This window comes from Streptomyces sp. NPDC025651, assembly GCF_055558735.1.
Genome location: NZ_JBVHLZ010000001.1, coordinates 1,653,931 through 1,708,379 on the forward strand (window position 1 = coordinate 1,653,931; position 54,449 = coordinate 1,708,379).

59 protein-coding genes (2 of these 59 only partly in view) are annotated in these 54,449 nt (G+C 71.6%); 32 read left to right on the forward strand and 27 right to left on the reverse strand.

Translation table 11 applies throughout. The features are described from left to right. Positions 1–673, forward strand: the 3' portion of a protein-coding gene (locus ACZ4D5_RS07710) for an enoyl-CoA hydratase/isomerase family protein (protein ID WP_467771397.1). 131 nt of this gene lie to the left of the window's left edge; 673 of the gene's 804 nt are visible here — the last part of the coding sequence; its start codon lies beyond the left edge, outside the window; it ends in the stop codon at positions 671–673. Between the two features lie 24 nt (positions 674–697). Here ACZ4D5_RS07710 and ACZ4D5_RS07715 read toward each other — a convergent pair whose 3' ends face one another. Further along, positions 698–1,423, reverse strand: coding sequence for a nucleopolyhedrovirus P10 family protein (locus ACZ4D5_RS07715; RefSeq protein ID WP_467771398.1), 726 nt, complete (start codon positions 1,421–1,423; stop codon positions 698–700). Between the two features lie 112 nt (positions 1,424–1,535). On the opposite strand from ACZ4D5_RS07715, the gene ACZ4D5_RS07720 reads away from it, so the two are divergent. From ACZ4D5_RS07720 to amaP, 5 genes are read left to right on the forward strand one after another with little or no spacing between them, the layout of a single operon-like run. Then, positions 1,536–2,021, forward strand: a complete 486-nt coding sequence (locus ACZ4D5_RS07720; protein WP_467771399.1) for an Asp23/Gls24 family envelope stress response protein — start codon at positions 1,536–1,538, stop codon at positions 2,019–2,021. A gap of 31 nt (positions 2,022–2,052) precedes the next feature. Continuing rightward, positions 2,053–2,238, forward strand: a complete 186-nt coding sequence (locus ACZ4D5_RS07725; protein ID WP_055702375.1) for a hypothetical protein — start codon at positions 2,053–2,055, stop codon at positions 2,236–2,238. Positions 2,239–2,241: 3 nt separating this feature from the next. After that, complete coding sequence (locus ACZ4D5_RS07730; RefSeq protein ID WP_467771400.1) at positions 2,242–2,586, forward strand: hypothetical protein; 345 nt, start codon at positions 2,242–2,244, stop codon at positions 2,584–2,586. After that, complete coding sequence (locus ACZ4D5_RS07735) at positions 2,583–3,293, forward strand: DUF6286 domain-containing protein (protein ID WP_467771401.1); 711 nt, start codon at positions 2,583–2,585, stop codon at positions 3,291–3,293. The genes ACZ4D5_RS07730 and ACZ4D5_RS07735 overlap by 4 nt, the downstream gene beginning before the upstream one ends. A gap of 5 nt (positions 3,294–3,298) precedes the next feature. After that, a complete protein-coding gene (gene amaP, locus ACZ4D5_RS07740; RefSeq protein ID WP_467771402.1) occupies positions 3,299–3,877 on the forward strand; it encodes an alkaline shock response membrane anchor protein AmaP in 579 nt (192 codons plus the stop codon). A 58-nt stretch (positions 3,878–3,935) separates the two neighbouring features. Here the strand turns inward: amaP and ACZ4D5_RS07745 are convergent, their stop codons facing one another. From ACZ4D5_RS07745 to ACZ4D5_RS07770, 6 genes are all read right to left on the reverse strand, one after another. Next, entirely contained in the window at positions 3,936–4,691 is a 756-nt protein-coding gene (locus ACZ4D5_RS07745) for an SDR family oxidoreductase (protein ID WP_467771403.1), read from the reverse strand. 5 nt (positions 4,692–4,696) lie between these two features. Then, entirely contained in the window at positions 4,697–6,481 is a 1,785-nt protein-coding gene (locus ACZ4D5_RS07750; protein ID WP_467771404.1) for a glycoside hydrolase family 15 protein, read from the reverse strand. Positions 6,482–6,567: 86 nt separating this feature from the next. Next, a complete protein-coding gene (locus ACZ4D5_RS07755) occupies positions 6,568–7,350 on the reverse strand; it encodes an SURF1 family cytochrome oxidase biogenesis protein (RefSeq protein ID WP_467771405.1) in 783 nt (260 codons plus the stop codon). 133 nt (positions 7,351–7,483) lie between these two features. Further along, positions 7,484–7,717 (reverse strand): hypothetical protein, encoded by a 234-nt coding sequence (locus ACZ4D5_RS07760; RefSeq protein ID WP_055702389.1) that lies wholly within the window; start codon positions 7,715–7,717, stop codon positions 7,484–7,486. A gap of 96 nt (positions 7,718–7,813) precedes the next feature. Next, positions 7,814–8,809: a DEDDh family exonuclease gene (locus tag ACZ4D5_RS07765; protein WP_467771406.1), complete on the reverse strand. Its 996-nt coding sequence runs from the start codon at positions 8,807–8,809 to the stop codon at positions 7,814–7,816. A 55-nt stretch (positions 8,810–8,864) separates the two neighbouring features. After that, a complete protein-coding gene (locus tag ACZ4D5_RS07770; RefSeq protein ID WP_467771407.1) occupies positions 8,865–9,500 on the reverse strand; it encodes a TetR/AcrR family transcriptional regulator in 636 nt (211 codons plus the stop codon). 82 nt (positions 9,501–9,582) lie between these two features. On the opposite strand from ACZ4D5_RS07770, the gene ACZ4D5_RS07775 reads away from it, so the two are divergent. From ACZ4D5_RS07775 to ACZ4D5_RS07805, 7 genes are all read left to right on the forward strand, one after another. Next, the gene (locus ACZ4D5_RS07775; protein WP_467771408.1) at positions 9,583–10,380 is read left to right on the forward strand and encodes an acetoacetate decarboxylase family protein; all 798 of its coding nucleotides are present in this window, start codon (positions 9,583–9,585) and stop codon (positions 10,378–10,380) included. Between the two features lies 1 nt (position 10,381). Continuing rightward, complete coding sequence (locus ACZ4D5_RS07780) at positions 10,382–11,266, forward strand: SDR family NAD(P)-dependent oxidoreductase (RefSeq protein ID WP_467771409.1); 885 nt, start codon at positions 10,382–10,384, stop codon at positions 11,264–11,266. 13 nt (positions 11,267–11,279) lie between these two features. Beyond that, positions 11,280–12,575: an amidohydrolase family protein gene (locus ACZ4D5_RS07785; protein ID WP_467771410.1), complete on the forward strand. Its 1,296-nt coding sequence runs from the start codon at positions 11,280–11,282 to the stop codon at positions 12,573–12,575. Next, positions 12,572–13,801 (forward strand): amidohydrolase family protein, encoded by a 1,230-nt coding sequence (locus ACZ4D5_RS07790; RefSeq protein ID WP_467771411.1) that lies wholly within the window; start codon positions 12,572–12,574, stop codon positions 13,799–13,801. The genes ACZ4D5_RS07785 and ACZ4D5_RS07790 overlap by 4 nt, the downstream gene beginning before the upstream one ends. Positions 13,802–13,825: 24 nt before the next feature. Continuing rightward, positions 13,826–14,557, forward strand: a complete 732-nt coding sequence (locus tag ACZ4D5_RS07795) for a VIT1/CCC1 transporter family protein (RefSeq protein WP_467771412.1) — start codon at positions 13,826–13,828, stop codon at positions 14,555–14,557. Positions 14,558–14,663: 106 nt separating this feature from the next. Continuing rightward, complete coding sequence (locus ACZ4D5_RS07800) at positions 14,664–15,560, forward strand: sterol desaturase family protein (RefSeq protein ID WP_467771413.1); 897 nt, start codon at positions 14,664–14,666, stop codon at positions 15,558–15,560. After that, positions 15,557–16,291 carry a lysoplasmalogenase gene (locus tag ACZ4D5_RS07805; RefSeq protein WP_467771414.1) on the forward strand — a complete coding sequence of 245 codons (735 nt, stop codon included), beginning with the start codon at positions 15,557–15,559 and terminating at the stop codon, positions 16,289–16,291. Before ACZ4D5_RS07800 ends, ACZ4D5_RS07805 begins: the two co-directional genes overlap by 4 nt. Here ACZ4D5_RS07805 and ACZ4D5_RS07810 read toward each other — a convergent pair. From ACZ4D5_RS07810 to ACZ4D5_RS07830, 5 genes are all read right to left on the reverse strand, one after another. After that, positions 16,260–17,264: a CopD family protein gene (locus tag ACZ4D5_RS07810; RefSeq protein WP_467771510.1), complete on the reverse strand. Its 1,005-nt coding sequence runs from the start codon at positions 17,262–17,264 to the stop codon at positions 16,260–16,262. The two genes, ACZ4D5_RS07805 and ACZ4D5_RS07810, sit on opposite strands and share 32 nt — an antisense overlap. 216 nt (positions 17,265–17,480) lie before the next feature. Continuing rightward, complete coding sequence (locus tag ACZ4D5_RS07815) at positions 17,481–18,920, reverse strand: CoA transferase (protein ID WP_467771415.1); 1,440 nt, start codon at positions 18,918–18,920, stop codon at positions 17,481–17,483. Positions 18,921–18,928: 8 nt separating this feature from the next. Then, a complete protein-coding gene (locus tag ACZ4D5_RS07820) occupies positions 18,929–19,495 on the reverse strand; it encodes a hypothetical protein (protein WP_467771416.1) in 567 nt (188 codons plus the stop codon). Between the two features lie 80 nt (positions 19,496–19,575). Further along, complete coding sequence (locus ACZ4D5_RS07825) at positions 19,576–21,060, reverse strand: S8 family peptidase (RefSeq protein ID WP_467771511.1); 1,485 nt, start codon at positions 21,058–21,060, stop codon at positions 19,576–19,578. Positions 21,061–21,164: 104 nt separating this feature from the next. After that, positions 21,165–22,712 (reverse strand): S8 family peptidase, encoded by a 1,548-nt coding sequence (locus ACZ4D5_RS07830; protein ID WP_467771417.1) that lies wholly within the window; start codon positions 22,710–22,712, stop codon positions 21,165–21,167. A 356-nt stretch (positions 22,713–23,068) separates the two neighbouring features. Here ACZ4D5_RS07830 and ACZ4D5_RS07835 point away from each other — a divergent pair, with 356 nt between their 5' ends. The 3 genes from ACZ4D5_RS07835 to moaA all read left to right on the forward strand — a co-directional run bounded on the left by ACZ4D5_RS07835 (position 23,069) and on the right by moaA (position 26,277). Then, the gene (locus tag ACZ4D5_RS07835; protein WP_467771418.1) at positions 23,069–23,467 is read left to right on the forward strand and encodes a DUF485 domain-containing protein; all 399 of its coding nucleotides are present in this window, start codon (positions 23,069–23,071) and stop codon (positions 23,465–23,467) included. Continuing rightward, positions 23,464–25,101: a solute symporter family protein gene (locus ACZ4D5_RS07840; protein ID WP_467771419.1), complete on the forward strand. Its 1,638-nt coding sequence runs from the start codon at positions 23,464–23,466 to the stop codon at positions 25,099–25,101. Before ACZ4D5_RS07835 ends, ACZ4D5_RS07840 begins: the two co-directional genes overlap by 4 nt. Positions 25,102–25,260: 159 nt before the next feature. Beyond that, positions 25,261–26,277, forward strand: coding sequence for a GTP 3',8-cyclase MoaA (gene moaA / locus ACZ4D5_RS07845; RefSeq protein ID WP_467771420.1), 1,017 nt, complete (start codon positions 25,261–25,263; stop codon positions 26,275–26,277). A 243-nt stretch (positions 26,278–26,520) separates the two neighbouring features. Here moaA and ACZ4D5_RS07850 read toward each other — a convergent pair whose 3' ends face one another. The 3 genes from ACZ4D5_RS07850 to ACZ4D5_RS07860 all read right to left on the reverse strand — a co-directional run bounded on the left by ACZ4D5_RS07850 (position 26,521) and on the right by ACZ4D5_RS07860 (position 27,651). Beyond that, positions 26,521–26,643: a hypothetical protein gene (locus tag ACZ4D5_RS07850; RefSeq protein ID WP_467771421.1), complete on the reverse strand. Its 123-nt coding sequence runs from the start codon at positions 26,641–26,643 to the stop codon at positions 26,521–26,523. 180 nt (positions 26,644–26,823) lie between these two features. Next, on the reverse strand, positions 26,824–27,054 hold the full coding sequence (locus ACZ4D5_RS07855) for a hypothetical protein (RefSeq protein ID WP_467771422.1): 231 nt from the start codon (positions 27,052–27,054) through the stop codon (positions 26,824–26,826). 219 nt (positions 27,055–27,273) lie between these two features. Then, positions 27,274–27,651 (reverse strand): DUF3099 domain-containing protein, encoded by a 378-nt coding sequence (locus tag ACZ4D5_RS07860; protein WP_467771423.1) that lies wholly within the window; start codon positions 27,649–27,651, stop codon positions 27,274–27,276. A 224-nt stretch (positions 27,652–27,875) separates the two neighbouring features. Here ACZ4D5_RS07860 and ACZ4D5_RS07865 point away from each other — a divergent pair, with 224 nt between their 5' ends. Then, positions 27,876–28,151 carry a GlsB/YeaQ/YmgE family stress response membrane protein gene (locus ACZ4D5_RS07865; RefSeq protein WP_362335768.1) on the forward strand — a complete coding sequence of 92 codons (276 nt, stop codon included), beginning with the start codon at positions 27,876–27,878 and terminating at the stop codon, positions 28,149–28,151. Between the two features lie 72 nt (positions 28,152–28,223). On the opposite strand, the gene tyrS is transcribed toward ACZ4D5_RS07865, so the two are convergent. From tyrS to ACZ4D5_RS07880, 3 genes are read right to left on the reverse strand one after another with little or no spacing between them, the layout of a single operon-like run. Beyond that, positions 28,224–29,492: a tyrosine--tRNA ligase gene (gene tyrS / locus ACZ4D5_RS07870; protein WP_467771424.1), complete on the reverse strand. Its 1,269-nt coding sequence runs from the start codon at positions 29,490–29,492 to the stop codon at positions 28,224–28,226. Between the two features lie 55 nt (positions 29,493–29,547). Beyond that, positions 29,548–30,942, reverse strand: coding sequence for a metallopeptidase TldD-related protein (locus ACZ4D5_RS07875; protein WP_467771425.1), 1,395 nt, complete (start codon positions 30,940–30,942; stop codon positions 29,548–29,550). Further along, on the reverse strand, positions 30,939–32,462 hold the full coding sequence (locus tag ACZ4D5_RS07880; RefSeq protein WP_467771426.1) for a TldD/PmbA family protein: 1,524 nt from the start codon (positions 32,460–32,462) through the stop codon (positions 30,939–30,941). The genes ACZ4D5_RS07875 and ACZ4D5_RS07880 overlap by 4 nt, the downstream gene beginning before the upstream one ends. Positions 32,463–32,661: 199 nt before the next feature. Here ACZ4D5_RS07880 and fabG point away from each other — a divergent pair, with 199 nt between their 5' ends. From fabG to ACZ4D5_RS07895, 3 genes are all read left to right on the forward strand, one after another. After that, positions 32,662–33,381 (forward strand): 3-oxoacyl-[acyl-carrier-protein] reductase, encoded by a 720-nt coding sequence (gene fabG, locus ACZ4D5_RS07885; protein WP_467771427.1) that lies wholly within the window; start codon positions 32,662–32,664, stop codon positions 33,379–33,381. A 5-nt stretch (positions 33,382–33,386) separates the two neighbouring features. Continuing rightward, complete coding sequence (fabI, locus tag ACZ4D5_RS07890) at positions 33,387–34,148, forward strand: enoyl-ACP reductase FabI (RefSeq protein ID WP_467771428.1); 762 nt, start codon at positions 33,387–33,389, stop codon at positions 34,146–34,148. A gap of 175 nt (positions 34,149–34,323) precedes the next feature. Further along, positions 34,324–34,599, forward strand: a complete 276-nt coding sequence (locus tag ACZ4D5_RS07895) for a hypothetical protein (protein WP_467771512.1) — start codon at positions 34,324–34,326, stop codon at positions 34,597–34,599. Positions 34,600–34,617: 18 nt separating this feature from the next. Here the strand turns inward: ACZ4D5_RS07895 and ACZ4D5_RS07900 are convergent, their stop codons facing one another. Beyond that, complete coding sequence (locus tag ACZ4D5_RS07900; protein ID WP_467771429.1) at positions 34,618–35,313, reverse strand: FadR/GntR family transcriptional regulator; 696 nt, start codon at positions 35,311–35,313, stop codon at positions 34,618–34,620. 93 nt (positions 35,314–35,406) lie between these two features. Here ACZ4D5_RS07900 and ACZ4D5_RS07905 point away from each other — a divergent pair, with 93 nt between their 5' ends. The 4 genes from ACZ4D5_RS07905 (at position 35,407) to ACZ4D5_RS07920 (ending at position 37,895) form a co-directional block, all read left to right on the forward strand. Further along, positions 35,407–36,711 carry a CynX/NimT family MFS transporter gene (locus ACZ4D5_RS07905; RefSeq protein WP_467771430.1) on the forward strand — a complete coding sequence of 435 codons (1,305 nt, stop codon included), beginning with the start codon at positions 35,407–35,409 and terminating at the stop codon, positions 36,709–36,711. A gap of 43 nt (positions 36,712–36,754) precedes the next feature. Continuing rightward, positions 36,755–36,871, forward strand: a complete 117-nt coding sequence (locus tag ACZ4D5_RS07910; protein WP_107102012.1) for an SGM_5486 family transporter-associated protein — start codon at positions 36,755–36,757, stop codon at positions 36,869–36,871. A gap of 201 nt (positions 36,872–37,072) precedes the next feature. Continuing rightward, on the forward strand, positions 37,073–37,288 hold the full coding sequence (locus tag ACZ4D5_RS07915; protein ID WP_467771431.1) for a hypothetical protein: 216 nt from the start codon (positions 37,073–37,075) through the stop codon (positions 37,286–37,288). A gap of 88 nt (positions 37,289–37,376) precedes the next feature. After that, positions 37,377–37,895 (forward strand): SixA phosphatase family protein, encoded by a 519-nt coding sequence (locus tag ACZ4D5_RS07920; protein WP_467771432.1) that lies wholly within the window; start codon positions 37,377–37,379, stop codon positions 37,893–37,895. A gap of 79 nt (positions 37,896–37,974) precedes the next feature. Here ACZ4D5_RS07920 and serB read toward each other — a convergent pair whose 3' ends face one another. Together serB and ACZ4D5_RS07930 are read right to left on the reverse strand one after the other, a co-directional pair. Continuing rightward, the gene (serB, locus tag ACZ4D5_RS07925; protein ID WP_467771433.1) at positions 37,975–39,189 is read right to left on the reverse strand and encodes a phosphoserine phosphatase SerB; all 1,215 of its coding nucleotides are present in this window, start codon (positions 39,187–39,189) and stop codon (positions 37,975–37,977) included. 231 nt (positions 39,190–39,420) lie between these two features. Then, positions 39,421–41,121, reverse strand: a complete 1,701-nt coding sequence (locus ACZ4D5_RS07930) for a streptophobe family protein (RefSeq protein ID WP_467771434.1) — start codon at positions 41,119–41,121, stop codon at positions 39,421–39,423. A gap of 312 nt (positions 41,122–41,433) precedes the next feature. Between ACZ4D5_RS07930 and ACZ4D5_RS07935 the strand changes: the two genes are divergently transcribed. Next, on the forward strand, positions 41,434–44,037 hold the full coding sequence (locus ACZ4D5_RS07935; protein ID WP_467771435.1) for an ABC transporter ATP-binding protein/permease: 2,604 nt from the start codon (positions 41,434–41,436) through the stop codon (positions 44,035–44,037). Positions 44,038–44,145: 108 nt separating this feature from the next. Here ACZ4D5_RS07935 and ACZ4D5_RS07940 read toward each other — a convergent pair whose 3' ends face one another. From ACZ4D5_RS07940 to ACZ4D5_RS07950, 3 genes are all read right to left on the reverse strand, one after another. Then, positions 44,146–44,835, reverse strand: a complete 690-nt coding sequence (locus ACZ4D5_RS07940) for a transglycosylase SLT domain-containing protein (RefSeq protein WP_467771436.1) — start codon at positions 44,833–44,835, stop codon at positions 44,146–44,148. Between the two features lie 324 nt (positions 44,836–45,159). Next, on the reverse strand, positions 45,160–46,224 hold the full coding sequence (locus ACZ4D5_RS07945; RefSeq protein WP_467771437.1) for an S-adenosylmethionine:tRNA ribosyltransferase-isomerase: 1,065 nt from the start codon (positions 46,222–46,224) through the stop codon (positions 45,160–45,162). Continuing rightward, positions 46,221–46,928, reverse strand: coding sequence for an SDR family NAD(P)-dependent oxidoreductase (locus ACZ4D5_RS07950; protein WP_467771438.1), 708 nt, complete (start codon positions 46,926–46,928; stop codon positions 46,221–46,223). Before ACZ4D5_RS07950 ends, ACZ4D5_RS07945 begins: the two co-directional genes overlap by 4 nt. Before the next feature lie 237 nt (positions 46,929–47,165). Here ACZ4D5_RS07950 and ACZ4D5_RS07955 point away from each other — a divergent pair, with 237 nt between their 5' ends. The 4 genes from ACZ4D5_RS07955 (at position 47,166) to ACZ4D5_RS07970 (ending at position 49,899) form a co-directional block, all read left to right on the forward strand. Next, complete coding sequence (locus tag ACZ4D5_RS07955; RefSeq protein WP_467771439.1) at positions 47,166–48,311, forward strand: GAF domain-containing sensor histidine kinase; 1,146 nt, start codon at positions 47,166–47,168, stop codon at positions 48,309–48,311. Beyond that, the gene (locus ACZ4D5_RS07960) at positions 48,304–48,966 is read left to right on the forward strand and encodes a response regulator (RefSeq protein ID WP_467771440.1); all 663 of its coding nucleotides are present in this window, start codon (positions 48,304–48,306) and stop codon (positions 48,964–48,966) included. Before ACZ4D5_RS07955 ends, ACZ4D5_RS07960 begins: the two co-directional genes overlap by 8 nt. A 184-nt stretch (positions 48,967–49,150) precedes the next feature. Next, on the forward strand, positions 49,151–49,396 hold the full coding sequence (locus tag ACZ4D5_RS07965) for a chaplin (RefSeq protein WP_467771441.1): 246 nt from the start codon (positions 49,151–49,153) through the stop codon (positions 49,394–49,396). Between the two features lie 263 nt (positions 49,397–49,659). After that, on the forward strand, positions 49,660–49,899 hold the full coding sequence (locus ACZ4D5_RS07970; RefSeq protein ID WP_362335821.1) for a chaplin: 240 nt from the start codon (positions 49,660–49,662) through the stop codon (positions 49,897–49,899). A gap of 128 nt (positions 49,900–50,027) precedes the next feature. Here ACZ4D5_RS07970 and ACZ4D5_RS07975 read toward each other — a convergent pair whose 3' ends face one another. Next, positions 50,028–50,810: a hypothetical protein gene (locus tag ACZ4D5_RS07975; RefSeq protein WP_467771442.1), complete on the reverse strand. Its 783-nt coding sequence runs from the start codon at positions 50,808–50,810 to the stop codon at positions 50,028–50,030. Positions 50,811–50,931: 121 nt separating this feature from the next. Here ACZ4D5_RS07975 and ACZ4D5_RS07980 point away from each other — a divergent pair, with 121 nt between their 5' ends. From ACZ4D5_RS07980 to ACZ4D5_RS07990, 3 genes are all read left to right on the forward strand, one after another. Further along, entirely contained in the window at positions 50,932–51,729 is a 798-nt protein-coding gene (locus ACZ4D5_RS07980) for an ABC transporter ATP-binding protein (protein ID WP_467771443.1), read from the forward strand. Positions 51,730–51,774: 45 nt separating this feature from the next. Beyond that, positions 51,775–52,203, forward strand: coding sequence for an NfeD family protein (locus ACZ4D5_RS07985; protein WP_467771444.1), 429 nt, complete (start codon positions 51,775–51,777; stop codon positions 52,201–52,203). Positions 52,204–52,307: 104 nt separating this feature from the next. Then, entirely contained in the window at positions 52,308–53,243 is a 936-nt protein-coding gene (locus tag ACZ4D5_RS07990) for an SPFH domain-containing protein (protein WP_467771445.1), read from the forward strand. A gap of 62 nt (positions 53,244–53,305) precedes the next feature. On the opposite strand, the gene ACZ4D5_RS07995 is transcribed toward ACZ4D5_RS07990, so the two are convergent. Beyond that, positions 53,306–53,812: an HNH endonuclease gene (locus tag ACZ4D5_RS07995; protein WP_467771446.1), complete on the reverse strand. Its 507-nt coding sequence runs from the start codon at positions 53,810–53,812 to the stop codon at positions 53,306–53,308. A gap of 167 nt (positions 53,813–53,979) precedes the next feature. Beyond that, positions 53,980–54,449, reverse strand: partial view of a YbhB/YbcL family Raf kinase inhibitor-like protein gene (locus ACZ4D5_RS08000; protein ID WP_467771447.1) — the 3' portion only. Its footprint extends 70 nt past the window's final position; the window shows 470 of its 540 coding nt (coding positions 71–540); its start codon lies off the right edge, out of view; it ends in the stop codon at positions 53,980–53,982.

Here is a 54,449-nt window from a genome sequence, read left to right on the forward strand (position 1 = left end):
GAGGGCGTTGACCGAGGCAGGTCAGCTGTTGCCCGGCAGCGTCCGCGTCGTGGTGCTGCGCGGTGAGGGCAAGTCCTTCTCCGCGGGCCTCGACCGGCAGGCGTTCACGCCCGAGGGCTTCGACGGCGAGCCGTCCTTCATCGACCTGGCGCGCGGCGAGGACGATGTCCTCGACGCGACCATCGCCGAGTACCAAGCGGCGTTCACCTGGTGGCGGCGCAGTGACATCGTGTCCATCGCCGCCGTCCAGGGCCATGCCATCGGCGCCGGGTTCCAGCTCGCGCTGGCCTGTGATCTGCGGATCGCCGCCGACGACGTGCAGTTCGCCATGCGCGAGACCAGCCTGGGCCTGGTCCCCGACCTCACCGGCACGCATCCGCTCGTGGGGCTCGTCGGCTATGCCCGCGCGCTGGAGATCTGCGCCACCGGGCGCTTCGTGCACGCGGACGAGGCCGAGCGTGTGGGCCTCGCCAACCTCGTCGTGCCCGCGGACCAACTCGACGCGGCCGCCAAGGACTTGGCCGCCGCGCTCATTGCCGCGCCCCGAGACGCCGTCATCGAGACCAAGGCGCTGCTCCAGGGCGCGTCCGGCCGTTCCTACGAGGACCAGCGCGTCGCCGAGCGCGCCGCCCAGGGCCGCCGTCTGCGCGACCTCGCGGGCCTCGGCGACTGACGTGGCGCAGCGCCACAGCAGGACCTAGTCCAGCGCGGTGACGAGCACGGCCACCGAAGGGTGGTCCCGCAGCGCGTCACCGACCGCCGCACGGACCGCGAGCGCCACGTCCAGGGTGCGGTGCCCGCGGTCCGCCGCGAGCTCCACGCGCGCGTGGCGGCGCGGCAGCGCGTCCGCCGCCGGGTGCCGCTCGATGTGCACCGCCCGGCCCAGCACCCCGGTCAGCCGGGTCACACCCGGCACCGACAGGGCGGCCCGCGCGGCGCGCGCCTCGTCGTCGTCGCCCTCGGGCGCCCCGGCCGCCTCCGCCGCCTGCGTGCGGCTCTCCTCCGGGTGCACGTCCGCTGGGGCGTCGCCCTCGTCGAGGAGGGCCGTCACCCGCAGGTCCACGTCGTCGACCACGAGGCCGAGCCGGACCGCGGCCCCCGCGAGCTCGCCGCGCAGCCGGTCCGCCGCCGCGGGCAGCGGCCCGGTGGTGGCGGCCGCGAAGTCCGCGGTGATCCGCAGCGGCCCGGGCGGCAGCGCGCTCGGAGGCGCCGGCACGGCCGCGACGTACGTCCCCTCGGGATCGGCCGGGGCGATGCGCACCGCGCCCAGGCGCACGCCGGTGAGCCGGCGCACCGCATCGCGCAACGCGGTGTCCACCGCCGACTCCGTCACCCATGTGCCGTCTCCCGCGCCGCCCAGCGGCAGCACCCGCCCGAGGCCGAGCTGTCGGCGCACCGCCTGGGTCCAACCCTCACCCGTCATGGCTCCAGCCTGCCCCATTCCTGGCGCGCTGCGGCGCAACCGCACTTAATGTGGGCAAAGGAGCAGATCCTCTTGAAGGAGAAGATCCCCTTTCGAAAGGTACGGGACGGCGATGACCGACACCGGACAGCGGAAGACGTCTCAGACGCTGGAGAAGGAGTCCCCGGACGAGGCCGCGGCGAAGTCCGCGCCCAGACGGGGCGGCGGTGACCCCGCGAGCCGGGGCCGCACCACCATCGCGGACGGAGTCGTCGAGAAGATCGCCGGGCTCGCCGCGCGCGACGTCGTCGGCGTGCACGCCATGGGCGGCGGCCTCGCGCGGACCTTCGGCGCCGTGCGCGACCGGGTCCCCGGCGGCTCGAAGTCCGTGACGCGGGGTGTCAAGGCGGAGGTCGGCGAGGTGCAGACCGCGCTCGACCTGGAGATCGTCGTCGAGTACGGCGTGTCGATCGCCGATGTCACACAGGACGTACGGGAAAACGTGATCGCGGCCGTTGAGCGCATGACCGGGCTCGAGGTCGTCGAGGTCAACATCGCCGTCAGCGATGTGAAACTGCCCGACGAGGACGACGACGAGCCTCAGGGACGCCTCCAGTAGGACGTCCCGCCAAGGCGCTAAGGAGCGCACGATGAGCATGGCCGTGATCGGCATGGTGGCCGGAATGGCACTCGGCTTCGCCGGATACTTCGGCGGATTCGGGGCGTTCCTGCTGGTGGCTGCCCTGGGCGCCATCGGTTTCGTGGCCGGCAGGTTCCTCGAGGGGGACCTGGAACCCGGCGACTTCTTCCGCGCCCGCGGCGACCGGCGGCGGTGAGCGGTGGCGGCACAGGTCGCGCCCGGGGAGCGCGGCGCGACCCGGATCGCCGACCGGGTGGTCGCGAAGATCGCCGCACGCGCGGCGCGCGAGGCCGTGGCGGCCGTGCCGGTCGACGGTGCCCCGCCGCACGCCACGGTCTCCGTGAACCATGAGACCGCCCGCGTCCGCATCAGCCTGGAGCTGGACTACCCCTGCGACATCGGCGGCCAGTGCGGCGCCGTGCGTCGCCATGTCGCCCAGCGGGTAAAGGCGTTGGCGGGGATGGACGTGCCCGAGGTGGCCGTCCAGGTGGAGCGGCTGCACTCGGCGCAGGTACGCGCCGCGGCACAGGGGAGGACACGGTGAGCGAACCCCGAGCGGGCGGCGGCACCCAACCGCCGCCGGTCGTCGAGCAGGCGGAGAGCGAGTTCGGCCAGTCGGCCTCCGCGGCCGCCTACCAGCCGCTGCCCACCCTGTCGGAGGACGACGACAGGTCCGGCCGCTTCTGGTCGCAGCGCCGTGTGCCCGCGGCCGTCCTCGCGCTGCTGGTCCTCGGCGGCGCGGGACTTCTCCTGTACGACGTCGTCGCCGTGCGGGCCGACCACCCCGCGATGCGGTGGCGGCGCGAACTGGCCCACCAGCTGGGGGAGCGGCCCCTCGACGACATCGCCGTCCTCGCGGGAGCTGCCGTCGCCGCCCTCGCCGGGGTGTGGCTCCTCGTGCTCGCCGCGACGCCCGGGCAGCGCGCGATCCTGCCCATGCGGCACGCCCAGTCCGACGTACGTGCCGGTCTGCACCGGGGCGCCGCCGCCATGGTGCTGCGCGACCGGGCCATGGACGTGTCCGGCGTGCAGTCCGTACGGGTCCGCATGAGGCGCTCCAAGGTGGATGTGCGCGCCGTGTCGCACTTCCGTGAACTCGACGACGTACGCGGTGACTTGGACGCGACGCTGGCCGACGGCATCCGCGATCTGGGCCTCGCCCGCGCCCCCGGCCTCTCGGTGCATGTGGCCAGGCCGGGAAGAGCGGGGTCCTCCCTGCGCGAGCGCGGCCGAGAGCTCGGGAAGGGGTGAGCGGCATGCCGCGGACCGTGAACCGCGTGGTGCTGGCCCTCGCCGGGCTCGCGCTGCTCGTCCTCGGCGGCTCGGTGCTCGCCGTCGGGCTCGGGGTCTCCCCGCCCTCGTGGTGGATCCACGACGGGCGGCACGACGTGCTGGTCAGCGCCGCGGACCGGGCGCGCTGGCGCGACGAGGGATGGTTCTGGCCGACCGTCATCGGCGGCCTCGCCGTGCTCGTGCTGCTCGCGCTGTGGTGGCTCTCCGCCCAACTGCGCAGGCGCCGCCTCTCGGAGGTCCTGGTGGAGACCGGGGACGGCGAGGGCGCGCTGCTGCGCGGGCGCGCCATGGAGAACGTGCTGACCGGCGAGGCCGAGACGCTGGAGGGCGTCGAGCGCGCCCAGGTCGTCCTGACCGGGCGGCGCAGCACGCCGCAGGCGCGCGTGGAGCTCGTCCTCGAACCCCACGCCACGCCGTCCGACGTGCTGCACCGGCTCTCCGCACAGGCCCTCGCGCACGCCCGTGACTCGGCGGGCCTGGCGAGCCTGCCCGCCACGGTGCGGCTGCGCGGGGTCAAGCACCGCGCCGAACGCGTGAGTTGAGCCTCGCCGTTTGCTCAGGAGGCCGGTCAGGTGCGTCCAGGCGGCCGGTCGGGGTGCGTCAGAAGCCGCTGAGCGCCCCGCCGTCCACCGACACCATGATCCCCGTCAGGTACGAGGCCGCGGGCGAGAGCAGGAACGCGGCCGTGCGGCCGAACTCCTCCGGCGTGCCGTAGCGGCGCAGCGGGATGCGGGCCTCGTTGGCGGCGCGGGTGGCGTCCGGGTCGGGGGAGAGGCCGTCCAGTTGGCGCATGCGGTCGGTGCCGATCCGGCCGGGGAGCACGCCGAGCACGCGGATGCCGCGCGGGCCGAGCTCGTCCGCGAGGGACTTGGCGAACCCGGCGAGCCCGGGCCGCAGGCCGTTCGAGATCGTCAGGCCCGCGATCGGCTCGTACACCGAACTGGAGAGCACGAAGCCGATGACGCCGCCCTCGCCGAGTTCGGCGGCCGCGGCGCGGGCGAGTCGCACGGCGCCGAGGAACACCGACTCGAAGGCCGACTGCCACTGCTCGTCGGTGTTGTCCGCGACGAAGCCCGGGGCGGGCCCGCCGACGCTGATGAGGACGCCGTCGAAGCCGCCGAAGTGCTCGCGCGCCGCGGCGATCAGCCGGTCCGCGACGGCCGGGTCGGCGTTGTCGGCGGCGACGCCCACCGCGTTCGGCCCGAGCTCGGCGGCCGCCTCGGCGACGGTCTTCTCGTCGCGGCCGGTGACGACGACCTTCGCGCCGTCCGCGACCAGCTCGCGCGCGGTGGCGTTGCCGAGGCCACGGGTGGCGCCGGTGACTACGTAGACACGGTCTTTCAGTCCAAGATCCATGGCCCCTATCCTCCCGCGTCGGTGCCGAAGAGCGCGAGGGCGGTATTGACCAGCCCGATATGGCTGAATGCCTGCGGGAAGTTGCCCAGCTGGCGCCCGGCCACGGGGTCGTACTCCTCCGCGAGCAGCCCCACGTCGTTGCGCAGCTCGACCAGGCGCTCGAACAGCTCGCGCGCCTCCTTCGTGCGGCCCGTCATGTGCAGGGCGTCCGCCAGCCAGAACGAGCAGACGACGAAGGTGCCCTCCTGTCCGGGCAGGCCGTCGATCTCCCGCTCGTCCCCGCTGTAGCGGCGCAGGAACCCCTGGCGGCCGAGGTCGGCGCGGACCGCGTCGATCGTGCCGACGACGCGCGGGTCGTCGGTCGGCAGGAAGCCGAGGCGCGGGATGAGCAGGAGCGAGGCGTCCAGTTCGGCGGAGCCGTAGGACTGCGTGAAGGTGTTGCGCTCGGCGTCGTAGCCGCGTTCGCACACCTCGCGGTGGACCTCGTCCCGCAGCTCACGCCAGCGTTCCACGTCGCCGCGCAGCTCCGGGGCGGCCTCCAGGGAGCGCACGGTGCGGTCGGCCGCGACCCACACCATCACCTTCGAGTACACGAAGTGGCGGCGCGGGCCGCGCACCTCCCACAGGCCCTGGTCGGGCTCGCGCCACTTCTTGCGCAGGAACTCCAGCAGGCACAGCTGGAGGTTCCAGGCGTGCGGGCGGCGGGCCAGGCCCGAACGGTGCGCGAGGGCAAGGGAGTCGACGACCTCGCCGTACACGTCGAGCTGCAGCTGCTCAACGGCCTCGTTGCCGACGCGGACCGGGGCGGAGCCCGCGTATCCGGCCAGCCACGGAAGCTCGTACTCGGCGAGGCGGCGCTCTCCGGAGAGGCCGTACACGATCTGGAGGTCGTCCGGGTTGCCCGCGACCGCGCGCAGCAGCCAGTCGCGCCACGCCTCGGCCTCCTCCAGATACCCGGCCGAGACCAGCGCGCCCAGGGTGAGGGTGGCGTCCCGCAGCCAGCAGTAGCGGTAGTCCCAGTTGCGTACGCCGCCGATCTCCTCCGGCAGCGAGGTGGTGGGGGCGGCCACGATGCCGCCGGTCGGGGCGTAGGTGAGGGCCTTGAGAGTGATGAGGGAGCGGACGACCGCGTCGCGGTGCGGCCCTTCGTAGTGGCAGCGGGCGGCCCAGGACCGCCAGTCCGCCAGGCTGTCGCGCAGGGAGTCGTACGGGTCGACGAGCGCCGGGCGCGGCTCGTGCGAGGGGTGCCAGGTGAGGACGAACGCGACCTTCTCGCCCTCCTCGACGGTGAACTCGGAGTGGGTGCCGAAGGCATGGCCCCAGGTGTGCACCTGGGGCTCGCTGCGCAGCCAGACGGAGTCGGGGCCGGCGACGGCGATCCGGTGGCCGTCCTGCCTGCGCATCCACGGCACGACCGAGCCGTAGTCGAAGCGGAGCCGGAGCGTGCTGCGGACGGTGACGCTGCCCTTGAGGCCTTCGACGACGCGTACGACGTCGGGGGCGCGGTCGCGCTGCGGCATGAAGTCGGTGACGCGGACGGAGCCGTCCTCGGTGTCCCACTCGGAGTCGAGGACGAGGGTGTCGGGGCGGTAGGCGCGGCGGGTGCAGGGGCCCGCGCCCTTGGGGGCGACGCGCCAGTGGCCGTTCTCCTCGTCGCCGAGGAGCGCGGCGAAGCAGGCGGCGGAGTCGAACCGGGGCAGGCAGAGCCAGTCCAGGGAGCCGTCCCTGCCGATCAGGGCGGCGGTCTGGTGGTCGCCGATGAGGGCGTAGTCCTCGATGGGGTGATGCACGGTGGACGGGTTCCCGGAGCGGGGCCTCGTCAATCGGGGAGCCGGGCTGCGTTGATCGGGGAGCCGGGCTGCGGTGATCGGGCCCGTCAGACCGCTGCCGGCGCCGTCTCCTGCTCGGGTGCCTTCGCTGCGGCCGCGCGGTCGCGGACCTCCCTGCGGACCAGGACGACCCAGCCGATCGGGACGCCCGCGGCGAACAGCCACCACTGGACCGCGTACGCCATGTGGGCGCCGATGCCGCTGTGATCGGGCTCACCGATGAGTTCGGGGGAGTCGCTCTCGGGCGCGGTCAGCTCGATGTAGCCGCCGAGGACCTGCTTGCCGAGGGCGTCGGCCTGCTGGCCGCTGCTGATCAGCATGATCTGACGGTCCGGCAGACCGCGGACGTCCTTGATGCCGCTCGCCGCGGACGTCTCGTCGGCCATCAGACGGCCGGTGACGGTGACTTCGCCCTTCGGGGGCGCGGGGATCTTCGGGAAGGCGGTCTGCGGGCCGTCGGCGGGGATCCAGCCGCGGTTGACGAGCAGGACCTTGCCGTCGTCGAGGACGAAGGGGGTCAGGACGTGGAAGCCGACCTCGTCGTCGGAGTTGGTGCGGCGCCGCACGACGACCTCGTGCCGCGCGTCGAACGTCCCCTTGGCGCTCACCCGGCGGTACAGATCCGTCCTGGGCACCTCGTGGCCGGGCGAGGTGAGCTTCTCGGCCGGGACGGGGGGCGCGGCCAGCGCGTCGGCGATCCGCTGGTTCTGCGCGACGCGGTGCTGATGGCGGTGCAGCTGCCAGAAACCCAGCTCGACCATCACGGGGATGAGGACGAGGCCGATAAGGGTGAGGATCACCCACTGCCGGGACAACAGGAAGCGGTACACCCCACGACGGTACAACTAGGGCCGTGGGGTGTCCGAGGGTGGGGTCGGGTGAGCGGGCGGGCCGGACCGGAGCGTGTCGCCGGGCGGGGCAGACCGTGTCGCCGGGCGGGGCAGACCGTGTCGCCGGGCCGGGTCAGACCTTGTCGACGATGCCCACCCGCCCCTCCGCGCGCGAGCAGTGGGCGCCGCAGTACCAGTGGCCCTCGACCTCGACGCCCTGGCCGATGATGCGGCACCGGCAGTGCTCGCAGATGGGCGCCATGCGGTGGATGGCGCAGGAGAAGCAGTCGAAGACGTGCACCGCGCCCTGCGCGTGCACCTCGAAGGACATGCCGTAGTCGTTTCCGCAGACCTCGCAACGTGCCATGCGCCACAGGGTGGGACGCCGCGGCGGTGCGGGGCGAGCGGTCGGCGGGCGAGTCGTGCGGCAATCACCCGCGTGCGGCAATCAGCCGTCTGACCGTTACGCCTCCGTGGCCGGTGTCACGTCCTGGAGGAGCTGCCCGAAGGCCGCCTCGTCGATGACCGGGGTGCCGAACGAGCGCGCCTTGACGGTCTTGGAGGTGCCGGAGTCCGGGTCGTTCGTGACGAGGAGGCTGGTGAGGCGGGACACACTGGTGGCGATGTGCAGCCCGGCCTCCATGGCCCGGTCCTCCAGGAGCTCGCGCTCCACGGAGGTGTCTCCGGAGAACGCGACCCGCATGCCCTGCTTGAGCGGTTTGCCCGGTTCGTAACGCCCCGGGTTCGGGTACGGGCACGCCGGGCGCTTGCGCGAGGGGCGCCAACTCCCCGGCCGGTACGAGGAGGCGGGCGTCGGTCCCGTCGGCTGGCGGACGATGCGGGGCGCGCCGTCCGACCACTCGGTGAGGGGGCGGCACTCCAGGAGCGGCAGGCGGACGTTGCCCCCCGCGGCCGCGTGCAGGCTGGGGCGGAAGGCCTCGGCGAGCACGCGCGCGTCGTCCAGGGCGTTGTGCGCGTGGCGCTGCTCGACGCCGAAGTGCGCGGCCAGGGACTCCAGCTTGTGGTTGGGCAGCGGAAGCGCGAGCTCCTTGGAGAGCGCGATGGTGCACAGACGCTGGCGGACGGGGGCCGTGCGCTCGGCGCGCGCGTACTCCCTGGCGATCATCGACCAGTCGAAGACGGCGTTGTGCGCGACGAGGACGCGGCCGTCGAGGCGGCTCGCGAACTCCTCGGCGATGTCCTTGAACAGCGGCGCGTCCGCGAGCATCTCGCTGGTGAGGCCGTGGATCCAGACCGGGCCCGGGTCGCGCTGGGGGTTGACCAGCGTGTACCAGTGGTCCTCGATCTCGCCCTGGGCGTCCACGCGGTAGACGGCGGCCGACACTATGCGGTCGTCGCGGGCCAGGCCGGTGGTCTCCACGTCGACGACCGCGTACCCCGTTGGATACGCGGCCGGCCAGTGGGCTGCGGACGCTGCGGTCGTGCGGTCTTCGAGCATGGTCCATGAGGATACGGGCCGCGACTGACAGTCATGTCCCTGGGCCGAGTGACAGTCACCTCCCCGGGCCCAGAAGGCCGGAAACCAGTGCCTTGACGGAGGTGGTGAAGACGGCGTCCGCGTCGACCGGTCTGGCCAGCGCGCGGGCGAGCGCCGGGTCGTGTTCGGCGTTCCGCGCCGTCCACAGCTCCTCCTCGGCAGGACGCTGCGCGGGCGCGCGCTCGCGGTTGCGCTCGACCAGGACATGGCCGACGACGTGTGTCTGGACGGCGCGCACGGCGTCGGCCGCACGGGCGCCGCGCAGGCCCGCCGCGTGGACCTCGTGCACGAGCGCCAGCTGGGCGGGCAGGAACATCCTCTCCGTGAGGCCCCGTTCGTGGACCATCGCGACGAGGTGGGGGTGGTCCCGCAGCTGACGGCGCAGGGCGCGGGCCACGGAGACCACGCGCTGCGCGGGGGTGCGTCCGGTGGCGCGGATCTCGCCGAGGTCGGCGACGGTGCGCTCGACCAGGGCGTCCAGGAGCGACTCGCGGTTGCCGACGTGCCAGTAGATGGAGGTCACCGCGGTGCCGAGCTCGGCGGCCAGCTTGCGCATCGTCAGGGCCTGCGGGCCGTGCTGCTTCACCAGGCCCGCCGCGGCGTCGAGGACTTGCTCACGGTCCAGATGCGTACGCGTCCCTTTACCCTTCACGGGTCCTGTTGTAACTGTGTTACAGAACCGCCGCAAGTCCCGGCCGCGGACCCCGCTCCGCGCTGACGAAGGGTGGTACGACATGGCACGCGTACGCTACGGAGCGCGCTCCGAGGCGGAGATCAGCGCGGCGCGCTCCGCGAGTTCCAAGCTCCCCGACATCTGGTCCACGGGCGTGGTGGCCGTCTGGGAGACCGATCCGGACGCGGTCGCCGCGGTGCTGCCGCCGCCGCTGAAACCCACCGGGCGGCCCCTGGTGCGGGCGAACATCAGCAAGGTCGACCTGCCGGGCTATCCGCTGGGCGCGGGCTCGGTCGCCGTCGCCGCCGAGCACGGGGGAGTGGAGGGCTGGTATCCGCTGGTGATGCCGATGACCCACGAGCGGGCGCTGATCGGCGGGCGTGAGGTCTTCGGGGAGCCCAAGAAGCTCGGCGAGGTCGAGGTGGAGCGCGACGGCCTCGTCGTGTCGGCCCGCCTGGCCCGGCACGGCATCGCCTTCGTGGAGGTGCGCGGCGCGGTCAACGGCCCCCTGCCGCTGCCGGAGCCGACCCGGAAGACCGACTTCTACTTCAAGTTTCTTCCGGCGGTGGACGGTTCGGGCTTCGACGCGGACCCGGTGCTCGTGCACTGCGTACGCAACGAGAAGGTGCGCAAGCTGGAGGCCGTCACCGGGGACGTGGTCCTGCGCGAGTCGATGTACGACCCCGTGGCCGATCTTCCGGTGTGCTCCCTCGTCGAGATCACCATCGGCGAGAAGACCACCGACCAGCAGGGCCGCGTCGTCGAGCGCGTCAGCGCGCAGGCCCTGCTGCCCTACATCCACCAGCGCTACGACGACCCCGCGCAGATCCTCGACGGGCCGCCCGAGGGGAGCCTCTGAGATGGAGCTGCGCGAAGGGCAGGTCGCCGTCGTCACGGGCGCGGCGAGCGGCATCGGACTCGCCATGGCGCGGCGCTTCGCGGCGGACGGCCTGAAGGTGGTCCTCGCCGACGTCGAGGAGGGCGCCCTGGAGAAGGCGGCCGCCTCGTTGCGCGAGGACGGGGCGACGGTGCACGCGCGCGTGGTCGACGTCGGCGCGCGCGAGCAGGTCCTCGCCCTCGCCGATGAGACGTACGAGAAGTTCGGCGCCGTCCATGTGCTGTGCAACAACGCGGGCGTCGGCTCGGGCGCCGAGGGCCGCATGTGGGAGCACGAGCCGAACGACTGGAAGTGGGCCTTCGAGGTCAACGTCTGGGGCGTCTTCCACGGCGTCCAGGCCTTCGTGCCCCGGATGGTCGCGGGCGGCGAGCCGGGGCACGTCGTGAACACCTCCTCCTCGGACGGGGGCATCGCGCCGCTGCCCACCGCCTCCGTGTACGCGGTCACCAAGGCGGCCGTGGTGACGATGACCGAGTCCCTGTACGCCCATCTGAAGGCGGAGCACGCGCGCGTGGGCGCCTCCGTGCTCTTCCCCGGGCCCCACATGCTGCGCACCGGGCTGTGGGAGTCGCACCGCAACCGCCCCGACCGGTACGCCAAGTCCCGCCCCCGCAGGACCCCTTACCGCAGCCTCGACCAGTGGGAGGCCGCGATGAGGGCGGCAGGACAGGAGGTGGAGTTCACGCCCGTCGAGCAGGTCGCGGACTTCGTGGCCGAGGGCATCGAGGCAGGGCGCTTCTGGCTGCTCCCGCCGAGCGAGCACAGCGACCGGCAGATCGAGGCGAGGTCGCGCTCGATGCTGGAGCGGTCCGACCCGGCGTACCTCGAGAACTTCATCCTGGACTGAAGGGAGCCCACCGATGACCGCCCAGGACGACCCGTACCTGATCATCTCCTCCGACTGCCACGCCGGGCTCCCCACCGAGGAGTACCGGCCCTACCTCGACAGCCGCTTCCACCGGGCCTTCGACGACTTCCTCGGCGAGCGCGACGCCCGCCGCGAGGAGGCGACCCGGCTCGGCATCCGCAACGACGCGTTCGCCGCCAAGTGGTTCCAGGACAACGAGGAGGGGCTGCGCGGCGGTTGGGACACCGCGCAGCGCCTCAAGGAGCTGGACGGCGACGGGGTGGCCGCCGAGGTGGTCTTCCCCGACGCGGACGCCGTGGACAGCCGGACGGCCGCGCCCTTCGGCGTGGGCCTCGGCCTCTCCGGCGACCAGGACCCCGAACTCGGCATGGCGGGCGCGCAGGCGCACAACCGCTGGCTCGCCGAGTTCGTCGGCGGGCACGCCGAGAACGCGGCACGGCACTGCGGCGTCGCCCTGTTGCCCATCACCGGAGAGGTCGACCGTGTCGTCGCCGAGGTGCACCGCGCCAAGGCGTCCGGGCTCGGCGCGCTGATGATCCCCTCCATGTGGGTCGACAAGGCGCCCTACCACGACCGGCGTTACGACCCCGTGTGGGCGGCGGCGGCCGAGTGCGCGATGCCGGTGGTCACCCACTCCGGAGCGGCGCCCCGCCACGAGTACGGCGACCACCTCGGGATCTACGTCTCCGAAGTGACGTGGTGGCCCGCGCGGCCGCTGTGGTTCATGCTCTGGTCCGGTGTCTTCGAGCGCCATCCGGGGCTGAAGTTCGGCGTCGCGGAGTCGGGTTGCTGGTGGCTGCCGAACCTCCTGTGGTTCATGGACCGCCTCTATCTCGGCGCGCACGGCGGCAAGAAGCTCTCCCCGTTCGAGGAGCTCAAGCGCCCGCCGCACGAGTACCTGGACCGGCAGATCTTCGTCTGCGCCACCAACACCAAGCGCCGCGAGCTCGCCCAGCGCTACGAGATCGGCGTCGACAACATCCTGTGGGGCAGCGACTTCCCGCACCCCGAGGGCACCTGGCCCGACACGCGCGCGTGGCTGAGGAAGACCTTCCACGACATCCCCGTGACCGAGACGCGCCGCATGCTGGGGCTCGCCGCCGCCGAGGTCTTCGGCTTCGACACGGAGCAACTCGCGCCGCTGGCCCGCCGCATCGGCCCCACCCCGGCCGACCTCGGCCAGGACACCGACCAGACCGCAGTGGAGGCCTCCTGGGCGCGCTCGCGCGAGGTGGGCCGCCACTGGCTGACCGACCACGACTTCCCGACGCTGGGGGTGACCCGATGACCGAGGACCGCTACACCGTCATCTCCGCGGACTGCCACGCGGGCGCCGATCTCCTGGACTACAAGCCCTACTTGGAGTCCCGCCACCACGACGCGTTCGACGCGTGGGCCGCCACCTACGTCAATCCGTACGAGGACCTCCTCGCCGACACCGCCGACCGCAACTGGAACTCGGACCGCCGCGTCGCCGAGCTGGAGGCGGACGGCATCGTCGCCGAGGTCGTCTTCCCGAACACCATCCCTCCGTTCTTCCCCTCGGCCTCGCTGATGGCCCCCGCGCCGACCCGCGAGGAGTTCGAGCAGCGCTGGGCGGGGCTGCGCGCCCACAACCGCTGGCTCGCCGACTTCTGCGCGGCGGCTCCCGGGCGCAGGGCGGGCGTCTTCCAGATCCTCCTGAACGACATCGACCAGGCCGTCGACGAGATCCGCTGGGCGGCGAAGGCGGGCCTGACGGGCGGCCTCATGCTGCCCGGCACACCGCCGGGCTCGGGCCTTCCCGAGCTCTACTCGTCGGCGTACGACCCGATCTGGGCGGCCTGCGCCGAGCTGGGCATGCCGGTCAACCACCACGCGGGCTCGGCCTCGCCGCCGCTGGGCGAGGAGCCCGCCGCGCGCGCGGTGTTCATGGTCGAGACGACGTGGTTCTCGCACCGCGCGCTGTGGCACCTCGTCTTCGGCGGGGCCTTCCGCCGCCACCCGGACCTGAAACTGGTCCTCACCGAGCAGGGCTCGGGCTGGATCCCCGGGGTGCTCGACATGCTGGACTACTACCACTCGCGCCTGGTCGCGGCCGGCACGAAGGCGGACACCGCGGAGTCGAAGTTCGGCGCGGGCCTCGCCGAGGCGATGGGCAAGGGCCCCTCCGAGGTGTGGCGGGACAACTGCTTCGTGGGCGCCAGCTTCATGCGCCCCCACGAGGCGGCCCTGCGCGAGCGCATCGGCCTCGACAAGATCATGTGGGGCAGCGACTACCCGCACGACGAGGGCACCCACCCCTACTCGCGCGAAGGCCTGCGCATCGCCTACGCCGGCCTGCCCAGGGACGAGATCGCGGCCATGGTCGGCGGCAACGCGGCCCGCGTCTACGGCTTCGACCTGGCGCGGCTCGGGCAGATCGCCGCGCGCGTGGGACCCACGGTCCAGGAACTGGACGAGCCCCTCAAGGAGGCACCCGCCGACGCCACGAGCCCGGTGTTCGCGCCGGGAGGGTCGGTCCGCGTCTGGTGACTTCCGTGGTGCGATGCTCGCTGCGTGACTGAAGCGACGCATGACGAAACCGGAGCGACGCACGACGAAGCGCACGGCGGAGCCCTCGGCTCCCGGCTCAACTGGCTGCGGGCCGCCGTGCTCGGGGCCAACGACGGCATCGTGTCCACCGCGGGCCTCGTCGTCGGCGTCGCGGGTGCCACGGGCGACCGCGGCACCCTGCTGACGGCGGGCCTGGCCGGACTGCTCGCCGGGTCCATGTCCATGGCGGCCGGCGAGTACGTCTCCGTGTCCACGCAGCGCGACTCGGAGAAGGCCGCCCTGGCCATGGAGAAGCGCGAGCTGCGCGAGCAGCCCGAGGCGGAACTGGCCGAGCTGACCGACCTGTTGGAGGAGCGGGGGCTCAGCCGCGAGGTGGCCCGCGAGGCCGCCGAACAGCTCACCGAGCGGGACGCGCTGCGGGCCCACGCGCGCGTGGAGCTCGGCATCGACCCGGACGACCTGACCAACCCCTGGCACGCGGCCTGGGCCAGCTTCGTCGCGTTCACCGTGGGGGCGCTCCTGCCGCTCCTCGCGATCGTGCTGCCGCCCGCCGACTGGCGGCTCGGCGTCACGGTCGTCTCCGTCCTCGCCGCCCTCGCCCTCACGGGCTGGAGCAGCGCCCGTCTGGGCGCGGCGGACGTGCGCCGCGCCGTGCTGCGGAACGTGGCGGGCGGCGCGCTCGCGATGGCGGTGACCTACGGGGCGGGCGCGCTGCTGGGGGCGGCCGGGGTTTGACGCGGTGCCTTTGGCGGGGATCACCAACAACTGCTCCCGTACCGCCGGTAATACTTGTCGGTAACAACCCCTAGTCGCGGGCGACCTGCCGTTCTACGGTGCACGCATGTCCCCGAACCTGCCCGATGTCGTGCTGTGGTCCATCCCGGCGTTCGTGCTGCTCACCGTCGTCGAGATCGTGAGCCACCGGATCCATCCCGACGAGGGCGCCGCGGGGTACGAGACCAAGGACGCCGCCACCAGCCTCACGATGGGGCTCGGCAGCCTCGTCTTCGACTTCCTGTGGAAGATCCCGATCGTCGCGATCTACTCGGGCGTCTACGCGCTCACTCCGCTGCGCGTGCCCGTCCTGTGGTGGACGGTCCCGCTGATGCTCCTCGCGCAGGACTTCTTCTACTACTGGTCGCACCGGGGCCACCACGTCATCCGCATCCTGTGGGCCTGCCACGTGGTGCACCACTCCAGCCGCAAGTTCAACCTCACGACGGCGCTGCGCCAGCCCTGGACGAGCCTCACGGTGTGGCCGTTCTACCTGCCGCTCATCGCCTGCGGCGTGCACCCGGCGGCGCTCGCGTTCTGCTCGTCGGCCAACCTGGTCTACCAGTTCTGGATCCACACCGAGCGCATCGGGAAGCTGCCCCGCCCCTTCGAGTACGTCTTCAACACGCCCTCGCACCACCGCGTGCACCACGCCTCCCAGGGCGGCTATCTGGACCGCAACTTCGGCGGCATCCTGATCATCTGGGACCGCATGTTCGGCTCCTGGGTCGCCGAGACGGACCGGCCGGTGTACGGCCTGACGAAGAACATCAACACGTACAACCCGCTGCGTGTGGCCACCCACGAGTACGTCGCCATCGCCAAGGACCTGAAGGCGGCCGCCAGTTGGCGCGAGCGCGCCGGACGCGTCTTCCGCGGGCCTGGGTGGCAGCCGCAGGCCCCCGAGGCGCCCGCGGCGCCCCTGCGGGCCTCGGACGCGACGGTCCCGGAGCGGGCGGCATGACGGGGCGGCCGTCGCCGAGGCTGCTCCTCGGCGCCTTCGGCGTCGCCGCGCTCGGCGATCTCGTCGCGCTCCTCGCGGACTTCGGCCCCGGCCACGCCGTCTGCAAGCCGCTGCTCATGCCGCTGCTCGCGGCGTACGTCGCCACGCGCCGGGGCCCGCGGCTGCTGGTCGCCGCCCTCCTCTTCGGCTGGGGCGGCGACACCTTCCTGCTCTTCGACGCCGAACTCGCCTTCCTTGCGGGGATGGGCTCCTTCGCGCTGGGGCACGTCTGCTACCTCGTGCTGTTCAAGCGGTACGGCGACGCGCGGCGGTACGCGAGGGTCGGGAGCGGAGCCGGCTCGCCCCGCGCGCGTGGGGCGGCGCTCGTCGCCGTGTACGCCCTCGCGCTCGCCGTCACCGTGGCGCTGCTCTGGCCCGACCTGCCGGCCGACATGCGGGGCCCCGTCGCGGGCTACAGCCTGCTGCTCACCGCGATGGCGTTCGGCGCGACCACGCTCGGCCTCACGGCGACCGCCGGTGGCGCGCTGTTCCTGCTGTCGGACACCCTCATCGCGACCGGCGTCGCCGAGTGGCCGCAGCTGCCGAGGCCCGACTTCGCGGTCATGCTCACCTACATCGCGGCGCAGTTCCTGCTGAGCAAGGGTGTGCTCGCGGCGGCAGACGCACGGCCGGAGCCCGACCGCGCCGCGGCGGCGGAGGTCACCAGCGGATCGGCACCGGCACCGCGGTGAGCAGCGCCGAGAGCAGCACGACGACGCCCAGCGCGATCACCTCCCCGCGCGCGGGAACGTACGCCAGGACGCGGTCCCCCGGACCGCGCAGCCGACGGCGGGCCAGCAGCGCGAGCACCGCGACGACGGCCACGAGCAGCACCTTGGCCACCAGGGTGCGGCCGTAGGCCGTCTCGGTGAGCTGGTCGAGCACCGTGCTCGGCGGCATCCTGCGCAGCGTGCTGAGCGTTCCCGTCACGGTGATCGCGGCGAACAGGACGGCGGCCACGCGCGCGTAGAGCCCCAGTACGGCGGCGCCCTCCTCCGGAGAGGACGTCCGCCACCGCCGCAGCATGCGCAGGACGGCCAGCAGACCGCCCGCCCACAGCGCCCCGCACGTCAGGTGCACCAGCGTGAGTCCGCTGCCGACGAGCGGGGAGTCCTCCACCGGAGGGTGGGCCCGCAGGGCCTCCGCGACGACCACCGCGGCCAGGGGGAGCGCGGCGGACGCCGGGCGTCGCGAGCGCGCGCACAGGGCCGCCACGACGAAGGCGTTGACCTCCAGGAGGGCGAGCCGGCCGTCCCGGGTGTCGTACAGGCGCCCGATGTCCAGATCGGAGAGCTCCTGCGGGACCAGGTTGCCGTTCGCCACGATCGCGGCGAGCCCCAGCGCCGCGACGCACCCCGCCCACGCCGCGTACACCGCCCAGCCGCGCGGCGCCCGGTCCAGCGGCGCACCCGGGACCCGGCGGGCGAGCGCGGCGGCGAACACCTCGCCCAACTGCACGCACAGGGCGGCGAAGACGACCGCGCGCAGGGCCGTGATGCCGGCCGTGCCCGGAGCCTGCGCCTCACCGGTGCCGCGCAGCGCGGCCGACGGGCCGAGCAGCGGGATCAGCGCGGCGACGGCCACGAGGACGAGGACGGCCACCGCGCGCCCCACGGGCGGGCGGCGGCGCGGGGCGCGGTGCGAGACGGGGGCGGTGGTCGGTATGCCGGTCGTGGCATCGCCTCCGGGCTCGGCGGACGGTCTCACGGAGCTCACCACAAGATCTTCACCAGGGCGTCCCGGCACGGGCAAGTCCTGGTGGACAACTGGCGCAAAGGCGTTCCGATCGGACTGATCCGCTCAACACCGGTCATCGGTACCGGTCGACGGTCACCGCTCCCGGTCCGCTCCCGTTCCGCTCCCGGTCCGCCCCCGATCCCCTCAGCGCCACACAGGCGAGTCGGTCCCCCACCGCCCGGGCGGGGAAGCCCAGTTGACGGGCCCGTCGGCGAAGGACACCGGCGGCAGGGCGTGCCGCAGGCGGCCGAGGGGACTGTCCGTCTCGGCGAGCCAGAGGGAGGGATCGCCGTACGCCTCTTCGCCCCGGTCCCCGGCACCGCCTTCGCCCCGGTCCCCGGCACCGTCCTCGCCCTGGCCCCCGGCACCGTCCTCGGCCCCGAGCCCGTCCAGCAGCCACGCCGCGGTCCGCGCCAGCGCGAGTCGCACATGCCCGGTCCCGCCCCGCGCCGCCCGCTCGGTCAGCGTGCGCAGGACGGCCGCGGCCAGCAGATAGCCGGTTCCGTGGTCCAGCGCCTGCGCGGGCAGCGCGCCCGGCCGCTCCCGCGACCCCTCGACGGCGGCGATCCCGGTCGCGACCTGCACCAGGCTGTCGAAGCCCCGCCGCCGGGCCCACGGCCCGTGGTCGCCCCACGCCGACAGCTGGGCCAGGACGACGCCCGGCCTGCGCTCGGCCAGCGCCTCGGGGCCGAGGCCGAACCGGTCGAGGGCGCCGGGGCGGTAGCCGGTGACGACCACGTCGGCGCGGTCGAGGAGTTCGTCGAAGGCGCGCCGGTCCGCGCGGTCACCGAGGTCCAGCGCGGCCGACCGCTTCCCGAAGCCCGTGTCCGTGTGCTGGTCGGCGATCTCCGGCAGCCGGGGCGAGTCGACGCGCAGCACGTCCGCGCCGAGCAGCGCCAGGGTGCGGGTCGCGACGGGGCCCGCGATGACGCGGGTCAGATCGAGGACGCGCAGCCCTTCGGCGGGCCGCGAAGGACTGCCGGTGAGCGGCGGCAGCGGCCGCCCGGAAGCCCCGTCGGCGCCGATCGGTTCACGCCGCACCAGCGGCCGTGCCGCGACCGCGGCGCCCTGCGGATGCGCGGCCCACTCCTTGGGCGAGCGCAGCGCGACGGCGAGCCCTCCGGCGGCGTACACCGCCTCTTCCACGTCCGGGGCGGACCGCTCGGCCAGGCACGCGGCCACCGAGTCGACGGGCGCGTCGGCCGGGAGCCCCAGCGCGGCCGTCAACGCGGCGCGGTGGTGCGGGTAGTTGGCGTGCGTGCGGACCCAGCCGTCCGCGGTGCGCCAGAAGCGGGACAGGGGCGCGAAGGTGACCGGCGCGCGCCCGTCGACCAGGAGGTGCCGCTCGCTGGTGAAGGCGGTCGCCACGGCGCCGTCGTCGACCCGCACCCGGGGCACGTCCTGCCCGGTGCGCGCCGCGGCGAGCTCCGCCGCGGCCAGCGCGCAGACGCCGACGCAGGCGCGGGCGAGCCCGATGACGGGCAGCCGCGCGGGCAGGGCGCCCTCGCGTACGACGGAGGAGACACGGGAGAGGAGGGCGGGATCGCCGCCGAGCACGGCCCAGGCGGCGCGTGTGGCGTTCATCGGGACATTCATCGGGACGCCTCCCGGTCAGGCTCCGACGCCGCCGACCACCAGAGCCTGACCGACTCGCCCGGCGTGGAAGGCCGCAGCTCCCACCCCAGCGCGGCCGCGGCCTGGACGACGTAGTGCCCACCGCAGCCGCGGTACTCGCGCCGGAAGATCTCGCACTCGGAGGGCGGCCGAGGCTTCTTGGGCACGCGCGGCGCCGACGCCCGCTCCGTCCACCGGGCGAGTTTCCTGTCGACCCGCGCGCGGTAGTACTCGGCGTCTCCTTCGTGCCGCATCTCGGACCAGAGCACGCACCAGCGGGGGAGCGTGGTGATGCGCCCCATCGCCTGGTCCATGAACCGGTCGAAGGCCTTCTCGTACCTGGAACTCACCGCGGCGATCGCCTCGGTGACCATGCCGATGGCGAGGGTGCCGAAGAAGACCACGATCCCGAACGCGATCCACACCGGCATGAACAGCACCGTGGTGACGAATCGGAGCACCAGCTGCCACCGGGGACGGGGGGACCACGCCACCCACTGCTCCGTGCCGGAGACGACGAACTCGGAGTTTCTGTACTCGTACATGACACGGGATCCTCTCGCGTGCCGACGGGAAGGGCCGGGCGGCCCCCAAGCCGCCCGGCCCAACCCACCGCATTTCGGTGCTACTTGCGCACGGCGTCCAGCGCGTCGGCCATGCCCACGCCGTAGAAGCCGTTCTTGTTCTTCCCGCCCTCGCAGACCGCGTCGACCTTGCCGTCACCGTCGAAGTCGTACGGATCGGTGCACGCCATCGCGTCCGCCTGGCGGTACAGGAGCGCCTTGATCCGTGCCGGAGAGGCGTGCGGGTGCGTCGACTTGAGCAGCGCGGCCACGCCCGCGGCGTGCGGCGACGCCATCGACGTACCGCCCTTGTAGCCGAACTTGCCGCCCGGCAGCGTCGACAGGATCCTGCCGTCCACGGCCGGCGGGTTCGGCGCCTGGTACTTGGTGGCGTCGCCGCCCGGCGCCGCGATGTCGATGACGCCGTTCCCGTAGTTCGAGTACGACGCCTTGACGCCCTTCGCCCCGGTCGCGGAGACCGTCACGACACCCGGCAGCTGCGACGGAAGGTCGAGGCATTCCTCGGTGTCGATGGTCCGCGGCACCGGAGTGGTGTCGTTCGGGCTCGACTTGTCGAGGATCTCGTCCTGGGCGAGGTCGGTCTTCGCGTTGCCCGCGGCCGCGACGTTCACCGCGCCCTTGCGCTCCGCGTACCGCGCGGCCCGCCCGACGGCGTCGACGAGTGCCTTCTGGTCGTCGTCCGTCTTGCAGGCGAACAGCCACGGGTCGGTGTAGTAGCTGTTGTTGGTGACGTCGACGCCGTGGTCGGCCGCCCACACGAAGCCGCAGACCACGGCCTCCGTGTAGTACATGCCGGTCTTGGGCTCGGCCACCTTCAGGCTCGCCACCCGCACGCCGGGGGCGACGCCCGTGATGCCGGTGCCGTTCTTCGCGGCGGCGATCGAGCCCGCCACGTGCATGCCGTGGTCGCTCTCCTTGTCCACCGGACGCCACGCGTTGTCCTTCTGGACGGGCACGCCGCCCAGGCAGCTCGCGGACGCCCGGCGGTCGAAGTTGGGCGCGATGTCGGGGTGCGTGTCGTCGACCCCGGAGTCCAGGACGGCGACCGTGACGTCGCGGCTGCCGAGCGAGATCTCGTGCGCCTTGTCCGCCTTCATGGCGGGCAGGTCCCACTGCAGCGGCTCAAGATCGTCCTGCCCGGCCGACGCCCTGCCCGCCGCGGCCTTTGCCTCGGCGGCGGTCAGCGGCCGCTCGGACTCCAGCGCGTCGTCGGCCTGCGCGGACAGCGGGGCCGTCCGCGTCGCGCCCGCCGACTGGACGCCCTTCACCTCGCGGATCGTCTTCGCGAAGTCGGGGTTCGCCGAGTGGGCGACGATGACGCCGATCTTGTCGTACGCGATGACGACGTCGCCGCCGGCCTTGGTGATGGCCTTCTTCGCGTACGCCGAACTCCCCTTGCCGGGGCGCACGTTGACGACGTAACTCATGACGGAGGCATCCGACGCGGACGCCGACGCCGGGGCGTCCGGCACGGCGGCGGGCCGCGCCGAAGCCGTGCCCGGCAGGAACGCGACGGCCGAGACCATCGCGACGCCGAGCGGCAGGGCGAGCGCCCGGCGGGAGCGCAGGAAGGCGGCGGCGGTTCCGTGCTGCCTGGTTCTGTGGCGCTTGGTCACGTTCGCTCTCCCCGTCACTTCTTCTTCACGGCGTCGAGCGCGTCGACGAGCCCGCTGCCGTAGAAGCCGTTCTTGCCCTTGCCGCCGCTCCGGCAGACCGCGTCGACGTCGCCGTCACCGTCGGGGTCGTACGGCTCGCTCGGGCACGCCAGCGGGTCGGCCTGCTTCTTCAGGAGCCGCTGCAGTTCGGCCGGGCCCGCCTTGGGGTGCGTGGACTTGAGCAGTGCGGCGACGCCCGAGGCGTGCGGCGCGGCCATCGACGTACCGCGCAGCCAGCCGTACTCGCCGCCCGGCATGGTGGAGAGGATGTTGCCGTTCTTCGACGGGGTGTCGGTCGGCAGCTGGTACTTGTCGCCGCCCGGCGCGGTCACGTCGACGACGCCCTTGCCGTAGCTGGAGTAGGACGACTTGAGGTTCTTGACGCCCGTCGCGCTGGTGGTGACGACGCCCGGCAGCTGGGTCGGCACGTCGAGGCACTCGTGCGGGTCGATGGTGCGGGTCACCGGCGTGGAGTCGTCGGGGCTGGAGTCGTCGACGATCGCGTCCGAGTCCAGGTCGTGGTTGGAGTTGCCCGCGGAGGCGACGTTGAGGGTGCCCTTCTTCTGGGCGTACAGCTGCGCGCGGTTGACCGCGTCGAGGATCGCCCGCTGGTCCGGGTCGTCCTTGCAGTTGTACAGCCACGGGTCCACGTAGTAGCTGTTGTTGGTGATCTCGACGCTGTGCTCGGCGGCGAACACGAAGGCGCAGACCACGTTCTCCGGATAGAACAGCTCGTCGACCGGGTCGGCCACCTTGATGCCCGCGATCTTCACGCCGGGCGCCACGCCCGCGACGCCGACGCCGTTGCGCGCGGCGCCGATCTCACCGGCCACGTGCGTGCCGTGGTAGTGGTCCTTCTTCGCCGGACGCCAGGCCCCGGCGGAGGTGTCCGCCTTGCCGCCGACACAGCTCGCGGACTGCGAGGGCGAGAAGTTGGGGGCGAGGTCCGGGTGGGTGTCGTCGACGCCGGTGTCGATCACGGCGACGGTGACCTTCTTGCTGCCCGGGTTGATCTTGGCGGCCTTGTCGGCGCCGATCGCCCGAAGGTCCCACTGGTCGGCCTCCATCGGCTCGGCGCCCGGAGCGGCGCTCTGCTTCAGGGACGTGGCCTCAGCTTTGGAGAGCAGCTTCGCCTTGCCGTCGTCCGTGGTGGCGGCCGACTTCAGCGGCGCGGTGTGGCTCGCGCCCGCGGACTGGACGCCGCGGACCTTGCGTATCTGCTTGCCGAAGTCCGGATCCGCCGAGTGGGCGACGATGACGCCGATCTTCCTGTGCGTGACGACGACGGAGCCGCCGGCCTTGGCTATCGCCTTCTCGACGTACGCGATCGTCTTGTGGTCCGTGCGGGTGTTGACGACGAACGCGAAGACGGGGGCGTCCTTCGCGGCCTGCGCCGACACGGGGGCGGGCGACTCGTTCGGGGCCGCGGTGGCGGCGCCCGGCACGAAGCCGACCGAGGCGGCGAGCGCGATGCCGAGCGGCACGATGAGCGCCGTACGGCGTCTGGAACGCAGATGAGCCATGGGATCTCCACATCATCCGGAGACGGGAACCGCACGCGGAATCGCATACGGAACTGCCCGAACACAGGTGGTGCTCGGGCAGGTACATGACGGGCTGTTCAGGGTGAAGCTAACCCCGAAGCTCCCAGGCCAGCAATGAGTTCCCGAAGAAAACGGGGAGTTGGGCGACGACGGGCGTGCCGTCGTGACGTTGAGCAGGCAACGGAAGCAACATCAACCCCCTGTCGGATCACGTCCCGTGGCCTTAGCATCGCCAACCGTGGTTCACGTGATCCGCATCACGCCGGAAAGCGAGACCAGAGAGCCCCATGGAACAACTGTCCGTCCCCACCCCACCCGCACCACGAGGAGACTCCGTGGCCACCGACGCACCGCCCCCTTCGAAGGGTGGCGCAGGAGCAGCACCCGATCCCCAAGCGCCCTCCACGGAGGAGTTCATCCAGGTGCAGGAGAGTGCGGAGTTCGGTGAACTGCGCCGCGCGCACCGCTCGTTCGCCTTCCCGCTCACCGTCGCCTTCATCGCCTGGTACCTCGTGTACGTCCTGCTCTCCAACTACGCGGGCGACTTCATGGGCACCAAGCTCTTCGGCAACATCAACGTCGCCCTGGTGCTCGGCCTCGGGCAGTTCCTGACCACCTTCCTCATCGCCTGGTTCTACTCGCGCCACGCCGCGGCGAAGCTCGACCCCAAGGCCGAGGCGATCAAGTCCCGCATGGAGTCCCGCATGGAGACCCGCACGGAGGGCGACGCATGAGCCCCGCGCACACCGCCGTCATCGACCTGGCGGCCGCGTCCGACGCCTCCGAGCACCGGCCGCTGATCATCAGCCTCTTCGCGGCGTTCGTCGTCGCGACCCTCTTCATCACCGTCTGGGCCGGACGGCAGACCAAGAGCGCCGCCGACTTCTACGCGGGCGGCCGCCAGTTCACCGGCTTCCAGAACGGCCTGGCGATCTCCGGCGACTACATGTCCGCCGCGTCCTTCCTCGGCATCGCGGGCGCCATCGCCCTCTTCGGGTACGACGGGTTCCTCTACTCCATCGGCTTCCTGGTCGCCTGGCTGGTGGCGCTGCTCCTGGTCGCCGAGCCGCTGCGCAACTCCGGCCGGTACACGATGGGCGACGTCCTCGCGTACCGCATGCGCCAGCGCCCGGTCCGCACGGCCGCGGGCACCTCCACCATCGTCGTCTCGATCGTCTACCTGCTCGCGCAGATGGCGGGCGCGGGTGTCCTGGTCTCGCTGCTGCTCGGCATCACCTCCGACGCGGGCAAGATCCTCATCGTCGCCCTCGTCGGCGTCCTGATGATCGTCTACGTCACCATCGGCGGCATGAAGGGCACCACGTGGGTGCAGATGGTCAAGGCCGTCCTGCTCATCGCGGGCACGGTGCTCATCACCTTCCTGATCCTGCTGAAGTTCAACTTCAACGTCTCCGACCTGCTCGGCACCGCCGCCTCCAACAGCGGCAAGGGCTCGGCGTTCCTGGAACCCGGCCTCAAGTACGGCGCGAGCGGCACCTCGAAGCTGGACTTCATCTCGCTCGGCATCGCCCTGGTCCTCGGCACCGCGGGACTGCCGCACATCCTGATCCGCTTCTACACGGTGCCCACGGCCAAGGCCGCCCGTAAGTCCGTGAACTGGGCGATCGGCATCATCGGCGCCTTCTACCTGATGACGATCGTGCTCGGCTTCGGCGCCGCCGCCCTGCTCAAGCCCGGCGACATCATCGCCTCCAACAAGGCGGGCAACACGGCGGCTCCGCTCGCCGCCCTGGAGATCGGCGGCGGTGGCGACTCGACCGGCGGCGCGATCCTGCTCGCGGTGATCTCCGCGGTCGCCTTCGCCACGATCCTCGCGGTCGTCGCGGGTCTCACCCTGGCCTCGTCGTCGTCGTTCGCCCACGACATCTACGCGAACGTCATCCGCAAGGGCAAGGCCACCGAGAAGGAGGAGATGAAGGCGGCCCGCTGGGCGACCGTCTTCATCGGCATCGTCTCCATCGCGCTCGGCGCCCTGGCCCGCGACCTGAACGTGGCGGGCCTGGTCGCCCTCGCCTTCGCGGTCGCGGCCTCCGCGAACCTGCCGACGATCCTGTACAGCCTCTTCTGGAAGCGGTTCACCACCCAGGGCGCCCTGTGGTCCATCTACGGCGGCCTGATCGCGGCCGTCGGCCTGGTGCTGTTCTCGCCGGTGGTCTCCGGCAAGCCCACCTCGATGTTCCCCGACGCGAACTTCGACTTCTTCCCGCTGGAGAACCCTGGCCTCATCTCCATCCCGCTGGGCTTCCTGCTCGGCTGGCTCGGCTCGATCCTCTCCAAGGAGGAGCCGGACAAGGGCAAGTACGCCGAGCTGGAGGTCAAGTCCCTCACCGGCGTCGGAGCCCACTGACCGGGAAACGTTCACACGTCTGTAGCGGCCGCGTCGTAGAGTCCTACGACGCGGCCGCCTCGTTCCTCGTGGCAAATGGCCCATGGCGTTGTCAGAGGTGTCGCGTAAGGTCGAAACCAGTGGACCCATCGACAACCAACCGCCGGGGAGGGGGCCGCAGTGCTCATCGACACCTATGGCCGTGTAGCCACTGACCTGCGCGTATCACTGACCGACCGCTGCAATCTGCGCTGCACGTACTGCATGCCGGAAGAGGGCCTGCAGTGGCTGGCCAAACCGGACCTCCTGACCGACGACGAGATCGTCCGTCTCGTGCGCATCGCCGTCACCCAGCTCGGCGTCACCGAGGTCCGCTTCACCGGCGGCGAGCCGCTCCTGCGCCCCGGCCTCGTCGGGATCGTCGAGCGCTGCGCCCAGCTGGAGCCCCGCCCGAAGATGTCCCTGACGACGAACGGCATCGGCCTCAAGCGCACCGCGAAGGCCCTCAAGGCCGCAGGCCTCGACCGGGTCAACGTCTCCCTGGACACCCTCCGTCCCGACGTCTTCAAGACGCTCACCCGCCGCGACCGCCACAAGGACGTCCTCGAAGGCCTCGAAGCGGCACGCGACGCGGGCCTGACCCCGGTCAAGGTCAACACCGTCCTGATGCCGGGCCTGAACGACGACGAGGCCCCCGACCTCCTGGCCTGGGCCGTCGAGAACGACTACGAACTGCGTTTCATCGAGCAGATGCCCCTGGACGCCCAGCACGGCTGGAAGCGCGACGGGATGATCACCGCCGGTGACATCCTGCAGTCCCTGCGCACGCGCTTCGAGCTCACCGAGGAGGGCGCCGGCGAGCGCGGCTCGGCACCCGCGGAGCGCTGGATCGTCGACGGCGGCCCGCACCGCGTCGGTGTCATCGCCTCCGTCACCCGCCCCTTCTGCTCGGCCTGCGACCGTACGAGGCTGACGGCCGACGGCCAGGTGCGCACCTGCCTGTTCGCCACCGAGGAGACCGACCTGCGCGGCGCCCTGCGCGCAAATCCCGAAGACGGCACGGACAGCACGGACGGCTCGGACGAGGCCATCGCCCGCATCTGGAAGCTCGCGATGTGGGGCAAGAAGGCGGGCTCGGGCCTGGACGACCCGTCGTTCCTGCAGCCGGAGCGCCCGATGTCGGCGATCGGCGGCTGAGGCCCCGCGGACCGCCCGGCAGGGCAGTGGCGCAGAGGCAATGACGCGGAAGAGTTAACCCGAGGCGCCGCGCGCTGTACTATTCCCCCGTCGTGGACCGGTGTTCACCGCCCACGACGAAGGGCCCCGCTCCGGCAAGAGCGAGACCCTTCGCGCAGTAATCACGAGCCCGGTCGTCTACGACTCGACCGGGCTCGCTGCGTGTGCGGCGCCGGTCACGACCGTCTCTCATGGGTGGGCGCCCTACTGGACGAACTGGCCCACGCATCCGGTGATCGCTACGAGTAAGCCGAGCAGTCCGATGCAGACCTGCCACTTCTCGGGGCCGGTCCAGCGCTTGCGCGACTGCCGCTGGCGATCATTCATTTATCCACCCCCTTCACCTCACCGCGGGGACGCTCCGACGGGGGTTGCGGAGCGCGATCGGCAGTATGTCACGAGCCACCCGGACCAGTGCACCGGAACTGCATGATTGATCTGAGCTTTTCCTGAGCTTCCCCAACGGGCCCCGCGCGCCGGGGAGTTGGACCGGATCGCGGAGCGGTGTCAGTGCTCCGAGGTGCCGCTGTCGCGGGAGTTCCATTCGGCCAGCGTCACGACGTCCTTCAACATGCCGCGTACACCGAGGAATTGGGAGAGGTGCTCGCGGTGGTCGTCGCACGCGAGCCACGTCTTGCGCCGCTCCGGGGTGTGGATCTTCGGGTTGTTCCAGGCGAGGACCCAGACCGCGTCGACGCGGCAGCCCTTGGCGGAACAGATCGGGTTTTCATCACTCACAGTCGCGTCCAAGTGCCTTCGCGGTTGCGCCCGAGTGGTCGCAAAACAAGGCGACGCCGAGCAGCCACGGGGGGAGCTGCCCGGCGTCGGTCTGTCGCTCCGACGGGGGATGCGGAGCGCGTACGAAGTATGTCATGGGGGACCCGGTGACTGGCACCGGAACTACATGATTGATCTGAGGTTTTCTTGAGCTTGGCGGAACGTCGACGGTCGGCTCCGCTAGCGCGAACCGCCGCGCCGCTGGTCGTAGGAGGACCCCAGGGGATCTTCCGGGACGGATTCCGCCGGTCCCGCGGGAGCGGGCGGCGCGAGCATTGGCCGAGAAGGGGCGGGTACGAACGTCGACGGAAGCGAGGGGTTGCTCTCCCTGCCCGCGTTGGCGATGACCACGGAGATGTACGGCAGGAGAACTCCGAGCACCAGCGCGACGAGCGCGACGTGCCGCTCGACGTTCCACAACACGGCGGCGGCCACGACCGACACCGTCCTGATCGACATCGAGATCACATAGCGTCGCTGCCTGCCGCGCACGTCCTCGGCGAGACCCTGCCGGGCCCCCGTGATCCGGAAGACCTGGGCACTGCTCTGCTTCCGCATCACGTTCCACCACCCTGTCCGCTGTGCCGGACTCTCCTGGTGTCTGCCCCGGTCCGACCCGCTCCACGTTACGCCGCGGCTGCGCAGGCTACGAGACCGGGGCGGGCATCGACTCGGCGCCCCACCTGCGCCGTGCCACGTATGGGGGCGCCCGACATGCGCCGTATGGCGGACAGGCCGACACTGACCGTAACGCTCATGTGGAGCCGTACGAGGAGGCAGCTATGGGCTGGTTGTGGGCGATCATCGTCGGATTCGTGCTGGGACTGATCGCCAAGGCGATCCTGCCCGGGAAACAGCACAGTCCGCTCTGGCTGACCACGGTCTTCGGCATCATCGGAGCCGTCGTGGGCAACTCGCTCGCCGCGGCGATGGGCATCGACGAGACCAAGGGCATCGACTGGGGCCGGCACGCCCTGCAGATCGTGGCGGCGCTGATCATCGTCGGCGTCGGCGACATGGCGTACAAGGCGATCAAGGGCAACAAACAGTCGGCGTAGCCGGCGCTTCCGGCCCGGGAACGCGAAGAGGGGCCGGTCCACGCGGACCGGCCCCTCGCGCGTTCGTGCGGGTCAGGCCGCCGTGACCTCGACCGCGGCCAGGTTCTTCTTGCCGCGGCGCAGCACCAGCCAGCGCCCGTGCAGCAGGTCCTCACGGGCCGGCACGGCGTCCTCGGCGGCGACCTTGACGTTGTTCACGTAGGCACCGCCCTCCTTGACCGTGCGCCGGGCGGCGGACTTGCTCGCCACCAGGCCGACCTCGGCGAGCAGGTCCACGACCGGGCCGAGCTCGGCGACCTGGACGTGCGGCAGCTCGGAGAGCGCCGCGGCCAGCGTCGCCTCGTCGAGATCGGTGAGGTCGCCCTGGCCGAAGAGCGCCTTGGACGCGGCGATGACGGCGGCGCACTGGTCGGCGCCGTGCACCAGCGTGGTCAGCTCCTCGGCGAGCGCGCGCTGCGCGGCGCGCGCCTGCGGACGCTCCTCGGTCTGCTTCTCGATCTCCTCGAGCTCCTCGCGGGACTTGAAGCTGAGGATGCGCATGTACGTCGAGATGTCCCGGTCGTCCACGTTCAGCCAGAACTGGTAGAACGCGTACGGCGTGGTCATCTCCGGGTCGAGCCAGACGGCGCCGCCCTCGGTCTTGCCGAACTTGGTGCCGTCCGCCTTGACCATGAGCGGCGTCGCCAGGCAGTGCGCTGACGCCTCCGGCTCCAGGCGGTGGATCAGGTCGAGCCCCGCGGTGAGGTTGCCCCACTGGTCGGAACCGCCCAGCTGCAGCGTGCACCCGTAACGCCGGTACAGCTCCAGGAAGTCCATGCCCTGCAGGAGCTGGTAGCTGAACTCCGTGTAACTGATGCCCTCCTGGGACTCCAGGCGCCGGGCCACGGAGTCCTTGGTCAGCATCTTGTTGACGCGGAAGTGCTTGCCGATCTCGCGCAGGAACTCGATGGCCGACATCGGGGCGGTCCAGTCGAGGTTGTTCACCATGGTCGCGGCGTTCTCGCCGTCGAAGGTCAGGAACGGCTCGATCTGCCCGCGCAGCCGGGACACCCAGTTCGCGATCGTCTCCGGAGAGTTCAGGGTGCGCTCGGCGGTCGGACGCGGGTCGCCGATCTGGCCCGTCGCGCCGCCGACCAGGGCGAGCGGGCGGTGGCCCGCTCGCTGGAGGCGGCGCATGGTCAGGACCTGCACCAGGTGGCCGACGTGCAGGGAGGCCGCGGTCGGATCGAAACCGATATAAAACGTGACAGGACCGTCCGCGAGCGTCTTGCGCAATGCGTCCTCGTCAGTGGACTGGGCGAACAGCCCGCGCCACTTCAGCTCGTCGACGATGTCCGTCACGGTTCTGTGTCTCCTCGTACGTACCTGGTGATCGGTCCCAGCCAGTCTATGGGCGTCACACGCCCTGGCTGACCGAGCTCATGTTGAAGTCCGGCACCCGCAGGGCCGGCATGGCAGCTCTAGTGAACCAGTCGCCCCACTCCCTGGGCAGCGTCTTCTCCGTGCGCCCGGCCTCCGTGGCCCGGCCGAGCAGGTCCACCGGCGACTCGTTGAACCGGAAGTTGTTCACCTCGCCCACGACCTCGCCGTTCTCCACGAGGTAGACGCCGTCGCGGGTCAGGCCCGTCAGGAGCAGCGTGGCCGGGTCGACCTCGCGGATGTACCAGAGGCAGGTGAGCAGCAGCCCCCGCCCGGTGGCCGCGACCATCTCCTCCAGGGAGCGGTCGCCGCCGCCGTCCAGGACGAGGTTGTCGACGGCGGGCGTCACCGGGAGCCCGGTCAGGGCGGCGCTGTGCCGGGTGGTGGCCAGGTGAGCGAGCTCACCCTCGCGGATCCACTCGGTGGCGGTCAGCGGCAGGCCGTTGTCGAAGACGGACGTGTCACCGCCGGAGGCGTGGGCCAGCACGAACGGCGCCGACTCCAGGCCCGGCTCGTGCGGATCACTGCGCAGCGTCAGCGGCAGCTCGGCGAGCTTCTCGCCGAGCCGGGTCGCGCCGCCCGGCTTGGAGAACACCGTGCGGCCCTCGGCGGCGTCCCGGGCCGAGGACGACCACAGCTGGTAGATCAGCAGGTCCGCGACGGCGGTCGGCGGCAGCAGCGTCTCGTACCGCCCGGCCGGCAGGTCGACGCGGCGCCGCGCCCACCCGAGACGCTGGGCGAGCTCGGCGTCGAGCGCCGCCGGGTCGACGTCCTTGAAGTCGCGGGTGGCCCGCCCCGCCCACGCGGACTTGGTGCGGTCCGGGGACTTGGCGTTGAGTTCGAGGGTGCCGTTGGGCTGGTCGTGCCGCAGCCGGAGCCCCGTCGACGTGCCGAGGTAGCTGGTCACGAACTCGTGGTTCGCGAAGCCGTACAGCTCGCGTCCGCCCGCACGGGCCCTGGCGAACGCCTCGCCGAGCGCCGGGGCGAAGTCCGCGAACACCGCGGAGGACGTCTCCACGGGGGCCTCGGTGAAGTCGGGGGAGGCCGCGGTGCCGGTGACCAGCGGCTGCGCGTCCTCGGCCGGACCCGCTCCGCGCGCGGCCTCCTCGGCGGCCCGCACCAGCGGCTCCAGGTCGGCGGCGGTGACGGCCGCGCGCGAGACCACTCCGGACGCGGTGCCCTCCTTGCCGTCGACGGTCGCGATGACGGTGAGGGTGCGGCCGCGGGTGACGCCGTTGGTGGTGAGCGCGTTGCCGGCCCAGCGCAGGTTCGCCGACGACTCCTCGTCGGCGATCACGACGCAGCCGTCGGCGGTGGACAGGTCGAGGGCCCGCTCGACGATCTCGTGCGGCTTGGTGGCGCTGCGGCTCATCGACCGGCCTCCTGCGTGGTGTTCAGAATGTTCACGCCCCGGAACAGGGCGGACGGGCAGCCGTGCGAGACCGCGGCGACCTGGCCGGGCTGGGCCTTGCCGCAGTTGAACGCGCCGCCGAGGACATACGTCTGCGGGCCGCCGACCGCGGCCATCGAGCCCCAGAAGTCGGTGGTCGTCGCCTGGTAGGCGACGTCGCGCAGCTGACCGGCGAGCCGCCCGTTCTCGATCCGGTAGAAGCGCTGGCCGGTGAACTGGAAGTTGTAGCGCTGCATGTCGATCGACCAGGACCGGTCGCCGACCACGTAGATGCCACGGTCGACGCCCGCGATCAGATCCTCGGTGGAGAGCCCGCCCGGGTCCGGCTGGAGCGACACGTTCGCCATGCGCTGCACCGGCACATGGCCGGGGGAGTCCGCGTACGCACAGCCGTTGGACCGCTCGAAGCCGGTGAGCTTCGCGATGCGCCGGTCCAGCTGGTAGCCGACCAGGGTGCCGTCCTTGACCAGGTCCCAGGACTGCCCTGCGACGCCCTCGTCGTCGTACCCGATGGTGGCGAGCCCGTGCTCGGCGGTCCTGTCGCCCGTCACGTTCATCAGCGAGGAGCCGTAGGCGAGCTTGCCGAGCTGGTCGAAGGTGGCGAACGACGTGCCCGCGTACGCCGCTTCGTAGCCGAGCGCGCGGTCCAGCTCGGTGGCGTGGCCGATGGACTCGTGGATGGTCAGCCAGAGGTTCGACGGGTCGACGACGAGGTCGTACGAGCCCGCCCGGACGCTGGGCGCCCGCATCTTCTCGGCCAGGAGCCCGGGAATCCGCGCGAGCTCGTCCTCCCAGTCCCAGCCGGTGCCCGTGAGGTACTCCCAGCCCCGCCCGACCGGCGGCGCGATCGTGCGCATCGAGTCGAACTCACCGCTGGATCCGTCGACGGCGACCGCGGTCAGCTGCGGGTGCAGCCGGACCCGCTGCTGGGTGGTGACCGTCCCCGCCGTGTCCGCGTAGAACTTGTTCTCGTGCACGGTGAGCAGCGAGGCGTCCACGTGCGCGACGCCGTCCGCCGCGAGCAGCCGCGCGCTCCAGTCGGCGAGCAGTCCCGCCTTCTCCTCGTCCGGCACGGAGAAGGGGTCGATCTCGTACGAGGAGACCCACGTCTTGTCCGCGTGCACCGGCTCGTCGGCGAGCTCCACGCGCTCGTCGGACCCCGCGGCCTTGATGACCTGCGCCGACAGCTTCGCCATCGCCACGGCCCGGGACGCGACCTTCGCCGCCGCGTCCATCGTCATGTCCACACCCGAGGCGAAGCCCCATGTGCCGCCGTGCACCACACGGACCGCGTACCCGAGGTCGGTGGTGTCCGAGCCGCCGGCCGGCTTGGCGTCGCGCAGCAGCCAGGACGCGCTGCGCACCCGCTCCAGGCGGAAGTCCGCGTGGTCGGCGCCGAGCGCACGCGCGCGGGCGAGCGCGGCGTCGGCGAGAGCCCGCAGCGGCAGCGCCGTGAAGGCTTCATCGATGGAATGAGGCACGGATGTCTCCCTGCTGTCGGCACCGGTCAGGGTCGATCATGTCCTGATCGACGGCCCTGGTGCCAGACCTTGCCGAGGGGCCTTTCTGTAGGGACCCGACAGCGAGTCCTCTGCGCCACTGTCGGTCGCCGATTCTCCGTATCGCGGAAGGTACCGATAGGTTTTCGAGGTACCAGACCGCTATCGAAAGGGTGATCCGTTGAGCCGCTCGGTTCTCGTCACCGGAGGAAACCGGGGCATCGGCCTCGCCATCGCCCGCGCCTTCGCCGACGCAGGCGACAAGGTCGCGATCACCTACCGCTCGGGTGAGCCGCCGCAGGCCCTCGCCGACGCCGGTGTCCTCGCCGTCAAGTGCGACATCACCGACGCCGAGCAGGTGGAGCAGGCCTACAAGGAGATCGAGGACAAGCACGGTCCCGTCGAGGTCCTCGTCGCCAATGCGGGCATCACCAAGGACCAGCTCCTGATGCGGATGTCCGAGGAGGACTTCACGTCCGTCCTGGACACCAACCTCACCGGCACCTTCCGCGTCGTCAAGCGCGCCAACCGCGGCATGCTGCGCGCCAGGAAGGGCCGCGTCGTGCTGATCTCCTCGGTCGTGGGGCTCATGGGGTCCCCGGGGCAGGCGAACTACGCCGCCTCCAAGGCCGGTCTGGTCGGCTTCGCGCGCTCGCTCGCCCGCGAGCTCGGGTCGCGCAATCTCACCTTCAACGTCGTCGCCCCCGGTTTTGTCGACACCGACATGACCAAGGCGCTCTCGGACGAGCAGCGCGGGAGCATCGTCTCCCAGGTGCCGCTCGGCCGTTACGCGCAGCCCGAGGAGATCGCCGCAGCGGTGAAGTTCCTCGCGTCCGACGACGCCTCTTACATCACTGGAGCCGTCATCCCCGTTGACGGCGGATTGGGCATGGGTCACTGATCACCATGAGCGGAATTCTCGACGGCAAGCGCATCCTCGTCACCGGTGTGCTGACGGAGGCCTCCATCGCCTTCCACGCGGCCAAGGTCGCCCAGGAGCAGGGCGCCGAGGTCATCCTGACCGCGTTCCCGCGGCCCACGCTCACCGAGCGCATCGCCAAGAAGCTCCCCAAGCCCGCCAAGGTCATCGAGCTCGACGTGACCAACCAGGAGCACCTGGACGGCCTCGCGGGCGTCGTGAAGGAGGAGCTCGGCGGCCTCGACGGCATCGTGCACTCCATCGGCTTCGCGCCGCAGGGCGCCTTCAACTTCCTGGAGGCGACCTTCGAGGACGTCTCGACGGCGATGCACGTCTCCGCGTACTCCCTGAAGTCGCTCACCATGGCCTGCCGCCCGCTGTTCGAGGGCGGCGCCTCGGTCGTCGGCCTCACCTTCGACGCGCAGTACGCCTGGCCCAAGTACGACTGGATGGGCCCGGCCAAGGCCGCCCTCGAGGCCACCAGCCGTTACCTCGCCCGTGACCTGGGCAAGGAGGACATCCGCTGCAACCTCATCTCCGCGGGCCCGATCGGCTCCATGGCGGCCAAGTCCATCCCGGGCTTCGGCGAGCTCGCCGACGTCTGGAACTCCCGCTCCCCGCTGGAGTGGGACATGGCGGACCCGGAGCCCGCGGGCCGCGGCATCGTCGCGCTGCTCTCGGACTTCTTCCCGAAGACCACCGGCGAGATCATCCACGTCGACGGCGGCGTCCACATGATGGGTGCCTGACCAGGCATTTCGTACGTTCCCGAGGCCCCGTCCCCCGCAGCGCGCGGGAGGCGGGGCCTCGCCCGTTCGGCCCCCTTGCCGGGCGGTGGAGGGGGAGTGCCGCGCACCCTGAAGTGTGCGTCTTACCGGTGCGGTGCTCGTCGCTCTCGCTCTTGTGGTCGTCGCGCCGAGCGGCGTGCCGCAGGAAACCCCGCACGCGCGCGTGAAGGCGGAAGAACCCCGGCCGTTCGGCTCGGAGTGCCGCACCGAGGTCACCGGCTCACGGGCGCTCGCGCGCTGCCACAACCCCTACCCCGAGACCGACCGGGTCCGCCTCCACGTGGAGTGCGACCGGTGGTGGGACATCGACGTCGACGGCGCTCCCGTCGAGGCGGGGCCCGCCCAGACCGTGCGGCTCACCGGGCGGTGCTGGAAAGAGGTCCGCTCGGTCTGGGTCAGCCACGAGAAGTGAGGCGTCGGGGAGGGGGAGTCAGCCCCGGCCGCGGGACTCGGTGAACCGCTCCGGGCGGCACATGAAGGGGTAGCCCGCCGCCTCGGCCCCGGCCGCCTCCGCGTCCCCCGCGCGGATCGCGTCGACGAGCCGGGAGTGGTCCATGTGCGACTCGGGGGTGAGGTCCTTGCCGATGTCCTCGCGCAGCCAGTCGCGCAGGACCTCGCCGAGATCCGCGTACAGCGCCGTCATGACGTCGTTGTGGGACGCGGCGACGACGGCCATGTGGAACGTCGCGTCGGCGCTCACGAAGGCCTCCGCGTCCCCGGAGGCCCAGGCCTCCTCGCGGCGCACCATCAGGGCGTCGAGCTGCTTGAGGTCCCGTTCGGTGCGGCGCTCCGCGGCGAGCTTCGCCGCGCTCGACTCCAGGGTGCTGCGCAGCTCCGCGATGTGCCGGGGCTCCGCGTCGGCGAACCTGCGCTGCATCACGCCCGCCAGCTCGCTGGTCGCCACCACGTAGGTGCCCGAGCCCTGCCGGATGTCGAGCAGGCCGTTGTGCGCGAGGGCGCGCACGGCCTCCCTGACCGTGTTCCTGGCCACACCCAGCTGTTCGACCAGCTCGGGCTCGGTGGGGATGCGGGAGCCGACCGGCCACTCGCCCGAAGAGATCTGGTTGCGCAGCTCGGAGATGACCTGTTCGGAGAGTGCCGAACGGCGAGGAGTGGTCAGCGGCATGACGTTCCTTCGTGCGTGGCCGGGGTCGTGTGACGAGTCGTGTGACGCAAATGGATTGGACAGCCAATCATCCCATGATTCTATGATGGCTCCATGGCTAGTGAGGAAACCAGGACGATGACACCGACAGAGACACCCCACGTCCGTAGCGGGGCCGCGGAGAAACAGGCCCCCACGCGCGTGTGGGCGACGCGGCTCGTCACCGTCGGCATCGTCCTCGCGGCCCTCAACCTCCGTCCGGCCATCACCAGCCTCGGCGCCCTCCTCGAAGAGGTGCGCGACGGCCTCGGCATGAGCGGCACCCTCGCGGGACTGCTCACCTCCGTGCCGCCGCTCTGCTTCGCCGTCTTCGGCGTGATGGCTCCGCGCTTCGCCCGCCGCTTCGGCCCCGGCGCGGTGGTCTGCGTGGGCATGGCCGCGATCGCCGCGGGCCTGGTGATCCGCCCCTTCCTCGGCGGCACGGCCGGCTTCCTCGCCGCCACCGCGCTCGCCCTCATGGGCATCGCGGTCAGCAACGTCCTGATGCCGGTGATCGTCAAGCGCTGGTTCCCCGACCGGGTCGGCTCGATGACCGGTCTGTACTCGATGGCGCTCGCGCTCGGCACCTCCCTCGCCGCCGCCCTCACCGTCCCGATGACCGACGCGCTCGGCGGGCGCTGGCAGACCGGGCTCGCCGTGTGGGCCGCGCTCGCCGTCGTCGCCGTCGTGCCGTGGATCCCGCTCGTCCGCGACCGGGGGGCCTCCGGCGCCGCGGCGCCCGAGCACGTCAGCGCCGCCGTGCGGCAGGAGGACGACGGGCTGCGCATCACCCGCAGCCGCACCGCGTGGGCGCTCGCCGTCTTCTTCGGGCTCCAGGCCACGGCCGCGTACATCACGATGGGCTGGATGCCGCAGATCTTCCGCGACGCGGGCGTGCCCGCGAGCGAGGCCGGCGTGCTGCTCGCCGTCACGATGGCCATGGGCGTGCCGCTCGCGTTCGTCATCCCGAGGGTCGCCACGCGCCTGACCAACCAGGGTCCCGTCGTGATCGTCCTCGGCACGTGCGGCCTCATGGGGTACGCGGGTCTCTACCTCGCCCCGGCCGCCGGAGCGTGGGCCTGGGCACTGCTGCTCGGCATCTCCAACTGCGCCTTCCCGCTCGCCCTCACGATGGTCGGGATGCGCGCCAAGAGCAGCGTGGGCGTGGCCAAGCTGTCCGCCTTCGCGCAGAGCACCGGCTATCTGATCTCGATCCCGGGACCGCTCCTGGTGGGCGTGCTCTACCAGCACAGCGGCGGCTGGGGGCTGCCGATCGCGCTCATGGCGGGCCTGATGGTGCCGCAGATCGTCGTCGGCACCCTGGCGGGCCGCAACCGCACGATCGAGGACGAGGTGGCGGCCGGGGCCGAGGCGGCCTGACCCCGGCGGAGGGGGGACGGGCAAAGGGTGCGAGACTGGCCGTATGCCCGTCCTCGACCCGAACCCCCAGAACGGCCAGAAGAAGCTGCTCATCGTGCTCGGCGCGATGCTGGCCATCACCGTGATCATCGGCATCGTCGCCTCCGTCGCCTCGCCGTGAACCCGTCGTGAACCGGTCGTGAACCGGTCCCCGGCGATGCGTCGGCGGGGCGTTGGTGGTGCTAGCCCCCCTATCCCCTAGGGGGTCAGTGTCAGGGTCAAGTGGGTGGATCTCCGGATGGGTTGAGGGGCGCCGATCACCTAACGTCGAGTTGTGCCCGCGAGGACGCGGCACGGATCGCTCGAGGACCACGGAGGCGGCATGTCGGCCCGATCGCACACCCGGCGAGACCCGGCGGAGTCGGGCGGCGTCGAGATCCAGCTCCCGTGGTGGGCCATCGCCCTGCCCGCCGTCGCCTTCGCGGCCCTGCTCCTGCTGATCCTGAACCCCGTGGACGCGCACGCCGCGACCAGCGAGCCCGCCATCACCAGCCTCCTGGAGCGCATACAGGCGATCGTCCTGCGTACGGCTCCGTGAGCCCCTCTTCGCCGGTGCCGTCACTCGTGCCGGGGGACCACGCCAACTCCCAGCGCCCTGTGGCGCGTTTCATGCGAAGCTGGGATGCATGAGCGTCGCAGAACCCCGCAGGATTGTCCTCTTCCGGCATGCGAAGGCCGACTGGCCGCAGGTGTCCGACCACGAGCGGCCGCTCGCGGAGCGAGGCCGCAGGGACGCCCCCGTCGCCGGGCGCAAGCTGGCCGACAGCGGTATCCCCTTCGACCTGGCCCTGTGCTCGACCGCGACCCGGACCCGCGAGACCTGGAAGCTCGCCGTCCAGGAGCTGCCACAGCGGCCGAAGACCGTCTACGAAGAGCGGTTGTACGAAGCCTCTCCCGGCGAGCTGATCGCCGTGCTCAACGAAACCCCGGACGACGTGCGCAACCTCGTCCTGATCGGCCACAACCCGGGGGTCCAGGGCCTGACCGACGTCCTCGCGGGCGAGGCCGAGGGCGACGCGCGGGTGCGGCTGAACCGCCGCGGCTTCCCGACCGCGACCTTCGCCGTCCTGACGTACTCCGGTTCGTGGAAGGCCCTTGAGCCCGGCGTGGCCACGCTCGTCGACTACTGGGCGCCGTCCGAGTAGCCCTGACCCACCATCGTGATGGGGCCCGGCACCGAAGCGGTGCCGGGCCCCATCGACGTACGCGTGGTGTGCGATGCCGTCAGTCGGTGTGGGTGTCCGCCGCCTCGACCTCTTCGCGGGTGATGCCGAGGAGATAGAGGACGGTGTCCAGGAAGGGGACGTTGACCGCGGTGTGCGCGGCCTCGCGGACCACGGGCTTGGCGTTGAAGGCGACGCCGAGGCCTGCCGCGTTCAGCATGTCGAGGTCGTTCGCGCCGTCGCCGATCGCGACGGTCTGCTCCAGCGGGACCCCGGCCTCCGCGGCGAAGCGGCGCAGCAGACGCGCCTTGCCCGCGCGGTCGACGATCTCGCCGGTCACCTTGCCGGTGAGCCTGCCGTCGGCGATCTCCAGGGTGTTGGCCTGGGCGAAGTCGAGGCCGAGACGTTCCTTCAGATCGTCGGTGACCTGAGTGAACCCGCCCGAGACGACGCCCACTTGGTAGCCGAGGCGCTTGAGGGTCCGGATCAGGGTGCGGGCGCCCGGCGTGAGCCTGACCTCGGACCGGACCTTGTCGACGACCGAGGCGTCCAGACCCGCGAGGAGCTCCACGCGCGCGTGCAGCGACTGCTCGAAGTCCAGCTCGCCGCGCATCGCGGCCGCCGTCACCTCGGCCACCTGGTCCTCGCATCCGGCGTGCGCGGCGAAGAGTTCGATGACCTCGTCCTGGATGAGCGTCGAGTCGACGTCCATCACGACCAGGCGCTGGGCGCGGCGGTGCAGGCCCGCGGCGACGACCGCGACGTCCACGCCGAGCTTCGCGGCCTCCGTCGCGAGCGCGGTGCGCAGCGGCTCGGTCTCCGTGCCGGACACCGCGAACTCGACGGCGGTGACCGGGTACTTGGCGAGCCGGAAGATGCGGTCGATGTTGCCGCCGGTCGCGGTGATGCGGGCGGCGATCGCGGCCGTCGACTCCGAGGTCAGGGGGTGGCCGAGCACGGTCACGAGCGAACGCCCGAGGCCGCGGGGCCGGTTGTCGCCGATGCCGGAGATGATCTCGGCCTGCATCTTCATGGAGTCCGCCCAGCTGTGGACGGTGGAACGCAGGTCGCCCTCCAGGCCGGCGGGCGGCTCGGTCACGAGCGCGCACAGCACGATCCGGCCGCGGGTGACGACCTGCTCGATGTCGACGACGTCGACGGAGTAGGCGGCGAGGGTGTCGAAGAGGCCGGCGGTGATGCCGGGGCGGTCCTTGCCGAAGATCTTGACGAGGAGCGTCGGGATGTCGGCGGGCTGCGGGGGCTGAGAAGCACTCATGGTGCCGCTTACGGTATCCGGCGCCCTCGGGTGGGTGCGTTCCCGGTCCGCGTGGCGGACACCTCCGCCGCCGCTTCGCGGTGGTCTTCTCCCACCGCCCGCTCGTTCACCCCACGTGTCAGGGCAGGGTGGGGCCCTGGGCGTCGCCCGCTCTGCCGGGGCACCGCTCAAGGAGGCGCCACTTCAATGCGGCGCCTCTTCAAAGAGGCGTCACTTCAAGGAGGCGTCACTTCAGCGAGGCCTGCGGGGAGGCCCCTTTTCCGGCGGAGGAGGCGGAGGCGGCGGCGGGGGAGGCCAGTCCCCCGAGCGGGACCGGGGCCGGGGGCGTGGCGGGGGCGGCGGCATCACCGGCCCCGCCACGGTCGGCGCACCGGACACGTCACGCGGCGCCTTGCGCTCCGCATCCCTCGGCTCCCTGGGCGGCCGCAGATACGGATTCGTGTCGGGATTCGGCGGACGGTACGGCACGCCCGGCTCGTACGGTCCCACCCCGGAGGGGACCGCAGCCTCAGCCGTGACTCCCGCCTCACCGGCCCCCCGCGCAAAGGGCGAAGCCGAACCCCCCGCCGCCCCCGACACCACAGCCAGCACCGCCCCCACGATCCCCGCCCCGAATCCCCACACCGCCCCCAGCAGCACCGCCGTCCCCACCCGCCCGTGCAGCTCGACGCCCGCCCCGAACGCGTCGAAGCCGAACACGGAGAGCGACGCGTCGGCGGACACCCCGGTCAGCCACACCAGCAGCGGAAGCCCCAGCGCTGTCACGCCCCCGAGCCGCACCCCGCACCGCCCCGCGAACCCGAGGACGGACACCGCACCGCGTACGAACGGAGTCCGCACGGCCGTCAGCACCCCGGCGAACAGCAGCATCACCACAGCCGCGACACCCAGCAGCCAGACCCTGCCGTCGAGTTCGGCGAGCCGCCCGAGCGTGAGCGCCTTGTCTGACGACCCCGAGAGCAGGTCGTCCACCGGGTCCGGCAGGAACCGCGTGAGCACCCCCGTGGCCTTGCCGTCGAACGGTACGAGGAGGCCGACGGGTATGCCGAGCCACACACCGTTCGGCGCCCCGAGCAGCGCGGCACCCGCGATCCGCCGGGGGTGCTCGTCGCCGACCATCGCGTACGCCGCCGCGGCGAGCCCCGCGACGACCGCCATCAGGACGACCGAGACCAGCGCGGAAGCCGCGGGCCGCACGACCCGGTGCAAGGCGTCGAGCGCGCGCGGCAGAGGCGTGCGCCGCGACGCGAGCAGCGCGACGAGCAGGACGCCGGCCACCCAGACCGTCCCGCCGAGCAGCGTCGGCGCGGTGTCCACGGTGAAGCCCACCGAGGCCTTCGCCTTCACCAGGTCCCCGAGCCGGTCGGGCAGGAGCCCGCCGATGTCCCCGATCCCGCCGGGCAGCTTGTCGCCGATGCCGCCCGGCAGCTGGTCGAGCCCTTCCTCGATGCCCTTGTCGATGCCGAGTTGCTCGCCGTCGATCGTGATGACGTCGTGCCCCACCCAGGCGAGCCCCGCGAGCATCGCGAGGAAGAGGGCGATCGTCGCGCCCGCGCGCGCGACGAGTTCGGCGGGCCTGACGACAGCCCCCGCCCCGCGCAAGGAGCGGAGGAAGAAGTGGGCGAGCAGCAACGCGCCCACGAGGGCGACACCGAGTGGCGCGATGTCGATCGCGGTGGTCGCCTCGGCTCCCTCCAGGCCGAACGCGGAGACGTCGCCGGACGGTGTGACCGACCCTCCCACGCCGAGCGCGACGGTCGCCGCCGTCATCGGTCCGAGCGAGCCCACCGCGTCCGCGTCCAGCAGGTGCAGTCCGAGCGCGGCCGTCCCCGCCATGCCGATCAGCGCCCAGCTCACCGCGGCGATCGCGGAGAGCAGCACGTCTCCCCATCGCACGCCGCGACGTTCGCCGTTGAATTCGCCGGCCTCCATGAGGACCCCCCGAGCCGCAGCGCTTTGCCCCAAAAAGCACCCAGTGCGCGGAACAAGCGCATTGTGATCAATGAGATCGATGAGGTGAATGCCGCCAATGAGCATGATCCGTATGCACTGATGGGTGCTTACTACTCTCCGGGGCGGTTTCTTCCGCGTCAACGGGGCAACCCTTCACCCCCGTACGCAGTCTTCACAAGGCCCGACTTTCGGTCAGAGCCCTCCGCCTGAAATAGTTCCTCCCGATGTTCGACATCCCTAGACTCCCCATCGATGGGGGCTAGCTCGGGGGACAACTCAGTGGGGCATGGAGTGCCGGAACTCGTACTGGAATTGAATGGCAGGACCTGGACGCTTGACGCGTCCAGGCCGTACACCCTCGGACGTGATCCGCAGGGGGATATCTCGCTCGACGACGCCAGGGTGTCCTGGCGGCACGCGACGATCAGCTGGAGCGGGCGCAGTTGGGTCATTGAGGACCACGGCAGCACCAATGGCACCTTCGTGCAGGGCCAGCGGATCCATCAGATGGAAATCGGCCCCGGTTCGGCCGTGCACCTCGGCAACGCGACCGACGGTCCGCTGCTGAACGTGTCCGGCAGCGCCGCGGGGGCGGCCGCCGCGGCGGTCTCCGCACCGCAGCAGCACGCCCAGCAGCAGGCCGCGCCGCAGCACGCGCCCCAGCAGCCCCAGCAGGAGGCGCCGGGCTGGGCCGCACAGGCCCCGCACCAGCAGGCACCCCAGCAGCAGGCCCCGTACCAGGCGCAGCAGCAGGGCTGGCAGCAGCACCAGCCGCAGCAGCAGCACCAGCCGCACGTGCCCCCGCAGCAGGGCGGCCCGTCCGAGCAGTACGCGCAGAAGACTCCGGGTTCCGGCGGCGTCGCGGGGGCCCCGCCGGTCTACGGCGACCGCAGCCCGACGACGTTCCACCAGCTGGCGCTCGGCCGCAAGATGCGCATCGGCCGCGCCCTGGAGAACGAGCTGGTCGTCTCCGACCTGCAGGTCTCGCGCCACCACGCGGAGTTCACGGCGACGCCCGACGGGCGCTTCGAGATCCACGACCTCGGGTCGCACAACGGCACGTACGTCAACGGCCAGCCGATCGCGAAGTCCTCGACGGTCCTGATCGGCCCGAACGACATCGTCGGCGTCGGTCACTCGACCTTCCGCCTGGTCGGCGGGCAGCTCGAGGAGTTCGTCGACACCGGTGACGTCTCCTTCTCGGCCCGCCACCTCACGGTCACGGTCGACGGCGGCAAGCAGATCCTCAAGGACGTCTCCTTCGGCGTCCCGGAGAAGTCGCTCATCGCGGTCATCGGCCCCTCGGGCTCCGGCAAGTCCACCCTGCTCAAGGCGCTCACCGGCTACCGGCCCGCCAACCAGGGCGACGTCCTCTACGACAACCGGAACCTGTACAAGCAGTTCGCCGAGCTGCGCCAGCGCATCGGTCTGGTCCCGCAGGACGACATCCTGCACAAGGAGCTGACCGTCAAGAAGGCCCTCAAGTACGCGGCCAAGCTCCGCTTCCCCGCGGACACCACGGAGGCCGAGCGCGAGTCCCGTATCGACGAGGTCCTGCGCGAGCTCAAGCTGGACATCCACAAGGAGAAGAAGGTCACCTCCCTCTCCGGTGGCCAGCGCAAGCGCGTCTCGGTGGCCCTCGAGCTCCTGACCAAGCCCTCGCTGATCTTCCTGGACGAGCCGACCTCCGGCCTCGACCCGGGCATGGACCGCGACGTGATGCAGCTGCTGCGCGGCCTCGCCGACGACGGCCGCACGGTCCTCGTCGTCACACACTCGGTCGCCGAGCTGGCGATCTGCGACAAGCTCCTGGTGATGGCGCCGGGCGGTTCGGTGGCGTACTTCGGCCCGCCGGAGGAAGCCCTCAACTTCTTCGGCTACAGCACCTGGGCCGACGTCTTCTCGGCGTTCGAGAACTACCGCGACTACGACTGGGCGGGCCGCTGGAAGGGCTCGCAGCACTACCAGATGTACGCCGCGGACATCGACGCCGTCGCCGCGCAGTCCGTACAGATGCCGCCGCCGCAGGCGGTCAGGCCGCCGAAACCGCAGGGCTGGGGCCCACAGCTGTGGACCCTGATCCGCCGTTACGTGTCGGTGATCGCCTCCGACAAGGGCTTCATGGGTCTGATGGTGATCCTGCCCGCGGTCCTCGGCATCGTCAGCGTCGTGATCCCGGCCGACTTCGGCCTGGCCCCGCCGAAACCGCCGGCCAAGTTCAACGGCGACGCGGGCACGATCATGCTGATCCTCGCGGTCGGCATGTGCTTCTCGGGCGCGGCCAACTCCGTACGTGAGCTGATCAAGGAACGGGTCATCTACGAACGGGAACGGGCGACCGGCCTCTCCCGCTCGGCGTACCTGATGTCCAAGGTCATCGTCCTCGGCATCATCACGGCCATCCAGGGCGTCATCATCTGCGCCATCGGCTTCGCCCCGCGCGAGCTGCCGGAGGAGGGCCTGATCATGCCGCCGGCCGCGGAGATCTGCCTGACGATCATCGCGCTCGGCTTCACGTCGATGATGTTCGGCCTGGTCATCTCCTCGCTGGTGAAGACCGCCGAGAAGACCATGCCGCTCCTGGTGATGTTCGCGATCGTCCAGGTCGTCTTCACCGGCGTCCTCTTCCAGGTCTACGGCTCGCCGGGCCTGGAGCAGTTCGCCTGGCTGATGCCCTCCCGCTGGGCCATCGCCGGCGCGGGCTCCACGCTGGACCTCGCGCACCTGATGCCGCCGTGGGACCCGAAGAACCCCACCGACCTGGACCCGCTGTGGGAGCACTCGGCGAGCCAGTGGGGCATCAACATCACGGTTCTGCTCGCGCTCGGCGTCATCTGCGGCATCGCCGTCGCGCGCCTGCTGCGCCGGCACGAGCCCGAGGTCATGCGCAAGTGAGCGCCTGAGGCATACGAGAAGGGCGGCACCCCCAGTGGGGGTGCCGCCCTTCGGCGTCCGTGGGCCTCGCCTTCGGCTGAAGAGGTCCGTTGATCAGGCGATCAAGGCTCAGTAGGCGCCGTTCACGTTGTCCATCGAGCCGTACTTGTCGGCGGCGTAGTTGGCCGCGGCGACGATGTTGGCGACCGGGTCGTAGATGTTCGTCGAGGTGCCCTCGACGTGGTACGCGTCGAACGTCGGCTGGATGACCTGGAGCAGGCCGATCGACGGGGTGCCGTTCTGGGCGTTGATGTCCCAGCCGTTCATGGCGTTCGGGTTGCCCGTGGACTCGCGCATGATGTTGCGGTGCAGGCCCTCGTAGGAACCGGGGATGCCCTTGGCCTTCATGATGTCCAGGGACTGGCGGATCCAGCCGTCGAGGTTGTTGGCGTAGACGGGCTTGCGGGCGGCGGCGCGGCTGGCGGCCTCCTTGGCCTTGCGCTCGTCCTCGGCCTTCTTCTTCGCGGCGGCCTCGTCGGCCTTCTTCTTGTCGGCGGCGGCCTTCGCGGCGGCGTCCTTGGCCTGCTTGTCGGCGTTGGACTGCTGCTTGGTGACGCTCGCGTGGACCGCCTGCTGCGCGTCGGCGGACGCGGCGAAGGCGACGGGGGAGACGTCGGCGGCCTGGGAGGTGGCCTCGGTGCCCGGCACGAGGGAGAACGCGAGGGCGGCGGCACCGAGCGTGGCGACACCGGCGATCGAGAACTTCTGGGTCTTGGTCACGGCGTGGCGACTATGACCAGGGGTGCTCTGCTTGGACATGCGGGATGGACCTCTTCGAATAGCGGAGGTCGCTCTGGTCCGGCGGGGACAGGTTGCTTCTCCGGCACAAACGCCGCGGTGCGAGGACCGCGGCGCCGAGCGACGGGAGCAATTCTTAGCGGCAGCAAAATTCCGTGGCAAAGGTGTGACGTACGATCCCGGGTAGTGGATCAGGGGGTGCGCGGCCGCCTGAGACGGCCATGCACCCCCCGTACATAAAGGGATTCCTTATCCACTAGGGACCTTCGTACGTGATGTGCGTCCTATGCGCGGGCTCACATCGGACGTGTAACAGTCTCACCAACAGTTGCCCCAGCAACGCTCTCAGTGAGGAGGGTCCTCCCGGAGGATGAGGTGGACGTCGCCGAACTCGTGCCACAGGTAGAGATGGCGTACCGCCTCCGCATAACCCCGCTCGATCGCCGCGCGGCCCGCGACGGCCTCCAGCATCAGCAGATGCGAGGCCGCCGGCTCGTGGAGCCCGGTCAGCAGCCCGTCCACCACCCGCACCCCGCGCTCCGGCGTCACCACGAGCTCGGTCCTGCCGGATGCCGCCCGCACCACGCCGTCGGCCCCCGCGGCGGACTCGACCGCCCGCACGGCCGTCGTGCCGACCGCGACGACCCGGCCGCCCCCTGCCCGCGCGGCGTTGATCAGCCGCGCCGACGTCTGCGGCACCTCGAAGAGCTCCGGGTACGGCGGCTCGTGCGCCTCCTGCGAGGCGACACCGGTGTGCAGCGTGACGGGCGCGAACTGCACGCCCCTGCTCACCAGCTCCGCCACCAGCGCCGCCGTGAACGGCCGCCCCGCGCTCGGCATCTCCGCACTGCCCGCTCCGTCCGCCGACGGCAGCGCGAACACGGTCTGGTGCGCGGAGAGCGGCTGGTCCCTCTCTGTATAGGGGTAACGAATGGGACGCCCGTGCCGCCGCAGCAGCTCCGGCACGTCCGCCGACACCCGCACCCACCACAGCCGCGGGCTCTGTGGCGCCATCGGCTCCTCATATACAAGGCGTACGTCTCCGGGGAGCCGCACGACCGAACCCGCGGGGCCACCGGCACGCGCGCGCGTGGTGCCCTTCCCGTCCGGGGCGCGCAGCTCCACCGCCCAGCGCCCGTCCTCGCCCCGTGTGGAGAAGTGCACCACCACGCGCGCGTGCCCGAGCCGCCCGTCCACCGCAGCGGGCAGCGTCCGCGACGTGTTGACGACGAGCAGGTCGCCGGCCCGCAGCAGCGCGGGCAGCTCCGTGAACGCGTGGTGCGTGACCTCGGTGCCGTGCGACACGAGCAGCCGCACCGCGTCCCTGCCGAGCCCCGGGCCCCGCTGCTCGACGGGCACCCGGGCGGTGAGGGAGTCCGGCACGCACAGCCGCGTACCGAGCGCGCTCACCGGGCGTCCCGGGCGTCCTGAAGGAGAGCGGACGCCGTGTAGCGGCCGCTGACCGGCCGCTCGGCGAGCAGCCGCAGGAACGCGGGCACCACGGTCTCCGGCAGCGGCCGCCCCGACATGTCGTCCACGGGCACCGCCGCCTGATACAGATCCGTCCGCATGTCCCCGGGATCGACGGCCCACACCTGGATCCCGGGCTCCTCCGCGGCGAGGACCGCGGAGAGATGGTCGAGGGCGGCCTTCGAGGCGCCGTACCCGCCCCATGTCTCGTACGCCTCGACAGCCGCGTCGGAGCTGACGTCGACGACCGCCCCCGCGGACTCCCGCAGCAGGGGCAACGCCTCCTGGACGAGGCCCAGGGCCGCCACCACGTTCGTCTCCAGCGCCGCCCGCAGCCCGTCGAGCGCGAGCCCGTCCAGACGTACGAGAGGCTCCGCGCCCAGCGAGCTGGCGTTGTTCACCAGCAGGTCCAGGCCGCCGAGCCGCCTCGCGGCCGCGACCAGCTCCGCGCGGTGCCCCGCGTCGGCGACGTCCCCGGCCAGCGCCTCCACGCGCGTGCCGTACTCGCCCAGCTCCCGTGCCGACTCCGCAAGGACCCCGGCGGTCCTCGCGTCGAGCACGAGGTCCCACCCGCTCTCCGCGAGCGCCGCGCCCAGCGCCCGCCCCAGCCCCTTCGAAGCCCCCGTGATGATCGCTACCGGCATGACATCCGTCCCCTCGGGTCGCCCGGCCGTCCGTCCATCCGCCCGGCAGGCACATCGGCCGTCCCGCCGGGTGGATCCACCGTAGGAACGGCCCCGCGGCGGACACCTCGTGCCCGAGCCGCAACTCCTCGGGTCCCTTCGCCCTAGTCCCGGCCTGCGGCCCTAGGCCCCTGGCCCTAGTCGGAGGCCGCCACAGGTCGGATACGCGCTGTCACACCTCGCCGGTACGGTGTGGCCATGAGTCAAGGACCCCGATCCGGCCTGAACGCGGTGAGTGCCGCGCTCCTCGCCATGAGCAGGCACCTGGAGGTGCGCGACGTCCTCAAGACGATCGTCGCCTCGGCCCGCGAACTGCTCGACGCCGAGTACGCCGCGCTCGGAGTCCCGGACGACCACGGAGGCTTCGCCCAGTTCGTCGTCGACGGCGTCAGCGACGAGCAGTGGAAGGCCATCGGCCCGCTGCCCCGCCAGCACGGCATCCTCGCCGCGATGCTGCAGAAGGCCGAGCCCGAGCGCCTCGCCGACGTGCGCGAGGACCCCCGCTTCGGCGGCTGGCCCTCGGCCCACCCGGACATGTCCGACTTCCTCGGCCTCCCCATTCGCTACGGGGACGAGACCCTCGGCGCGCTCTTCCTCGCCAACAAGAACTGTCCCAAGCCCCAGGGCAGTTGTGGCTTCACCGCGGACGACGAGGAGCTCCTCTCCATCCTCGCCCAGCACGCCGCCATCGCCCTCACCAACGCCCGCCTGTACGAGCGCAGTCGAGAGCTGACCATCGCCGAGGAGCGCTCCCGCCTCGCCCACGAACTGCACGACGCCGTCAGCCAGAAGCTCTTCTCGCTGCGCCTGACGGCCCAGGCCGCGGCCGCCCTCGTGGACCGCGACCCGTCCCGGGCCAAGGGCGAACTGCAGCAGGTGGCGGTGCTCGCGGCCGAGGCGGCGGACGAACTGCGCGCCGCCGTCGTGGAGTTGCGCCCCGCGGCCCTGGACGAGGACGGCCTGGTGGCCACCCTGCGTACGCACACGCAGGTGCTCCACCGCGCGCACTCCGCGCAGGTCACCTTCGAGAGCAACGGCGTACGGGCGCTGCCGGCCTCCCAGGAGGAGGCCATGCTGCGCGTCGCCCAGGAGGCCCTGCACAACGCCCTGCGCCACTCGGGCGCCGAGTGCGTCGCGGTGGTCCTGGACAAGCGCGGCGCGGGAGCCGTGCTGCGCGTCGTCGACGACGGCTCGGGCTTCGACCCGAAGGCCATACGGCGCGCGGGACGGCACTTGGGTCTGGTCTCCATGCGGGACCGGGCGAGCGGGGTCGGCGGACGGCTGACCGTGGAATCGGAGCCCGGCAAGGGCACGACGATCGAGATGGAGGTCCCCGGTGGCTGACGCCGCGCTCAACGCGAAGACAGGGATTCGGGTGCTGCTGGTCGACGACCACCAGGTGGTCCGCCGCGGTCTGCGTACGTTCCTGGAGATCCAGGACGACATCGAGGTCGTCGGCGAGGCCTCCGACGGCGCCGAAGGAGTCGCGCAGGCCGAGGAGTTGAAGCCGGACGTCGTCCTCATGGACGTCAAGATGCCCGGCATGGACGGCGTCGAGGCGCTGCGCAGGCTCCGTGAACTGGCCAACCCCGCGCGCGTGCTCATCGTCACCAGCTTCACCGAGCAGCGCACGGTGGTCCCGGCCCTGCGCGCGGGCGCCGCGGGGTACGTCTACAAGGACGTCGACCCGGACGCCCTCGCCGGAGCCATCCGCTCCGTGCACGCCGGGCACGTCCTGCTGCAGCCCGAGGTCGCGGGCGCGCTGCTCTCCCAGGAGGAGGCGGGCGGCAGCCAGGGCAGGGCCGGTTCGCTCACCGAGCGCGAGCGCGAGGTCCTCGGCCTGATCGCCGACGGCCGCTCGAACCGCGAGATCGCCCGCGCCCTCGTCCTGTCCGAGAAGACCGTCAAGACGCATGTATCGAACATCCTGATGAAGCTGGACCTCGCCGACCGCACCCAGGCCGCGCTCTGGGCGGTGCGGCACGGCGTGACCGGCTGATCAGAGCGCCGGCGGGCGGCTCCGGCGCACGGCCGCCGGGGTCAGAGCGGACCGTCGCCTTCCGGGCCGAGATTCATACCGTCGTGTGAGTGTCACCCGGGCGGCGCATCCTGCGGCCCGCCCGGCCGTTCTCCAATGCGTGCTGCGACGGCTGGTCGCAGCGATCGCAAGGAGGGTCTAAGAAGTGAAGAACCTGAAGAAGGCCGCGGCCGTCACGCTCGTAGCGGGTGGCCTCGTCGCCGCCGGTGCCGGTCTCGCCTCCGCCACCAGCGGCGCGCACGCCGACGGCGAGGCCGTCAAGTCGCCGGGCGTCGGCTCGGGCAACCTGGTTCAGGCGCCGGTGCACGTCCCCGTGAACGCTGTCGGCAACACCGCGACCGTCATCGGTGGCCTCAACCCGACCTTCGCGAACGACGGCGTCAACCGCTGACGAACGCCCCAGGTCCAGCAGTGACCACCGGCCCCCCGGGTGCTTCCCGGGGGGCCGGTCCGCGTTCCGGGACCGTGGCGCGGACATTCCGCACCGGGCCTTCCGTAACGCCTGTCGCGCCCGCAAGTTCCGCAGATCGTCGGCCTATTGATCCAAACGGGGGCATCGCCTACCCGCCCCGTGTCATCCGGACGGCCCAGGCGTTTTCCAGCGTGCGACCCCGCGGCTGGGGTCGCTACGAATCAGCAGGAGGAACACTTCCCATGAACATCGCCAAGAAGGCCGCCCTGGCCGTCGCCGTCGCCGGTCTCGCCGCGGGCGCCTCTGCGGGTGCCGCGTTCGCCGACTCGGACGCCAACGGCTCGGCCACGCAGTCTCCGGGCGTCGGCTCCGGCAACCACGCGCAGGTCCCCGTGCACGTTCCCGTCAACGCCACGGGCAACAGCGCCAACGTGATCGGCGCGCTCAACCCGACCTTCGACAACGAGTCGTCGAACGGCTGACGCACCGCCTCTCCAGGCACGGAAGGCCCCGCCGGACCACACGGTCCGGCGGGGCCTTCCCCCTTTGCGGGGGCCTGGTCGAGTTCGCCGGGAGAGCCCGGACTCGGTTTCGTCGGGAGAGCCCGGACTCAGTGCCGCTCCCGCTCCTCCACATACGCGTTGTACGCGGCCACTTGGGCCCGCCGGGCGGTCCGTTCCACCGGGCGCAGGGCCTGAGCCCTCGCCGCCATCTCCGAGGCGCTGACGGCCCCGCCGTGGCCGTTCTCGTACGCGAGGGAAATCAGCAGCCCGACCCGCTGGGCCAGCTCCAACACCCGTACCGCACGCGGCGGATACCCGGGGGCGAGCACCTCGCGCCCCTGCTCGGCACGCGCGCGGTACGCGTCGACCGCGGCCTCGGCGACCGGGCCCGAGCCCGCGACGTCGAGCCGGGACAGGATCTCCGTCGCGTCCCGCAGCGCCTCCGCGAGCTCGCGCTCCGCCTCGCCGAGGGACGGCACGTCGGCGGGCGGCGCCTCGCGCACGGGCAGGCAGTGCCAGACGACCTCCACATGCACGTCGCCCTCGGGCCCCGCCTCGTACACCTCGGGAACCAGCCCGTACGGAGCGCCGAACGCGACGACCGCCTCCTCCGCCTCCAGGGCGCGCGCGTTGAACTCCGGGGGACCGCTCAGCCCGAGCGGATGCCCCGGCGCGGGCAGCGCCACCCGAAGGCCCGTCACCCCGAGTCTGCGCAAGCGCCCCATCGCGAGCGTGAGCCCGACCGGGCCCGCCTCCCCGGGAAGGCCTTCGACCCGGTGCGCCGCGTCCTCGCCGACCATCGCGAGCACCGCGTCATCCGGGGAAACAAGTCCGGCCAATAGGGCATTTCCCCATGCGGCCAGGCGTCCTGAGCGTGGTTCCGAGAGCATGCACACAGCCTAAGGACCGGGCTCACGACAGGAACGGTCGGCCGGTGGCGTAGGTTTTATTCGGGGACCGCGTCCACCGACGCGAGCGACGACCGAGACTGCAATGGGAGACAGCGCGCTCATGAGCGATGTACTGGAGCTTGAGGACGTATCCGTGGTCCGCGAGGGCCGGGCTCTGGTGGACCAGGTCTCCTGGTCGGTCAAGGAGGGGGAGCGCTGGGTCATCCTCGGCCCGAACGGCGCCGGCAAGACCACGCTCCTCAACGTCGCGTCCAGCTACCTCTTCCCGAGCACCGGCACCGCCACCGTCCTCGGCGAGACCCTCGGCAAGCCCGGCACCGACGTCTTCGAGCTGCGCCCGCGCATCGGCGTCGCCGGCATCGCGATGGCGGAGAAGCTGCCCAAGCGCCAGACCGTCCTGCAGACCGTGCTCACCGCCGCGTACGGCATGACCGCCGGCTGGCACGAGGACTACGAGGACGTGGACGAGCAGCGCGCCCGCGCCTTCCTCGACCGCCTCGGCATGAGCGACTACCTGGACCGCAGGTTCGGCACCCTCTCCGAGGGCGAGCGCAAGCGCACCCTGATCGCCCGGGCCCTGATGACCGACCCCGAGCTGCTGCTCCTCGACGAGCCCGCCGCGGGCCTCGACCTCGGCGGCCGCGAAGACCTCGTACGCCGCCTCGGCCGCCTCGCCCGCGACCCGATCGCCCCCTCGATGATCATGGTCACGCACCACGTCGAGGAGATCGCCCCCGGCTTCACCCACGTCCTGATGATCCGCCAGGGCAAGGTCCTCGCCGCGGGCCCGCTGGAGCTCGAACTCACCTCGCGCAACCTCTCCCTCTGCTTCGGCCTCCCGCTGGTCGTCGAGCAGAAGAACGACCGCTGGACGGCCACGGGGCTCCCGCTCAGCTGATCCGCGCCCTGTCCCCGAAGGGACCCGCGGTCCTACCATGACCATGTGGACATCGACGCATGGGTGTGGTGGCTGATCGGCGCCGCCGCGCTCGGAATCCCGCTCGTACTGACCGCGATGCCGGAGCTCGGCATGCTGGCCGTGGGCGCCGTCGCGGGCGCCGTGACCGCGGGCCTGGGCGGTGACACGGTGCTCCAGGTCGTCGTCTTCGCCGCGGTCTCGGTCGCGCTCATCGCCGTGGTGCGGCCCGTCGCGGCCAGGCACCGCGCCCAGCGACCAGAACTGGCCACCGGTGTCGAGGCGTTGAAGGGCAGGACGGCCGTCGTCCTCGAACGGGTCGACGCGGGAGGCGGACGCATCAAGCTCGCGGGCGAGATCTGGTCCGCCCGCGCGCTCGACACCGACCGCACCTACGAGGCGGGCCAGGAAGTGGACGTCGTCGAGATCGACGGAGCGACGGCCGTCGTCATGTGAATGCCCCACAGGCTGTGACGCGAATGCCCCACGGGCTGTGCGACGGTCTGACAGACTCGACCAGCAAGATCTTCGCCGAGGCATGAAGGGTACGGGGAACCGCGATGGAACCAATCATCATCGTCCTGATCATTCTGGTGGTGCTGGTCTTCATCGCCCTGATCAAGACCATCCAGGTCATCCCACAGGCCAGCGCGGCCATCGTCGAACGCTTCGGCCGCTACACGAGAACGCTGAACGCGGGCCTGAACATCGTCGTCCCGTTCATCGACTCCATCCGCAACCGCATCGACCTGCGTGAACAGGTCGTGCCGTTCCCGCCGCAGCCGGTGATCACCCAGGACAACCTGGTGGTCAACATCGACACGGTCATCTACTACCAGGTGACCGACGCCAGGGCCGCGACGTACGAAGTCGCCAGCTACATCCAGGCGATCGAGCAGCTCACCGTCACCACCCTGCGCAACATCATCGGTGGCATGGACCTGGAGCGGACCCTGACATCGCGCGAGGAGATCAACGCGGCGCTCCGCGGCGTCCTCGACGAGGCCACCGGCAAGTGGGGCATCCGCGTCAACCGCGTCGAGCTCAAGGCGATCGAGCCGCCGACCTCCATCCAGGACTCGATGGAGAAGCAGATGCGCGCCGACCGCGACAAGCGCGCCGCGATCCTCCAGGCCGAAGGTGTCCGGCAGTCGGAGATCCTGCGCGCCGAGGGCGAGAAGCAGTCCGCGATCCTGCGCGCCGAAGGTGAGGCCAAGGCCGCGGCGCTGAAGGCCGAGGGCGAGGCCCAGGCGATCCGTACGGTCTTCGAGTCCATCCACGCCGGCGACGCGGACCAGAAGCTCCTCGCCTACCAGTACCTCCAGATGCTCCCGAAGATCGCCGAGGGCGACGCGAACAAGCTCTGGATCGTGCCCAGCGAGATCGGCGACGCCCTCAAGGGCCTGTCGGGCGCCATGGGCAACTTCGGCCCGATGGGCGGCGGCCCGAGCACCCCGCCGGCGACCGAACGCCGCGAACAGCCGCCGATCGACTGATCGATGCGTACGCGAAGGGCCCGCCTCCCCAGGGGAGGCGGGCCCTTCGTCTCTGTGCCGGGTCAGGCGGCAGGCTGCGCCAACCACTCCGGCAGCGAAGCCAACTCGTCCTGGCCAAGGGCCAGCAACATCGCGTCGGCGGGCGTCGGCTCGAACGGCTGCCGCAGCAACGGCATCCCCGCCTCCTCCGGCGTCCGGTCCGCCTTGCGGTGGTTGTCCGTCGCGCACGAAGCGACCGTGTTCAGCCAGGAGTCCGTACCGCCGTGCGACCGCGGCACCACGTGGTCCACCGTCGTCGCCCGCCTGCCGCAGTACGCGCACCGGTGCCGGTCCCGCACCAGCACACCCCGCCGGGACCACGGAGCCTGTCTTCGGAACGGCACGCGCACGAACCTGCACAGTCTGATCACCCGAGGCACAGGGATGTCGATCGTGGCCGCGCGCAGACGGAGTCCGGGGTGCGACTGCTCCACCACGGCCTTGTCCTGGAGCACCAGGACGACGGCTCGGTTGAGCGTCACCGTCGAGAGCGGCTCGAAGCTCGCGTTCAGCACCAGCGTGTCCCGCATCAACCTGCCCACCTCCCGTTATGCACCGGCCCACCGCCTGGCGGGCTGGGATCAACTCTGGCCGGGCACGCCGAGATGGACAACGCAATAAAAAATGCCCGCCCCTGATCACTTCCATGACCAGAGGCGGGCAAACAATCGGTGAACCCTCAGTTCACGACGGTCGCTCAGCTCTCGGGGAGAGCGGCGTACTCCGCGATCACCTGCGCACGAGCGAGCGTGTGGAACCGGAGGTTGAAGCCCACGACCGCGGGAGAGGCGTCCGAGTCAGGACCCAGCTTCTCCTGGTCCACCGCGTACACGGTGAACACATAGCGGTGCGCCGGGTCACCGGGCGGCGGCGCGGCACCCCCGAAGTCCTTGGTCCCGTAGTCGTTGCGCACCTGCACCGCGCCCTCGGGCAGACCCTCGAACTTGCCGCTGCCCGCACCGCCCGGCAGCTCGGTCACCGAGACCGGGATGTCGAAGACGGTCCAGTGCCAGAACCCGCTGCCCGTAGGGGCGTCCGGGTCGAAGCACGTCACGGCGAAGCTCTTGGTCCGGGGCGGGAAGCCCTCCCACCGCAGCTGCGGCGAGGTGTTCCCGGCCGCGTAGACCTGAGCGTCCTTGAGGACCGCCCCCGGCTCGAAGTCCTCGC

Coding starts and splice junctions, on each gene's coding strand:
- ACZ4D5_RS07840 (WP_467771419.1), top strand. CDS start 23,464: ATGAGCCCCGCGCACACCGCCGTCATCGACCTGGCGGCCGCGTCCGAC.
- ACZ4D5_RS07980 (WP_467771443.1), top strand. CDS start 50,932: ATGAGCGATGTACTGGAGCTTGAGGACGTATCCGTGGTCCGCGAGGGC.
- ACZ4D5_RS07850 (WP_467771421.1), bottom strand. CDS start 26,643: ATGAATGATCGCCAGCGGCAGTCGCGCAAGCGCTGGACCGGCCCCGAG.
- ACZ4D5_RS07865 (WP_362335768.1), top strand. CDS start 27,876: ATGGGCTGGTTGTGGGCGATCATCGTCGGATTCGTGCTGGGACTGATC.
- ACZ4D5_RS07765 (WP_467771406.1), bottom strand. CDS start 8,809: ATGCTCGAAGACCGCACGACCGCAGCGTCCGCAGCCCACTGGCCGGCC.
- ACZ4D5_RS07745 (WP_467771403.1), bottom strand. CDS start 4,691: ATGGATCTTGGACTGAAAGACCGTGTCTACGTAGTCACCGGCGCCACC.
- ACZ4D5_RS07920 (WP_467771432.1), top strand. CDS start 37,377: ATGAGCGTCGCAGAACCCCGCAGGATTGTCCTCTTCCGGCATGCGAAG.
- amaP (WP_467771402.1), top strand. CDS start 3,299: ATGCCGCGGACCGTGAACCGCGTGGTGCTGGCCCTCGCCGGGCTCGCG.
- ACZ4D5_RS07825 (WP_467771511.1), bottom strand. CDS start 21,060: ATGGTCTCGGCCGTCGCGTTCCTGCCGGGCACGGCTTCGGCGCGGCCC.
- ACZ4D5_RS07760 (WP_055702389.1), bottom strand. CDS start 7,717: ATGGCACGTTGCGAGGTCTGCGGAAACGACTACGGCATGTCCTTCGAG.
- ACZ4D5_RS07805 (WP_467771414.1), top strand. CDS start 15,557: ATGACGGGGCGGCCGTCGCCGAGGCTGCTCCTCGGCGCCTTCGGCGTC.
- ACZ4D5_RS07725 (WP_055702375.1), top strand. CDS start 2,053: ATGAGCATGGCCGTGATCGGCATGGTGGCCGGAATGGCACTCGGCTTC.
- ACZ4D5_RS07830 (WP_467771417.1), bottom strand. CDS start 22,712: ATGGCTCATCTGCGTTCCAGACGCCGTACGGCGCTCATCGTGCCGCTC.
- fabI (WP_467771428.1), top strand. CDS start 33,387: ATGAGCGGAATTCTCGACGGCAAGCGCATCCTCGTCACCGGTGTGCTG.
- ACZ4D5_RS07955 (WP_467771439.1), top strand. CDS start 47,166: ATGAGTCAAGGACCCCGATCCGGCCTGAACGCGGTGAGTGCCGCGCTC.
- ACZ4D5_RS07990 (WP_467771445.1), top strand. CDS start 52,308: ATGGAACCAATCATCATCGTCCTGATCATTCTGGTGGTGCTGGTCTTC.
- ACZ4D5_RS07785 (WP_467771410.1), top strand. CDS start 11,280: ATGACCGCCCAGGACGACCCGTACCTGATCATCTCCTCCGACTGCCAC.
- serB (WP_467771433.1), bottom strand. CDS start 39,189: ATGAGTGCTTCTCAGCCCCCGCAGCCCGCCGACATCCCGACGCTCCTC.
- ACZ4D5_RS07915 (WP_467771431.1), top strand. CDS start 37,073: ATGTCGGCCCGATCGCACACCCGGCGAGACCCGGCGGAGTCGGGCGGC.
- ACZ4D5_RS07820 (WP_467771416.1), bottom strand. CDS start 19,495: ATGTACGAGTACAGAAACTCCGAGTTCGTCGTCTCCGGCACGGAGCAG.
- ACZ4D5_RS07900 (WP_467771429.1), bottom strand. CDS start 35,313: ATGCCGCTGACCACTCCTCGCCGTTCGGCACTCTCCGAACAGGTCATC.
- ACZ4D5_RS07800 (WP_467771413.1), top strand. CDS start 14,664: ATGTCCCCGAACCTGCCCGATGTCGTGCTGTGGTCCATCCCGGCGTTC.
- ACZ4D5_RS07930 (WP_467771434.1), bottom strand. CDS start 41,121: ATGGAGGCCGGCGAATTCAACGGCGAACGTCGCGGCGTGCGATGGGGA.
- ACZ4D5_RS07975 (WP_467771442.1), bottom strand. CDS start 50,810: ATGCTCTCGGAACCACGCTCAGGACGCCTGGCCGCATGGGGAAATGCC.
- ACZ4D5_RS07970 (WP_362335821.1), top strand. CDS start 49,660: ATGAACATCGCCAAGAAGGCCGCCCTGGCCGTCGCCGTCGCCGGTCTC.
- ACZ4D5_RS07815 (WP_467771415.1), bottom strand. CDS start 18,920: ATGAACGCCACACGCGCCGCCTGGGCCGTGCTCGGCGGCGATCCCGCC.
- ACZ4D5_RS07940 (WP_467771436.1), bottom strand. CDS start 44,835: ATGTCCAAGCAGAGCACCCCTGGTCATAGTCGCCACGCCGTGACCAAG.
- ACZ4D5_RS07995 (WP_467771446.1), bottom strand. CDS start 53,812: ATGCGGGACACGCTGGTGCTGAACGCGAGCTTCGAGCCGCTCTCGACG.
- ACZ4D5_RS07905 (WP_467771430.1), top strand. CDS start 35,407: ATGGCTAGTGAGGAAACCAGGACGATGACACCGACAGAGACACCCCAC.
- ACZ4D5_RS07790 (WP_467771411.1), top strand. CDS start 12,572: ATGACCGAGGACCGCTACACCGTCATCTCCGCGGACTGCCACGCGGGC.
- ACZ4D5_RS07860 (WP_467771423.1), bottom strand. CDS start 27,651: ATGCGGAAGCAGAGCAGTGCCCAGGTCTTCCGGATCACGGGGGCCCGG.
- ACZ4D5_RS07910 (WP_107102012.1), top strand. CDS start 36,755: ATGCCCGTCCTCGACCCGAACCCCCAGAACGGCCAGAAGAAGCTGCTC.
- ACZ4D5_RS07875 (WP_467771425.1), bottom strand. CDS start 30,942: ATGAGCCGCAGCGCCACCAAGCCGCACGAGATCGTCGAGCGGGCCCTC.
- ACZ4D5_RS07780 (WP_467771409.1), top strand. CDS start 10,382: ATGGAGCTGCGCGAAGGGCAGGTCGCCGTCGTCACGGGCGCGGCGAGC.
- ACZ4D5_RS07715 (WP_467771398.1), bottom strand. CDS start 1,423: ATGACGGGTGAGGGTTGGACCCAGGCGGTGCGCCGACAGCTCGGCCTC.
- ACZ4D5_RS07720 (WP_467771399.1), top strand. CDS start 1,536: ATGACCGACACCGGACAGCGGAAGACGTCTCAGACGCTGGAGAAGGAG.
- ACZ4D5_RS07950 (WP_467771438.1), bottom strand. CDS start 46,928: ATGCCGGTAGCGATCATCACGGGGGCTTCGAAGGGGCTGGGGCGGGCG.
- ACZ4D5_RS07775 (WP_467771408.1), top strand. CDS start 9,583: ATGGCACGCGTACGCTACGGAGCGCGCTCCGAGGCGGAGATCAGCGCG.